The organism is Streptomyces sp. NBC_01176 (genome assembly GCF_045039825.1).
In the GTDB taxonomy this organism is placed as follows: Bacteria; Actinomycetota; Actinomycetes; order Streptomycetales; family Streptomycetaceae; genus Streptomyces.
The window spans coordinates 1487961-1545631 of record NZ_CP108600.1 but is presented as its reverse complement, the minus strand read 5'-3'; the positions used below and the strand labels follow the sequence as shown (position 1 = coordinate 1545631).

The following is a 57671-nucleotide window of genomic DNA, read 5'->3' as shown; positions in this document are numbered from 1 at the left end:
CCCGCCAGGAGGCCGGTTGGGACGGTGGTCTGGCTTGGTCGCTGCCGGACATGGGCCCCGCCCGCGAAGTGCCGCCGCTCGACCTCGACGAAGACGAGCGCGCGGAGTTGGAGAAGCGCGTCCGCGAGGTACTGACCGGCGGCTACGCCTCCCGCGCCGAACTGGCCGAGATCGCTGAGGAGTACCTGGTCACCAAGGAGCGCCGGCCCGTTTCGCGCGAGCAGGCGGAGGCGCTGGCCGACCGGTTGTGGCTGGAGCGGGTCGCGGAACAAGCCGCATGGCAGGGCGAGACCGACCCTGAGCGACTCACCCGCGCGTTCAGCGCCCTGGAGGAGGCCGGCGTCACCGCCCGCGAGAACTTCACCCGCTGCCGCAGCTGCGGCCAGTCCGAGATCGGCGGCGAGGGCGGGCCGGACGCTCGCGGCTTGGTCTACTTCCACACCCAGTGCACGGACTCCGCCGCGGCCGGCCACGGACTGACGCTCCTCTACGGCGGCTTCGACGGCTCGTCCGAGACCACTGCGGCCGTCGGCCACGAGGTCGTGGCTGCCCTCGAAGCAGTCGGCCTCCACGCCGAGTGGGACCGTGACCCCGGCCGGGCCATTACCGTCACTCCCCTGGACTGGCGCCGCCGCCTGGTCCGTTAGGGAACGGTGGAGACTCGGCCTCGGACACCTCATGGCGACGCAGCACCCATCATGATCCACCGATCCACCGATCCACCAGCCGAGGACACCTGCACGACCTTCCCTAGGTCGCGCCTCCCCGCTCGCCCGCTTCGTGGGCGGAATTCGAGAGCATGGACATCCTCAGGCTCAGTCGTTGCTCCTCGGTGTCCAGATGGCGTTGCACCCGGCGCAGCACGATGTCGTCAATACGCGCTTGGTCGCGGAGGTCGTTCAGCGCGGCACGTTTCACGTCGAGGAGTTCCGTCGTGAGCGCATACGTGGCGTTGATCTGCCGCTCGCGGCTCAGCGCCTGGTCGGTGGTCTCGTGGCACGCTGAAGCGGCCTGTTTTCGCAGATCGTTGGCGATGTGGGCCAGGGTCGCCTCGGGCACCGGGAACCGGTCGGCGAGGGCGGGCAGCTCCGCGAGGGCCGTGCGGGCCAGTTGTCGTACGGCGAACGCCTCCTCCTCCGCTTCGTCGGAATCCTCGGTGAACCGCGCCCTGCGGACGACTGCCGGGAGGGTCGGGCCGAGGACAGCGAGGGTGACGGTGATGACGACCACCGTGATGAAGATGACCGCGTCACGCTGTGCCAGCGGTTGTCCGTCGGCCGTGGTGGCGGGGATCGTCAGCGCGGCGGCGAGGGAGATCGCTCCGCGCATGCCGGCCCATGCCAGTGGCAGCCGTTGCCGTGCGCCGATGCGTCGTCGGCGTTGCCGCGAGCGGCGGTCCACGAGGCGGACCAGGTAGGGGACCGTGTAGAACCAGGCCATGCGGGCGCCGATCACCGTCGCGCCGACTGCGGCAGCGATCACGGTCGCCTGAAGCAGCGAGATGGAGGTCAACGCACGCACGGCGGCCGGGGTTTGCATACCGACCAGGACGAACAGCACGCCATTGAGCAGGAACGTGGTGACTTCCCAGAAGGCGGTGGCCTCCAAGCGGGCGTCGGAACGGATGAGTCTGGGTCCCGCACGGCCGGTGACCAGTGCGCAGGTGACCACGGCCAGTACACCCGAGACGTGCAGGGCTTCGGCAGGCAGGAAGGCGACGAACGGAGTGGCGACGCTCAAGCCGCTGTGCAGGCTGTGATCCTTGAGGTGCCGGCGCACGGGGATCAGGACCAGGGCGATCGCCGCGCCGATCGCCGCTCCGCCGGCGTAGGACTCCAGGAACCGCCATACGGTGACGCTCCAGGAGAACGGCTCGCCCGTGGTGAGGGCTTCCACGCTCACGGCGAGAAGTACCAAGGCGGTTCCGTCGTTGAGGAGGCTCTCCGTACGCAGCATCGTCACCATGCGCCGCGGCATGATGTCGGCCACCGCGGCGACCGCGGCCACGTCCGTGGGCGCCAGCACCGCTCCGAGGACGAAGGCGATCGGCCATGCGTAGCCGAGTGCGTGCGCCACCGCGGCCACGGCGACCGCCGTCACCAGGACAAGGCCCGTCGACTGAAGGACGATCGATCGGAAGTTCGTCCTGATCTCGCGCAGCGACGTGGTCAGCGCCTCCCAGTACAGGAGTGCCGGCAAGAAGAGCAGGAGCACCACGTCGGGCGACAGACTGACACGGTCGAAGTGCGGGGTGAGGCCGATCAGGACGCCTCCGCCCAGCAGCAGCAACGGCTCGCTCAGGTGGAGACGGCGGGCCAGCCATGTCATCAGCAGTACGGCCACGAGTACCCCGGCCATGAGTTCGAGGCCTGTCATGAGTCGTTCCTCATCCCGGTGGGTGCAGCAGATGTTGGTCGGACCGTGGTGCCGAGGTGGGGCACGTGGCCGAGAGCGTCACAGAAGGTGTCGCCACTTGGTCATGTGGTCCTTGAGGTCGACGACTTCACCGTCCAGCGCGAAGGTTCCGTCGCCGCGGTGGTGCAGCATCCGCGGGTGTGACCGGGACGGATCGACCCAGGCCTCGACCGCTTCGAGGACGAACAGGTCGTACGCACCCACCAGGGCGGTGTCGGCAACCTTGCATTCGATGTTCGCGAAACACTCGGCGATCAATGGCGCCCTGACCTGTTGTGCGGCCAGCGGGGTCAGGCCGAACTCCTGGAACTTGTCGACGTCCTGCCCCGAGCAGTTGCCGATGTCGACCGCGGTCTCGGCAAGTTCACCGCTGGGTATGGAGATGACGCATTCCCCGGTGTCGCGCAGCGCGGTGTAGGTGTGGTCCCACGGCCCGATGACACAGCCGATCAGCGGCGGGGCGTGGCGGATCATCATGTTGAACCCGTTGGTCATCACGTTCGGGATGCCGCGGTGCCGGGTGGTCACCAGGATGACCGGGCCAGGCTCGATCAACCGGTGGACCTGGTCCAGGGGATGTGCCTGCACATCACCGACAGTGATCATCTCTACCCTCCTGAGTGCATGAGCCCGCCGAGGGGACAGTGGCCCGTTCGGTGACGGTCGGGTTGATGTCCTCGGCTCTTCGGTAGTCCAGTCTTTCCAGTGATCGGCGAGGGTGTAAGGGCCGGGATCTTCCTGGGTGCACGACGGCTACCCTCGGGTCCCCCACCCCAAGTGTCACGGTGAGTGACGGTGTGAACCGGATGGTGGTACCGGGGGAGTTCCTCGTTCGTACTGCCTCGCCGGAGATCCGCGAGTCCCCGGTGACGGCAGTGCACGCCCTCTACCGGCGAAGGCGGGCTCCCGCGAGCGGATCGCGATCAGTTCACCCCTGCCTGATCCGAAACGGGAGGGCTAGCCTTGGGGCATGAGTGACAGCACCCCATTGGGAGAGTTCCTCAGGGCCCGGCGGGAAGGCCTCAAGCCGCAGGACGTGGGCCTCCCCGAACACGGCCGTCGCCGAGTTCCCGGGCTGCGCCGCGAGGAGGTCGCGATGCTCGCCGGCGTGAGTCCCGACTACTACATGCGTCTGGAACAGGGCCGCGAGTCCAGTCCTTCGTCCCAGGTCGTCGACGCCGTCGCGGACGCCCTCCACCTCGACGACGAAGCCGTCGACCACCTCCGCAGACTCACCCGGGCACCCGAGGAGCGCCGCACCGCCCCCGCGGGCCGCGACCGGGTCGCCCCGCAGTTGCTGCAACTGCTCGACAGCTGGCCCGAGACCCCTGCTTTCGTGGTGGGCCCGGCGCTGGACATCCTGGCGCACAACGCGCTCGCGGCCGCACTGCACAGCGGCTTCCAGCGGTTCGACAACCTGGCGCGGATGGTCTTCGTCGACCCGGCGGGCCGTGACTTCTACCAGGACTGGGACAAGGCCGCCCAGTCGTGTGTCGCCGAGATCCGTGCCGCCTACGGATACGATCCGCGGTCGCCGCGGATCACCGAGGTCGTGGAGACCCTGTGCGCGAGGAGTCCGGAGTTCAGCGAGCTGTGGGCACGGCACCACGTGAGGGGCAAGACCCGGCAGACGAAGAACCTCAGACACGCTCAAGTGGGCGACCTGCAGATCCAGTTCTCCGCCTTCACGGACAACGAAGCGCCCCACCAGCAGTTGGTCGTCTACCAGGCGGAACCCGGCAGTCCCACCGCGGCCGCCTTCACCGAACTCCGCTCAAGGACCGACAAGGACCGGGCCGAGCAGGAGAAGCACGACGCGGAGCGGATCTCCGAACCGACTCACCCCTCGTGACGCCCCTCGCGGGGTGACCGCGACCACCGGGCGCGACGCCGCCCGCACCGCGGCAGGTCCGCGATGCGGGCGGCTCGCGTATGTGTCCGCCTCCGGGTCCCGTCCTCACTCCGGGTCGACGAACGGGGCACGCCGAAGAGTCGGCAACGCGCTCAGGGAGCCGAGCAGCGCCAGCGCGTCGGCGGAGGGGCTGCCCGGCTCGGCCTGGTAGACGACGACCTGCTGGCCGGGGGCGCTGTTGACGGTGAAGGCTTCGTAGTGCAGCTCCAGGTCGCCGACCTCGGCGTGGTGGAAGAGCTTGGCCTCCCGGGCCTTGCCCCGTACGTCGTGGCGGGCCCACAGCGCACGGAACTCGGCGCTCTTCATGGACAGTTCACCGACCACTTCGATCAGTCGCGGGTCGTCGGGATCGGCCCCGGCCGCCCGTCGTAGGGCGGCCACGCACGATGCGGCGGCTCGGTCCCAGTCACGGTAGAAGTGGTGCGCGGCCGGGTCGAGCATGGTCATGCGCAGCAGGTTGTCGCACGAGGTGAAGCCGGTGAACAGGGCGGCCGCCAGCTGGTTGTGGGCCAGGATGTCCAGGGCGTTGCCCAGGACGAAGGCCGGTGTGTCGCGCCAGGTGTCCAGGAGCCTTCGCAACGGGGGGCCGACGCGTTCCACGCGGGGCGCTCGACGTGTGCGGCGTGTCGTGGGGGTGGCCACTCGGTACAGGTGCGCCACGGCCTCGTCGTCCAGGCGCAGGGCCTTGGCCACGGCCTCCAGCACCTGGCGCGAAGGATGCCGTTCGCGGCCCTGCTCCAGGCGCATGTAGTAGTCGGTGCTCACACCGGCCAGGGTGGCGACTTCCTCGCGTCGCAGACCGGGCACCCTGCGGCGGCCGGAGGCGGGAAGTCCGGCGTCCTCGGGGCGCAGCTGAGCACGTCGCGCGCGGAGGAAACCTCCCAGCGCGTTCTCGGCGGCGGGATGCTTGTCCGTGTTCATGCCGTCGAGGTTAGAACGCCCGAAAGCCCTGCGACGGGCCGCAAGGGGGGTGCGCTGCTCCCAGGATTTCCGGCCCCCCGCACCGCCGACCGCCACCGTTGGCTGATCCCGTCCGAACTCCTGGCCCGCTGTCCCCTCGCCCGCGAAGGCTGGACCCGACGTCGCCGCTCGGGCCGCGCGTGCGCACTGCTGCCCGCCGAGTCCTGAGTACCCGCATGGTCGTGCACCGTGGGCGCGTCCGTCGTCCGGCCCAGTCCATAACAGCCCCCTGCTGAACGGGACCCTCCGTGTCCTGGGTGTATTTCTCCCAGGAAACTCCCGGCCTTCCTGCCTCTCGCGATGCCTCGCAGTATCGAATGCATCGGAGGAAAGCTCCGGTGGACATCCGGACGAGAGAAGAGAGATCTCATCATGGCTACCTGGTTCGTGACCGGCGCGTCCCGAGGCATCGGCGCGGAGATCGCCCGTGCCGCACTGGCGGACGGCAACGACGTCGTGGTCGGCGTACGGAACCCGGAACGGGTACCGGCCGACCTCAAAAATTCCGACAAGGTGCTCGCGGTCGCGCTGGACGTGACCGACCACGACAGCATCCCGCGGGCCGTCGACGCGGCCGTCGACCGGTTCGGCGGCATCGACGTCCTGGTCAACAACGCCGGCCGCGGCCTGCTGGGCGCCCTGGAGGAGATCACCGACGCCGAAGCCCGCTCCCTGTTCGACCTCAACGTCTTCGGCCTCATCAACGTCACCCGCGCCGTCCTGCCCGTCATGCGCAAACAGGGCTCCGGCAAGCTCGTCCACATCGGCTCCCGCTCCGGCTTCGAGGGCGAACCCGGCGTCAGCCTCTACTCCGCCTCCAAGTTCGCGGTCGCCGGCATCAGCGAGGCCCTCTCCGCCGAACTGGCACCCTTCGACATCCAGTCGATGGTCGTCGAACCCGGCGTCTTCCGCACCGACTTCCTCGACGCCAGCTCCCTCTCCGTCGCCGCGAACCGCATCGCCGACTACGACGACACCCCCGCCCACACCACCCTCGACTGGATCGACCAGGCCAACCACACCCAGCTCGGCGACCCCGTCAAGGGCGCCGCCCTCATCGTCGAGGCCACCTCCACCGACAAGCTGCCCACCCACCTCTACCTCGGACGCGACACCCTCGAACGCCTCGAAGCCAAATACCGGCAAGTACAGAACGACCTCGCCCCCTGGCGCGAGAAGTCCGCGGCCACCGCACACGACGACACCGCCTGACCCCACCCACCACCGGGGACCGCGCCCTCTGTCCTGTGCGCGAGCCGCACCACCGCACGACTGGACCGCACCCCCTCACGGCCCAGCCGCCCGTCCCCGGCCCAGCACGGATTCCGCCCCCACGAATCCGAGTTCCCACGTCCACCACGTATGCGAAGGAACACCGTCATGCCTGCTCTGCTCTCCGGATCCCCGCTCACGGGCCGTGTCGCCGTCGTCTCCGGTGCCTCCAGCGGCATGGGCGCCGCCACCGCCGAACGCCTCGCCGAACTGGGTGCCACCGTCGTCGTCCTCGCCCGCCGCGAGGACAAGCTGGCGGAGGTCGTCAAGCGCGTCGAGGCCTCCGGCGGCACCGCACTGGCCCTCGCGGTCGACGTCACCGACCGTGCCGCCGTCCGCACGGCCGCCGATCAGGTCGCCGACCGCTTCGGGAAGGCCGACCTGGTGTTCAACAACGCCGGCGTCCAGCTCATCTCGGGCATCGAGGAGCTCAAGGTCGACGACTGGCAGCGGCAGATCGATCTCAACATCACCGGCCTCATGAACGTCATCGCCGCCTTCCTCCCCCACCTGACGGACTCCGCCGAGCAGGGCAAGGCCGCCGATCTCATCAACACCTCGTCCATCGCGGCAACCCGCGTCCTGGAGAAGTTCTCGGTCTACTCCGGCACCAAGGCCTACATCAGCCACCTCACCAGGCTGCTGCGGGTCGAACTCGGTCCCAAGATGGTCCGCGTCGCCACCATCGAACCCGGCATGGTCGACACCGAACTGCCCGACCACGTCACCGACCCCGACGCCTCCAAGCTGATGGCCGACCTCATCCACGACATCGACTGTCTGCAGTCCGCCGACATCGCCGAGACCGTCGCCTTCATGGCGGCCGTCCCCCGCCACGTCAACCTCACCGAAATCACCATCATGCCCACCGCCCAGGCCATCTGAGCCGGACACCAAGCGGCCTTCGCCCCGCGGCCCGTCGGCCGCGGGGCGAAGGCCGCATCGCCGAGGCATCACCCGCCGACCCAGCTGCCTGGTCGCCCGGCAGCATCATGTACGGGGCGGCCCTCAGCCGGACTCCGGCGGGCGGGTGCGCAGGCCGTCGGCGACGAGGTCGAGGATCCGCGCGGCCCGTTCCTGGCTGTCTGCCCCCGGGGGGATCCGCCACAACACGCTGAGTTGCAGGAGTACGTCCTCCGGGTCGGTCCCCGGTTTCAGCGTGCCCTCGGCGGCCCCCGCGTCGAGCAGGGCGGTGATCGCGCCGAGGAAGGGTCCGTAGTGCTCGTCGTCGAGGCCGCCGTTGGTCACCGCGTGGATGACCTCGGCCACGCCGTACTTGAGCTGGCCGTAACGGGCGACCTCCTCGAACCAGGTCCGCAGGGCCACCAGCGGCGGGAGCGAGCCGGCCAGGGTGTGGGCGAGGTCGATGAGCTTCTGGATCTCCTGGTGGTAGAGCTCGACGACGAGGGCTTCCCGGGTCGGGAAGTGCCGGTACAGGGTTCCGACGCCCACCCCGGCCTGCTTGGCGATGGACGTCATGGAGGCGCTGGTGGAGGCCGAGAACGCCTCGGTGGCGGCGGCCAGGATGCGCGCCCGGTTGCTGCGGGCGTCGGAACGCGTCGGCTTCGGTGGCAGCGAGTTCACGGGTGTCGGTGGTCCGTTCAGTGCGGATTGCGAAACGGAAGGGCTTCCGGTACGTTCGAAGCCGTAACGGAGGGGCTTCCGTTTCATTTTCCCACACCCACCTGACGAAGCGGAGGACAGCCATGGCCGAAGTGGTTCTGGTGACCGGCGGCAGCGGCTACATCGCCGGCTGGTGCATCGCCGAGCTGCTGCGAGGCGGCTACGAAGTGCGCACCACCGTACGGGACGGGGGGAAGAAGCAGGCCGTCGTCGACGCCGTCTCGACCGTCGTCGACCCCGCCGGCCGGCTGAGCTTCGTCGTCGCGGACCTCACGGCGGACGACGGCTGGGACGCCGCGGTCAAGGGCGTCGACCGGGTACTGCACGTCGCCTCCCCGCTCGGCGGTGCCGACCCCGGCAACCCGGACGGGCTCATCGCCCCGGCCCGCGACGGCGCGCTGCGGGTGCTGCGCGCCGCGACCGGGGCCGGGGTGAGACGCGTCGTGATGACCTCGGCGGCGAACGCCGCGAGCCCGTCGTCCTACGCGACCGAGGGCGTGACCGACGAGACGCTGTGGACCGACCCCGACGACCCCACGCTGATCCCCTACCGCCGCTCGAAGACACTCGCCGAGCGGGCGGCGTGGGACTTCATGGACAGCCACCCGGGCCCCACCGAACTGACCACGGTGCTCCCCGGCGCCGTGTTCGGTCCCGTCCTCACGACGGCCAACATCGGTTCCGTCGGCATCGTCGGACGCATGGTCTCCGGCGCCATGTCCGGCATCCCGCGGATCGGCCTGGAGATCGTGGACGTCCGTGATCTCGTGGACATCCACATCCGGGCGATGACGTCGCCGGACGCCGCCGGCCAACGCTTCCTCGCCACCGGCGAGTTCACCTGGATGACCGAGATGGCCCGCATCCTGCGGGACGGCCTCGGAACCGACGGCCGCCGGGTCTCCACCCGGCAGGTCCCGGACTTCGTGGTCCGGCTGGCGGCCCGGTTCCGGGACCCGTCGCTGCGCGAGATCACGCCGGCCCTCGGCCGCCGCAACCGGCACAGCACGGAGAAGGCCGGGCGGGTCCTCGGCTGGCAGCCCCGGCCCGCCCGCGAGACCGTACTGGACTGCGCCAGAAGCCTCATCGAGCACGGCGCCGTCCAGCACATCTGAGCGCCGGGCCGGTCCGACCGTCCGCCGGAGGCGCGGACACCCGGGGCGCCGCGCGGGCGTGATCCCTGCCGCCCGGTCACGGTTCGTCCCGCCGTGCGGTGAGGCTACGCGGGTCCGGGGGCCGGTCCCGTGTCGGCGAGACGGTCGTAGAGCCAGCGGCAGGCCCGGGCCTCATCTGTGAACCGTTCGAAGACCTCGCGCCGTCCCCGCTCGTGGACCCCCACCACCCACCCCCCGTCACGTTCCTCGAGGAAGTAGCGGTCCGCCGCACGGTGTTCGCCGGGGCAGTCCGGGATCTCGTAGTACGCGGAGGGGACCCCGGCCGCGCGTAGGGCCTGGCACAGCTCGAACCGGTCCATGGCGCCAGTCTTTCATCAGGGCTGAAGCCGGGCCCGGCATGTCCGGGCCCGGCTTCAGCGGGATCCCGCGTGATCGCGGGAGGGCGGGACTACTTGCTGACGCGCACCAGGGTGCCGTTGCGCACCAGGTCACCCACCGTGGTGCGCGGGATGTCGGGACAGAACTGACTCGACGTCACGTACTGGGTGCCGAGGCCCGGCTGCTCGAACCCGGGAGCGGTCTTTCCCGCACACACCGTCACGTCCTTGGCCACCTTGTACACGTGGTAGTCGTACGGGTAGCGCGGGTCCATGGTGTTGAGGCTCGACGGCGGGATCGACCGCTTCCCGTACTTGGTGCCCGCCGGGGCGAGGAACCGGCCCGCCTCGGCGCCGAACCGGTCCACCTTCAGGCCCGCGTGGAGCACGAGAGGAGCGGCGAGCACCATCTGGTTCCTGTGCGTGTAACCGTCGTCCGGCGGGTAGCGCCAGTCGCCCTGGCCCGAGTCGGCGGAGGGGTCCCACCAGCGGTTCAGGAACCGCACGGCGGTGAGGCCGCCGAGCCGGTCGTACCGGTGGAGGATGCGCCCCAGCGCTCCCTGCGTCGGCAGCCACCTGGGGCCGAGCCGCCAGTCACCGCAGAAGAAGTAGGGCCGCAACGCCGGCGCGAGGGGAGCGGGCACCAGCCCCCTGCACACCCGCGGCTGGACGGGTCCGCCGACCGTGGCCTTCGGCAGCGCGGACGAACCCGCCTCTCCCGGAACCTGGTTGACGGGCCAGGCGTGCGCGGCAGCACCTGGACGGCCGCTGTCCCGGTCCGCGGGCGCCGCGGACGACGAGACGGAAGCACCCAGCACCAGGGAGCCCGTCAGGCCTCCCACCGCCGCCAGGCTCGCACACCAATGTGACGATCTCACCAAACCTCCTGCGGGAACGTGTGTCCGGAACACGCCGCCGCGCGCCCTGGAAAGGCGTCGTGGGGCGACCGGAATGTCGGGACTCACACAAGCCACAGGGATCGGACCGAGCGAGTGGACGTGCCGAAACGCGTCCGAACGGGTCCGTGGCTTCATTCCGTTGCGTCATCGCCGACCCATCCGGCCCTGCCGACCGGCGCCGGAACGGGAGGTCCGGACCCGTGTCACGCCGGCCGGAGGGGACGGGACGGGACGGGCCGGCGGTGGCGGTAGGGGCGGACTCGTCCTACTGCCCCGGACCACCACTCCTCTCCGCGCCGGCCTCAGGGAGCGGGGACGGCGGTGGGCGGCCACACCCCCGGTGCCAGCAGGCCGAGCGCGTAGGCGCGGGCGACCAGCTCCGTACGGTTGGCGGCCCCCAGCGCTCGGACAGGCGTCGCAGGTGGTAGGTGACGCCGTCCACGCTCAGGCCCGTCTCCCGGGCGGCCCGCGCGGTGGTCGCGCCCCCGGCGAGCAGTTCCAGGACGCGCGCCTCGGCCGTGGAGGCCCACGGCTCGGGCGGCCGCTGTGCGCCGGGGCGCTCGCCGAACACCCGCACCGTCACCAGCAGCGCGGTGCTCGCCTCCGTGGAGTCACTGACCGGGTCGGCGGTCAGCTCGCCGGCCCGCCGGGTGCCGTCGGCCGCGTCCCAGCGCACCGCCACCGGATAGCGCGAGCGGTGACGCAGCCGCAGCGCCTGCGCGATCCGCTCGATCTGCAGGGGCTCCTGCGGGCGGAAGAGTTCCAGCACGTCGCGTCCCCGCAGACCGCTCGGCGTCGGCCCCCACTCCGTCGCCATCGCGGGATTGGCCAGGACGATCGCCCCGTACACGTCGCAGACCGCGACCGGCATCGGGATGCGGTCGAACAGCGTCATCGCCCGGTTTCGCCACACCACGGCGTCCATCCGTACCTCCTGCCATCCCGGACCGGCCGTGGCAAGCACCTCACGGCCCCGGTGACTACACAATCATGTAGTGATCAGGTGCGGTCCCCCCGGGTGCCGGGACCAAGCTGGACGGGCAGGACCTCCGTACCGCGAAAGGCAGTTGTCGCGCCATGCCCCCCACCGCGCCGCACCCGCAGCCCACAGACCCGCAGCCCGCGGACCCGCAGCCCGCGGACCCGCAGCCCACAGGCTCCCTTCTCGGTGTACCGGTCGTCGACATCTCCGACACCGGACCCGGCCGCACCCCGCTCCAGCAGGTCATGAGCCTGATGCGCCGTCATGGTCCCGTGCTCGTACGACGGTTGCACGGCCGGGACGCGCTGTTCGTGAGCGATCTGGACCTGGTCACCGACCTGGCCGACGAGACACGCTTCAGCAAAGCTGTCGGGCCCGCGCTGGAGAACGTCCGGGAGTTCGCCGCCGACGGTCTGTTCACGGCGTACAACGACGAGCCGAACTGGGCCAAGGCGCACGACATCCTGATGCCCGCCTTCGCGCTCGGCTCGATGCGCGCGTACCACCCCGTGATGCTGCGCGTGGCACGCCGGCTGATCGAGTCCTGGGACCGCGGAGCCCACGACGGGCAGCACGTGAACGTCCCCGACGACATGACCAGGATGACGCTCGACACCATCGGACTGGCCGGATTCGGCTACGACTTCGGCTCCTTCCTGCACAGCGAACCGCACCCCTTCGTGGAGTCCATGGTCCGCTGTCTGGAGTGGAGCATGAACCGGCTCAGCCGGACACCCGGCAGCGACCACGCGGCGGCGGACGCGGCCTTCCGGGCGGACGCGGACCACCTCGCGCGGGTCGTCGACGAGGTGATCGCCGCCCGGGTCGCCGCCGGACGGGACGCGGGTGAGCGCGACGAGGCCGACGATCTCCTCGGGCTCATGCTCACCGCCGAGCACCCCGCCGACGGCACGACGCTCGACACCGCCAACATCCGCAACCAGGTGATCACCTTCCTGATCGCCGGCCACGAGACCACCTCCGGCGCGATGTCGTTCGCGCTCCACTACCTGACCAAGCACCCGGCCGTGCTCCATCTCGTGCAGCGTGAGGTCGACGCGCTCTGGGGCGACACGGCGGACCCCGACCCGACGTTCGACGAGATCGGACGTCTCACCTACACCCGTCAGGTCCTCAACGAGGCGCTGCGGCTGTGGCCGACCGCCGCCGCGTTCAGCCGGCACGCCCGCGAGGACACGCTGCTCGGCGGACGCATCCCGCTGCGGGCCGGTCAGCCGGTCACCGTGTTCGCGCCGATGCTGCACCGGCAGCCGGTGTGGGGCGACAACCCCGAGCTGTTCGACCCCAGCCGGTTCACGGCGGAGGCGGAGGCCGCGCGCTCACCGCACGCCTTCAAACCGTTCGGCACTGGTGAACGTGCCTGCATCGGGCGGCAGTTCGCACTGCACGAGGCGACCATGCTGCTCGCGATGCTCGTCCACCGATACCGGCTGCACGACCACGCCGACTACGCGCTGACGGTCAAGGAGACGCTCACCCTCAAACCTGACGGCTTCACCCTCGCCCTCACCCTCCGCACCGCCGCCGACCGCGTCCACCCACGGCTGCCCGGCGTTCTGCCGACTCCCGAACGGACCCCTGCCGACGCACGCTCCCTGCCCGCCCGGGTCCTCCCAGGCACCCGCGTTCTCTTCCTGCACGGCAGCAACTACGGCACCTGCCGCGCGTTCGCCGCCTCGCTCGCCGACGAAGCCACCGCGATCGGCTGCGGGACCGAGGTGGCACCCCTGGACGCGTACGCGGACGGGCTGCCCACCGACAGGACCGTCGTCATCACCGCCGCGTCCTACAACGGCCGGCCGACCGACGACGCCACCGCCTTCGAGGCCTGGCTCCAGGCGGACCCGCGGGCCACCGGAGTGACGTACGCCGTCCTCGGTGTCGGCGACCGCAACTGGGCCGCCACCTATCAGCACGTTCCCACCCGGATCGACGAACGCCTCGCGGAACACGGCGGCACCCGGCTCCTGGAGCGCACGGCGGCCGACGCGTCGGGCGACCTCGGCGGCACGGTCCGCGCCTTCACGGCCCGGCTGCGCACCGCTCTCCTGGAGCGTCACGGCGACCCGCACGCCGCACCCGCCACGGAGACGGCGGAACCGACGGCGGCGTACGAGGTCCGGGCGCTGACCGGCGGCCCGCTGGACGCCCTCGCCGCACGCCACGGCCTGGTCCCCATGACCGTCACCGACGCCTACGACCTCACCGCGTCCGGCCATCCGCGCACCAAGCGTTTCGTCCGCCTGGCCCTGCCGGAGGGCACCGCCTACCGCACCGGCGACCACCTCACGGTGCTCCCCGTCAACGACCCGGCCCTCGTCGTACGGACCGCCACCGCCCTCGGCCTCGACCTCGACACGCTCCTCGACATCCGGGCGGGACGCACGCGGCGCGACGGTCCGGCGGTCGACCGGCCCGTCACGGTACGTCATCTACTGACTTATCAGGTCGAGTTGCAGGACCGTCCGACCGCCCGCCAACTCCTCGTCCTCGCCGCCGCCAACCCGTGCCCGCCGGAACGCGCGGCCCTCGAGGCCTCGGCCGCCGACTCCGGGACGCCGGCAGCCGACCCTCGGACCCTGACCGAGATGATCGAGGCGCACCCCGCCCTGCGCGGCGCGCTGGACTGGGCCGCCCTGCTCGACCTGCTCACCCCGTTGCGCCCCCGCTCCTACTCGGTCTCCTCCTCACCGGTCACGGATCCGGCCCATGCCGACCTGATGGTCTCCGTGCTGGAGGCACCGGCACGCTCGGGCGGGGGCACGTACACCGGAGTCGGCTCGGGCCACCTGAACAGCGTCAAGCCCGGCGAGACCGTGCTCGCCCGCGTCCAGCCGTGCCGGGAGGCCTTCCGGATCGACGGCTCGGCACCGGTCGTCATGATCGCGGCGGGTACCGGACTCGCCCCGTTCCGTGCGGCCGTCGCCGACCGCCTCGCCCGGCTGACCGCCGGCGACCGACTTCCGCCCGCGCTCTGCTACTTCGGCTGCGACGCCCCGGACGCCGACTTCCTGCACGCCGACGAGCTCCGGGCCGCCGAGGCCGCCGGAGCGGTCTCCCTGCGCCCGGCCTTCAGCGCGGCCCCGGTCGACGGCATCGGCTTCGTGCAGCACCGGATCGCCGCCGAGGCGGACGAGGTGTGGGACCTGCTGGAGTCCGGGGCCCGGGTGTACGTGTGCGGCGACGGCTCGCGCATGGCCCCCGGCGTGCGGAGCGCCTTCCGCGCCCTGCACACGGAGCGGGCCCCGGGTGAGGATTCGGAACGGTGGCTCGACGACCTGATCGCCCGCGGGCGTTACGTCGAGGACGTGTACACGGCCGGGTAGCCGTCCCGGCCGGTGGGCATGCCCGTACCCGCGAGCAGCCCGTCGTCCGACCGCTGGAGCGGCACGACGGATACCGCCGCGATCCCAGGATCACAGCCATCCGCAGGACCATGCTCCGCGCCCTCGCGGAGCCCGGCCCGCCGCCGTCCCCGCCCCGCTGACCCCGCCGTCCCGCACCCGCGCCCGGTTAGCCCGACGGCGCGGTGAGCGGCTGACGGAGGGGCCGGCCGCGACCACGCCGCGCGGCTCGATCCGGCGGTCAGCGCGCCCGCGCCTCCCACACGCGGGCGGGAACGACGAGCGGGCCGCCGGTGACCGGGTCGGGGACGACGACACAGGAGAGACCGAAGACGTCCTGGACCAGATCGGCGGTCACGACCTCGTCCGGCGGTCCCTGGGCGACGACGCGGCCCGCTTTCATGGCGACGAGGTGATCGGCGTACCGGGCGGCCTGATTGAGGTCGTGGAGGACGGCGACGACGGTGCGACCGCGCTCGTGGTTGAGCCGGCGGACGAGGTCCAGGACCTCCACCTGGTGCGCGATGTCCAGATACGTCGTGGGCTCGTCGAGGAGCAGCAGGTCCGTGTCCTGGGCCAGGGCCAGGGCGATCCACACCCGCTGCCGCTGGCCCCCGGACAGTTCGTCCACCGGCCGGTCGCGGAGGTCGGCCGTGTCGGTGCGCTCCAGCGCGTCGGTGACGGCGCGCTCGTCGGCCTCCGACCACTGCTGCCACCACTTCTGGTGCGGCTGGCGGCCGCGGGCGACGAGGTCGGCGACGGTGATGCCGTCCGGCGGGGTGGGGGACTGCGGCAGGACCCCGATGGTCCGCGCGATCTGCCGGGCGGGGACCCGGGCGAGTTCGGCGCCGTCCAGCAGTACGGCGCCCCCGCGCGGTTTCAGGAGACGGCCCAGCGCCCGCAGGACCGTGGACTTGCCGCAGGCGTTCGGACCGACGACGACCGTGACCTCGCCGTCGGGTATCTCCAGGTCCAGCCCCTCGACGACGGTGCGGTCCTCGTACGCCAGGGTCAGGTCGTGTGCCGACAGGCGGCTGACGGGCGGACGGCTCATGAGGAGATGCCTCCGGTACGGCTGCGGGTGCGGACGATGAGCCACATCAGGTACGGGGCGCCCACCGCGGCGGTGAGAACGCCGACGGGCAGCTCGATCGGGGAGAACATGCGGCGGGCCAGGAGGTCCGCGACCACGACCACCAGCGCGCCGGTCAACGCCGAGGACAGCAGCGGGATCTGCGCCGTGCGCGTGAGTCGGCGCGCGATCTGCGGGGCGAGCAGCGCGACGAAGTCGACCGGTCCCGCGGCGCCGGTCGCCACCGACGCGAGGACGACGCCGAACGCGGTGAGGCCGAGACGGACCCGGTCCAGGCGCACACCGAGCGCGGTGGCGGTGTCGTCGTCGAAGGACGCGCCGCGCTGGGCGCGCGCCGCCCACAGCGCCACCGGGACACCGACCAGCAGCACGAGCGCGAGGGGGCGCGCCTCCTCGTAGCCGCGGCCGTTGAGGGAGCCGGTCAGCCACACCTTGGCCTGCTGGGCCACCAGATAGTCGCCCTTGGTGAGGAACAGCTGCGTCAGCGAGCCGAGCGCGACCGACACGCCGATGCCGACCAGCACGAAGCGCGAGGAGTTCAGCCCGCGCCGCCATGCGAAGGCGTACACCAGCAGGGCCGCCGCGACGCCGCCGGCGACGGAGACGTACGGCATCGCGCTGTAGGAGACGGCGTTGAAGCTCATCGCGGCGACGGTCGCCGCGCCCGCGCCGTGCGTGACACCGATGACGTCGGGACTGGCCAGCGGATTGCGCGCGACGGTCTGCACCAACGCGCCCGCCACGCCGAACGCGGCGCCCGCCAGCAGCCCGACGACCAGGCGCGGCAGCCGCAGTGTGCCCACCACCAGTTCGTCGGGGCTCGGCCGCCCGAACAGCACACGGACGACCTGCACCGGTGGGACGAAGGACTCGCCGACGCACAGGTAGGCCACCACCGCGCAGGCGAGCAGCACCACGAGCGCCGCCGCGACGACGACCGCCCTGCGGTGTACGAGGAAACTGGCGCGTCCCGCGCGCAGGACGACGTGCCCGGCCGGGCGTAGAGCGGACACGCGGGCGACGGTCTCGGTGCGGCTCGTGCGGCTCGTGCGGCTCGTGCCGCTCACGGGGCTCATGCGGGTACCACCGCCCGGCGCCGCACGAGCGCGATCAGGAACGGCACGCCGATCAGGGCGGTCATGACGGCCACCGGTACCTCCGAGGGCGGGAAGACGACGCGGCCGAGCACGTCCGAGCCGAGGATCATCACCGGCCCGAGGAGCGCGGCCAGCGGCAGCACCCAGCGGTGCGCGGTGCCGACCAGGGCGCGGGCGATGTGCGGAACGGCGAGGCCGGTGAAGGCGATCGGGCCGACGGCGGCCACCGCCGCTCCCGTCAGCACGGTCGCCCCGAGCGCGCCGAGTACGCGCAGCAGACCCACGTTGTGGCCGAGTCCCTTCGCGGCGTCGTCGCCGAGCGCGAGAGCGTCAAGCCCCCGGGCCGTGACCGCGACCAGGACCAGACCGCCCAGCAGGAACGGCCAGATCTCACCGATGACCTCGGTGCCTCGTCCGCTGAGGGAACCGACCTGCCAGAAGCGGAACTCGTCCAGGGCACGGGCGTTGGTGGTGGCGATCCCGGACACGAGCGAGGCGAGGAAGGCGTTCATGGCGGCGCCCGCGAGCGCGAGCTTGACCGGTGAGGCGCCGCCCCGGCCGCCGCTGGCGACGGCGTACACGCCCACCGCGGCCAGTGCCGCGCCCGCGAACGCGAACCACACGTAGCCGTCGAGCGTGTGCACGCCGCAGAACGCGATCGCGCACACCACGCCCACCGAGGCGCCCTGGCTGACCCCGAGGATGCCCGGTTCCGCGATGGGATTGCGGGTGATGCCCTGCATCACCGTCCCGGCGAGCGCGAGCGCGGCGCCGGCCAGCACGCCGATGACCGTACGGGGCACCCGCAACGACCGCACCACCTGGGCGTTGTCGCTGGTGCCGCCGTGCAGCAGTGCCTGGATCACCTCGCCCGGCGCGATCTGGCGGCTGCCCACGGCGAGGCTCAGCAGGACGGCGATCAGCAGCGTCGCCGTACCCGCCAGCAGCAGGCCGGCCCGGCGGCGGGTGGGGTCGGGTGGCGACATGCGCCGTGCTCGCTCTCTGTTCTCGGACTCTGTTCTCAGGCCGCCAGGTACTTCTGGAGGTCGTCGAGCACCGCGTTCGCGGCGGTGACGCCGAGCCCCAGGTACCAGGTCTCGTCCGGCACGTCGCGGGCGTGACCGTCCTTGACCGCCTTGAGGTTCTTCCACAGCGGGTTGGCCTGGGCCTTGCTCTTGTCCGTGGCCTTGGCGTCGCCGTAGACCCCGGTGAAGATCCAGTCGGCGTCGGCCTGGTCGATGTTCTCGGGGCTGATCTCGGCGGCCAGGTCCGCGATGTCCTGGTTCTTCGGGCGCGGGACGCCGACGTCCTTGAGGATCGTGCCGATGAAGGAGTCGTTGGCGTAGAGCCGGATGACGCCGTCGGGCAGGTAACGGACCATCGACACGGTCGGCTTGTGGGCGCCGAGCTTCTCGCCGAGGGCCTTCGCGCGCTTCTCGTACGCGGCGAGGTTCGCCTTGGCCTGCGCCGTCCTGTCCAGCGCGGCGGCGTTGAGGAGGTAGTTCTGCTTCCACGTGAAGCCGGGGCGGATCGAGAAGACGGTCGGCGCGATCTTCGACAGCTCGTCGTAGGAGTTGGCCGCGCGCAGCTGGCTGCCCAGGATCAGGTCCGGCTTGAGCGCCGCGATCGCCTCCAGGTTGAGGCTGTTGATGGTGCCGATGTTCTTGGGGTCGCCCGCGTCCTTCTTCAGGTACGACGGCAGCTCCGGCGAGCCCTCGGTCGGGGCCAGGCCGACCGGCTGCACACCGAGGGAGACAACGTTATCGAGCTCGCCGACGTCCAGCACGACCACGCGCTTGGGCCGCGTCTTGATCTCCGTGCTTCCCATCGCGTGCTTGATCGTGCGCGGCCACTGGCCGGCCTTGGCGTCCGTGCCGAGGGCGGCCGTCTTCTCGGCGGCGTCCGCGAAGTCCTTGCCGCCCTTCGCCACCGACTTGGAGTCCTTCGCGCCCGACCCCGCCTGCGCGGAGGCGCCGCCCCCCTTCCCGTTCCCGGAGGAGTCACTGCCGCACGCCGCGAGCGACAGTGCGGCGGCGACGGCGAGAGCGACTGCGGCTGTGCCGCGGCGCCGAAGAGACATGAGACGGCTCCTAGCTGTGGTTCACCTTTGAAGTGTTAGGTGAGCCTTACCTTATGAGAAGCCTGTGCGCGGAACGCAACCGGGGCCTTGTGAGCCGGCTCGCGCACCCGGGAAGCCGCCGGTCCGCGGACTCGGGAAGCCGCCGGTCCGCGGACTCGGGAAGCCGTCGGTCCGCGGGCCGTCGCCCAGTGGCCGCACCCCGTCACGCCGTCCTCCTCGGAGCGCAGGGCGGCGGATTGGCCCGGCCCGCCACCCGGGAATTGGCCCCCATCGCCGGGGCGCCGGGTGCGTAGGGTCGGGATCATGACAGCAGCTCCCCCCACGATGAACGTCTGTGTCTTCCTCTCCGCCGCGGACCTCGACGAGCGCTACACCCGGCCGGCCCGCGACCTGGCGGAACTGCTCGGCAAGGGCGGTCACACGTTGGTGTGGGGCGGATCCGACACCGGGCTGATGAAGGTCGTCGCCGACGGGGTGCGGGAGACCGGAGGGCGGCTGGTGGGAGTCTCGGTCGCCTTTCTGCGCGAGTGGGCCAGACAGGACGCCGACGAGATGGTGTTCGCCGACGACCTCGCCGCACGCAAGGCCCTGCTGCTCGCCCGCGCGGACGCGGTGGTCGTGATGGCGGGCGGCCTGGGCACCCTCGACGAGGTGACCGAGATCCTGGAGCTGAGGAAGCACGGACTGCACGACAAGCCGGTGGTGCTGCTGAACACGGCCGGGTTCTACGACGGACTGATCCTCCAGCTCCGCCGGATGGAGGAGGAGGGCTTCCTGCCGGTGCCCCTGAGCGCATTGTTCTTCCTCGCCGACGCGGCCGCCGACGTCTTCGCGCACCTGGAGGAATCCGTCCTCGGACCGCGATGAGCCGACGGCGGTCCTGTCCGCGGCCGCAACCTCTCGCGGCGGTACTCGGAAGTGCGCGGAAGCACACGCTGGTACGCGGCGGTACACCCCGACGCGCGCCGGCGCATGGCGAAACGTCTAGGGCATCACCCCGCAGAGCACCTCCAGCGCACCCTTCCACGCGCTGTCCGAGGGAGCCGCGTAGTTCACCACGAGCGCGTCCTGCGGGGGGAGCCGATGGCCGGACTCCGGCGTCTCGTAGCGGAACTCCGCGAGTCCGCTGACCGCGAGGCCCCGCCGTGCCGCCTCCCGGGTGACCGAGCGCTCTGTTCCGTGGGGGAGTTCGACGACCGCCTGCAGCCCGGCGGCCATGCCCCTCACGTGGACGTGGGGGGCTCTGTGGGCCAGGGCCGTGACCAGTTGCTCGCGGCGGCGCCGGTAGTGCAGCCGCATCGAGCGCACATGACGGTCGTACGCGCCCGACGTCAGGAACTCCGCCAGTGTCAGTTGTTCGAGCGCACTCGACATGTAGTCGCCGTACCCCTTGGCCGCGACGACCTCCGGGACCAGTTCCTGTGGCAGGACCATCCAGCCCAGCCGCACCCCGGGCGCCAGTGACTTGCTCACCGAGCCGAAGTAGACCACCCGGTCGGGGCCGAGGCCCTGCAGGGCGCCCACCGGCTGACGGTCGTATCTGAACTCCCCGTCGTAGTCGTCCTCCAGGATCAGGCCGCCGGTGCGCCGCGCCCACTCGACGGCCGCCGTGCGACGGTCCGGGCGCAGCGCGACCCCTGTCGGGTACTGGTGGGCGGGTGTCATCAGTACCGCGCCGATGTCCTCCAACCGCTCCAAGTCGTCGGTGCGCGCGCCGTGTTCGTCGACGTGGACGGACGGAGTGCGCAGGCCGGCGTCGGTCAGCAGGTCCCGGTAGAGGTCGAGTCCGTACGACTCGACGGCCACCGCCCGCACCTGCCGCGCCCTGAGCGCCCGTGCCATCAGCGCGAGCCCGTGGTGGAAGCCGGAGCAGACGACGATCCGCTCCGGCTCGGCGTACACCCCGCGAGCCCGCGCCAGATAGTCCGCGAGGGCGGTGCGCAGACTGATCTGGCCGAGGGGGTCGCCGTAGCCGAAGGCGTCGTGCGGTGCCGCGGTCAGGGCGCGACGGGCGGCGGCGAGCCACTGCGCGCGGGGGAAGGTCGCGAGGTCCGGCGAACCCGGCCGCAGGCCGTACGTCGGACGTTTCGGGGCCGGCCGCGCGCGGGGGGTGCCGGGTTCGGCGCTGCTCGGCTCGGCCCGCTCCGCCACCCGGGTCCCGGAGCCCTGCCGGGCGGTGAGCCAGCCCTCCGCGACGAGTTCGGCGTAGGCGTCGGTGACGGTGTTGCGGGAGACACCGAGATCGGCGGCGAGCGAACGGGACGGTGGCAGCCGGGTGCCGGGTGCCAGCCGCCCCGTGCGCACGGCGTCCCGGAGCGCGTTCGTGAGCCCGGCGCGCAACCCGGAGCCGCGCAGTTCCAGATGGAGGTCGCTGCCGGGTCCGGAGGGCGAGTCGGTCCCCGAATTGGTCTGGGAATCTGTCACAGAAGTGGACCCTACTTCAGTGCCACTGGATGCGTAGCGTTGCAGTCATGAACACGAACGAAGTGCGCGAGAGCCTTGATAACCGGAATAACCCGGATAACCAGAACAACACCGACAGCCTCGACGGCGTTGACCGTCTTCCCGAGCACACGCCCCGCCTGGACTGGGCGGAACTCGCGCCGGAGGCGTTCAAGGCCATGGTCCGCCTGGACACGGCCGCGAAGCGGGGGCTCGCGCCCGTCCTGCTGAACCTGGTCAAGATCCGCGCCTCCCAGATCAACCACTGCGCCTTCTGTCTGGACATGCACAGCAAGGACGCGCTCGCGGCGGGCGAGTCGGCGGAGCGGATCCTCCAGCTCGACGCCTGGCGGGAGTCGAAGCACTTCTACACGGCCAAGGAGGTCGCGGCGATCGAACTGACCGAGGCGATCACCGTGCTCACGGACGGTTTCGTGCCGGACGAGGTGTACGCGCGGGCCGCGGCGGAGTTCGACGAGAGCGAGCTGGCCCGTCTCATCGTCGCGATCACGACGATCAACGCCTGGAACCGCTTCGGGGTGTCCACCCGGCTCGTCCCGGGTCACTACACCCCCGCCACCTGACCGGACACCCGCACGCGAAGGAGATCATGGTGAGTACCGTTCCTGCTCTCGCGCACCGGCTGTCGCGGGCCCGTGCCGTCGACGAGTTCGTGCTCGCCACCGTCCTGCTGTTCCTCGCGGTGACGGCCGTACGGTGGCTGCGCGATCCGGGCTCCGTCCTGTGCGTCGCCGACCTCGACGTCGCGATCACCGTCATCGGCGCCTTCAGCGGGACCGTCCTCACCGTGCTCATCCTGACCCCGCAGGGCAGGCGCAGCGGAGGACACATGAACCCGGCCGTGACGGTCTCCCTGTGGCTGATGGGCGCCTTCCCGGGACGCAGCGTGCTGCCCTACGTGCTGGCCCAACTCGCCGGTTCCGCCGCGGGGACGGGCCTGGCGCGTCTGGTGTGGGGTCGCCCGGTCACCCTCCCGTCGGTCGACTACGCCGCGATCGGGCCCGCGCCCACCTGGCAGCCTGCGTCCGTGTTCCTCGCCGAGGTGGGAGGCATGGCGGCCATCGTCCTCGTCGTCGGGTTCCTCCTGGCCCACACCCGCTTCTCACGCCTGCTGCCGTACGCCATCGGACTGTCCGTCGCGCTGGTGATCATGCTGCTCGGCACCCGCAGCGGGGGCTCGGTCAACCCGGCCCGCCAGCTCGGGCCCGCCGTGCTCGCCGGGCGGACCGAGGACCTGTGGATCTATCTGGTGGCCCCGATCCTGGGAGCCGCGCTCGGCGCCTGGCTCGACCGCCTCCTCGGCCGGCTCCGGCTCCGGCGCCGCCTTCCGTCAGGTGCGACGCGGGTGGCGGCGAGTACCGACTCGTCGGGCGAGGACGGTGTCGCCACCCTCGCCGTGCAGGGGCGTGCCGCCCTTCGCGTGCCGACCCCGCGGGCCGTCCCCACCCCATCCGTACAAGATGTAAGCGTGTCCGACCGAAAGGACTGATCCGCCCATGAACATCCTCGTTGCCGGTGCGACCGGCGCAGTGGGCCGCCTCCTGGTACCCCTGCTGGTGAAAGAAGGACATCAGGTCACGGGAATCTCCCGCACGACCGAAGGGACCGAGCGCGTACGACGGCAGGGCGCGTCGGCCGTCCAGGCGGACGCGTTCGACCGGGACGGCCTGCGACGGGTGATGGCCGAGACCGCTCCGGACGCGGTGATCCACCAGCTCACCGCCCTGTCGGACGCCGACGGGGAGACGACCAACCGGCTGCGCGTCGAGGGCACACGCAATCTCGTGGACGCGGCCAAGTCGGCCGGAGTGAAACGGATCGTCGCTCAGTCGATCTCCTGGGCGTACGTACCGGGGGAGAATCCGGCGGTCGAGACCGAACCGCTGGATCTCGGGGCGGCCGAGCCGCGCGGAGGCATGGTGGACGGCATCCGGGCACTGGAGGAGACCGCGGCAGAGATGGAGACCGGTGTGGCACTGCGCTACGGCATCCTGTACGGCCCGGGCACCTGGTACGCACCAGGGGGCGCCGTGGCCGCGGCCCTGGCCGGTGACCCGCACGCGCGTCTCCTCGCCAACCTCGAGGCGGATCTCTCGGTGACGTCGTTCGTCCACGTAGCCGACGCCGCGAGGGCCACCGTCGCCGCCCTCGACTGGCCGTCCGGACCCGTCAACGTCGTGGACGACGAGCCGGCCGAGGGCCGTCAGTGGCTGCCGGTCCTGGCCGCCGCCCTCGGCGTGCCGGCACCCGAGGTGCGCACCGGACGGCAGAGCGGTGCCAGGGGCGCGTCCAACGAACTGGCCCGCTCCCGGGGTTGGGAACCCGAGCACACGACGTGGCGGTACGGCTTCGCCGCACAGGATGTCTGACACACGTCCGACGCACATCTGGGGCACAGGGGCACAGGGGCACAGGGACACAGGGACACGGGGACACGGGGGCGGCACAGGGTCTCGCACCCGGCCGTCGGCCGGGACGATCCGGATGACGCCAGCGGTACCGGGCAACCGCGCTCCTCGAACAGCGCCGTCGGAGAACCGCCCCACCCGCCGAACTCGGGGCGGCCGAGGCGGCGTCCGGGTCCGACGGGTCCCCGGTACGGTTCATCCGGTGAACGCGATCGTGAACGCAGACGTGGACGGGTGGGAGTCGCGGCACCGGGCCGCGTACGGGTGCGGGGCATGGGAGCGGGCCTGCCGGCAGGGGGGCCTGTTGACCGGCTGGTACGAGGAGCAGGACCGCGGCCTCGGCGCCCCGGCGCCCCGCCGGTTCCACGCGCATTCAGGTCCGCGTGCCAAGTGGCCGTGGGGGAGCGGCCCGCACACCGTGGGTCTGCTGCTGTGGCGGGCCGCCCACGACGCCGGGATCCTGGTCGACGAGATTCTCCTGGCCGACACCTTGCGCTACTGCGACCCCGCGGCCGTTCCTCTGGCGGCGGGCCCCCTGCCCGACGCTGCCCGGATGGGGGGCATCGGGGTCGGCAGCGCCGAGTCGGTGGCCGGGGTCAGGCACGTACTGCGGGCCCACGTCGCGCCCGAACTCCCGCAACCCCGGTCCGCCGGGGCGCGGTTGACGGTCGGCTATCGGGTCCGGGAAGTCCTGGCGACGCCGGACTGGGAGCGCGGCGACTGGCCGGCGGCCCTCGTCCTGGCTCGTCAGGCGATGGGGCGGGCGGACGACCTCCGGGAGCGGGGGACATGGGAGCCCACCGCCCGGGAGCGGTCCACCGGGGCGCGCATCGGCCTGGACCGGGAACCGGCCGCCGCGCGCGCCGTCCCGGGAGGCCGGGCGCCGGGCTGGCCGGCGCGGGCGGCACGCCTGGTCCACCTCGCCGACGCGCTGTCCACCGACGCGGGCACGCTGCCGCGCGACAGCCAGGGAACCCCGGGTCCGCTGGCACAGGTGCTCGTCGCCACGGCCCGTGCGTGCGAAAGGCTGCGGACGAGCGCGGAGGAGGTCGGGCGACTGTGGGCGGCGCAGCCGCACGAGCCCGCGGACCCGGCCTCCTGGGAACTGGCCCACGTGCCCGACGCGTTGCGCGTCCAGACCGAGGAGACGGACGACCTGGTGCGGTCCGTCGCCGTCTTCCTGTGGATCCTGGCGTGCGGCTGACCGGCAGGAGCACGCGGCACCGGGCCGTCGAGGGCCGGCCCCGATCCGGTCACCGCCGTCGACGGCCCGCGCGCACTTCCTGAAAGGGCGTTCGGAGGACTGTCGCGGACGGCCTTCCCGCCGATGGCCTTGTTCGAACGGTGATGCTCGACGTCGCGGGGTGCGCTTCGTCCCCGCAGTGGATCCAAAACACGTTGGCCGGTCTGCCACGGAGCTGCGACGATGCCCCTGATTCTTCGGCGGAGGGCACTTGTTCGTTTTCGTGTGTGGGGGATGCGGCGCCGAGCTGACGACCCCGTTGTCCCGGGTCGCCCTGCCGGCACACGCTCATCAGAAGTACGGGAACGGGATACAACTTCCGGTACTCATGGAGCCGGGCACGTTCGCTGAGGACCCGGAGCCCTGGGGGCCGCCGTGGCGGAGATGGCAGGAGATCCATCCGGACGAGGCGGCAGCCCGCGGCATCTACGCGCCGGTCTACGCCCTCTCCGACGGCGCCCCCGGCTCGATCGTCATCGCACCTGGCGACGCCCGCGGCACCGTGCTGATCCCGGAGAGGGCCGGCGGCTACTGTTGCGGCCTCGACGGCGCGGACGGACCCAACATGGCCTGTGCGGTGTGCGACCTGCCCGTGGCGAGCCGGATCGACGACTGCTCACTCTGGCAGGCGGTATGGCTCGCGCCGAACGCCGTGCGCCGCCTGATCGTCGGCCGCGCCGACTCCGCATCACCGACCTGGGCAGAGCTGCTGGAGGAAGAGGAGCCCACGCCTCCGTTCGAGCCGATCGGCACATGGGGGTCGCGGTGCGGGCCGAACCACTTCTGGTCGTGGAGCCCGCGGTGGGAGGCCGCGATCGGCCGGGCACTCGCCCACCTTCTGGCAGCCTCGCAGGGCCAGCCGGTGGCCGTCCCGGACGGTCTGTGCAAGGAAGTTTTCCCACGTGCCCTGGACGCCTTGCTGCCGGCGGGTCCGCCGGCACGTCGTGCCGTTCTGGCCGGACCGGGACAACCCTCCGCGGACGCGGACATCGTCCTCGTGCCGACCCATCCGCAGACCGGACAGACCTGGATACCCGCCGGCCCGGCCGCTTCGGCCTACCCGGTGCCGCTTCCGTTCGGGGTGTGGCTGGAGCTGGCCTTCCCCAAGCCCTACCCGCCAGTTCCCGCGTCGGGCGGGATGCCCGACGGAGTCCTCCGCGACGACCCGCCCGCACCGCGCCCTCGCTACTTGTTCCGGGCCGATCCGGGCGCCTTTCAGCACACCCTGGTCCGGCTGCCGGCCGTCCGTGGTCCGTGGTTGCGCGGGATCCCCGAAAACCTCACCCAGTACATGCGTGCCGGGCTCTTCTAGCGGACTGGCCAAAGGCGCCGGTACCCCGTCTCCGACCCGCTCCGCAACTGAACGGCGCCGGACAGCGGTGCCTCCCGAAGCGGTGAACATCTGCTGCCTGTTCTCGGGTTCCGGCTCAGCTTCCGTGGTGCCGTCCCGAGGTGAGAGCGTCGGAAGGTCGCGCCCCCGGATCCTGGATTCCGCGCAGCGTCCTGTCGAAGATGCCGTAGGCGTGGGAGACGTCGGGGTGGGAAGCCGGCATGTCGCCTTCCGGCCGCGGGTGGCTGCCGGAGAGGGAGAACGCCTGTGGTGCTCGCCGGGAAGCGGCGGGTGTGATCGATGACCGCCGGCCGCAGCCAATGTCACCCGCGAGTCCACACCGGACCGGCGCGGCACCGGACGTTCGCCAGCAGTCAGACCCCGTAGGGCCGTACAGCGACGTGGCCCCGTGCCACGCGGACCTCGACCCACGACCCGTCGACGCCTTCCGGCAGCGGTGGGTCGGCAAGATCGAACAGGATCAGCGCGCCGCCGACATCGAGGACGGTCCCTCCGCCCTCCGTCAGGCTCAGCCGCCCACGAAAGGCAATGCGGTCGCCGTCTGCCCACCTCAGGCGCACCAGACGCACTTGCCCAGGCGTTCACCGACCAGGCGATGTCCTCGTCCACCGTCCATTTGACATGGTGCTCTCGCCCACCGCCTCAGGGGTCCCCTGCCAGAGCGCCACAACGGAGCCCACCGCCGAGTGCACTCGGACGGTCATGGGCCTCCACGGGGCGTGCCGCACCGGCTCTACTCCGACCAACGCCCCACCATCGTCCACGACTCGCCCACCGAACACCTCCGTCGGGACAAGTCACTCTTCAAGTGGCCTTCGGCCCCCCGTGGTCGGCCGCGCGCAGATGGCGCAGATAGACGCTGGGGTCGGGGTGCATCGCGTCCTGTGCGCCGGAGCGGTGCAGTTCCAGGTGGCCGTCCGGGTGCAGGCGGAGGGTGGTGGTCGCCGCGCGAGGTGGGGCGCCCGGGGTGTCGGGGGTGGTGCCGGGAAGCGCGGCCGGGTCGAGGACGGGGACGTCGCCGGGGAACATGGCGTGTGCCTGGACCGCGGTCGGCACCGGTGGCCGGCCGGTGCGGTTGGCGCTGCTGACGTACAGGACGGGGTACTCGTCCAGGACCGGCCGCAGGGGGCTCCAGCGGGCGCCGAACAGCAGGGTCCACCCGTTGTGGGTCGCCGGGGCCAGCCAGGCGGGCGGCGTGTGGTCGTGGCGCAGCGGGGCCAGCACCGTGACCCGCTCGTCGGTCAGCAGCCGTCGGGCGGATTCGGCCGCGTGCTCCGTCAGCTCGAGCGCCCGCAGGACGAGGTCGGTGGTGTCCGGGTGATGGGTCCACAGGGCGACGGGCTGGTCGGCGGGGCGGTCCTTGGCCCGGTTGACCGCGGGCGCCGTGGTCGCGGCGACGACGAACGTCAGGGGCGCGGGGTTGGGCAGCACCGCGGCCCGCCCCAGGGACAGGCTCGCGTGCACGGCGTCGACGATGCCGGCGTGCCGCGCGGTCATCGCGGAGTGCGTGCGGTGGGGACGGTCAGTCGGGCGAGGTAGTCGCCGAAGTCCGTTTCGTCGATCACGGCGTGTCCTTGTCGATAGGCCTGTGACTTCACCCAGGCCACCGCGGTGCGGGTCTGGTCCGGGTCGAGTCCGTGTCCGAGCCGCGCGGCGACGGCGGTGACCACGCGGGCGCTCGCGAGATGCGTGAGGACCACGCGGGGCTCGATACCGAGGAGCGCGTGAGGATCGTAGGGTTCGAACAGGCGGGGATGGACGAACGGGGTGCCGGTGGAGATGGTGCCGACGCCGTCTCCCACGATCGGTGTGGTCACACCCAGCGGTGCGCCGGTCTCGGCGGCCACCATGCGGGCGATGCCGGGCAGCAGGGTCAGGTCGGGCTCGGTCCACCACGGAGCGCGGCCGTCGCCGAGGAGTTCACGGGTGCGGTCGGGGCGGTAGGCGAGCAGGAACAGGAGCTGCTCGGTGGCGACCATACCGCTGCGTTCGGCGATGCCCAGCCAGGACGAGGACAGGACACGGACGCCCGCGCGCAGTGCCTGGAGGGTGTTGGCCAGAGCGAGGCCGAGGTCGTTGTGCAGGTGCGAGGCCAGGACCACGTCGTCGTCCGCACGGCGGCGCACGGTGGTGAACATGGACGCGGCGTCCTGCGGCAGTTGGTCGCCGACCGTGTCCGCCAGCACCACCACCCCGGCGCCGGCCTCCGTCATCCGCCCGGCGTGCTCGCCGGTCAGGGCGTGATCGGCCCGGGAGGCGTCGGCCAGGCACACATCGACAGCGACACCGTCGTCGGTGTCCCTGGCCCGCGCGACGAGTGCGGCACCGGCGGTCAACGCCCGCTCGGCGGAGCCGTGGGTCATCACCCCGGCCATGGCTTCGGACGCGGGCACGATCACCATGACCCTGGCGTGCGTGCTGCCCCGGACCGCGGCCAGGGCCTGGCGTACGTCACCGGCGGTGCCCCGGCACACCGCGGACACGCTCACCGTCTCCCCGGCCTCCACCGCCACCTGCCTGACCGCTTCGAACTCCTCCGCGCACACGGCGGGAAATCCCGCGGCGAACACCACGTGCCGCGGGCCGTCCGCACCGAAGATCCGGCCCTGGGCACGGGCCAGACGCACCCGGAAGTCACCCGTCATCAGGGTTTTGGCCTGCGCCCCGTCCCGTGGGGACTCCTCCCAGAGCACCACCCGGCCCGCCCGCGCGGACTCGCGCACCACATCGACCGTCACCGTCACGCCCTTCCCTCACGGGCCGTGGACGGCGGGCCCGGCACGCCCCTGAGAACGATCACCCGGAGCGGGTTCCTGCCGCAGGCACAGCGGGCTGTTTCACACGATCGAGCGCACCGCGGACCCTACGGTCGGGCGGCCACGACTTCAACGGGTCAGCGCGCTCGGTCCGGGCCGTGCGGAAGGTCCGAGCGCCTCGGCCCCGGTCCGGGCCGCGCGCCGAGACTTGGGACACGTTTTACGTGACGCGTGCAACTATGGGCCCCTCAGCCGGTGTCTGACACTGAGTCGGGCCCGTCGGGGTCGTGGGGCGAGAGAGCGGAGCAGGTCGTGGGACGGCGCAAGAGTGGCATAGGGATCGCACTCGTCACGGGTGTGATGCTGCTGGGTGCGAGTGCCTGCGGTGGGGGCGGGGGCGGGAGCGACAAGGCGGGCGGGGACGACGCGAAGGCGCCTGGCAAGCCGAGCGCGAGTGCCTCGCCGTCACCGACGAAGCCCGCGGGACCGCCGATGCTGCTGGAGACGATCACGCCGCAGACGGGTACCACGGTCGGTGTGGCCATGCCGATCTCGGTGGTGTTCACGAACCCGGTCGCGGCCAAGGCGCGGGCCACGGTCGAGAAGCACATGAAGGTGAGCGCCTCGCAGCCGGTGGCCGGTGCCTGGCACTGGTTCGGCGACAAGCGCGCCGACTGGCGCCCGAAGACGTACTGGCCCTCCGGAACGACGGTGAAGATCGACGCCGACATGAAGGGCGTCAACAACGGCAACGGACGGTACGGCGTGCGCACTTACACGCACACCTTCAAGGTCGGTGACGACGTGCGCGCGGCTGTCTCGGTGACCGGCCACACGATGAAGGTGACCCGGAACGGCACGGCGGTGCGCACCCTGTCGATCAACGCGGGCAGCGCCCAGTATCCGACGTGGAACGGCACGATGGCCGTCATCGACAAGCAGGAGAAGGTCCACATGACCTCCTGCAGTGTCGGTATCAGCTGCGACAAGGGCAGCCCCAACTACTACGACCTGACGTTGCCCTGGGACGTCCACCTCACCCAGTCCGGCACCTACGTGCACTACTCGACCGGCGACCCGAACCCGGGCAGCGGCAGCGCCCGCGGCTCGCACGGCTGCGTCCATCTGTCGATGTCGGACGCCAAGTGGTTCTACGGCCAGGTGAAGCAGGGCGACCCCGTCACCATCACCGGCTCGCCCCGCGCCAAGGCGCCGGCCGACAACGGCTACGCCGCGTTCAACCTGGGCTGGGACCAGTGGCTCGCGGGCAGCGCTTCCGGGGAGGGGACGACCGCGACGCTGTGACGCTGTGACGCCCAGCAACGGCGCGACATCGGGTTCGCCGATGTCGCGCCGCCGCTGTGCGCCCGGGTTCGTCCAGTAGGCCGGACGGCGGGAGTCGGTGATCGGGTCGGCCGTGGGCAACCGCGGCGTGCGGCACGGTGACGGGAAATTCGGGTGGCCAAGGCGTCCGCGGGGACGACCCCGCCGGGACGCGATACCTGGTCGGGACCACAACAACCGTAACGCGGGGCGCAGTTGGCGGACCTTCTCGCCGCAGGCTCAGTGGCTCAGTCACTGACCCACCTCTTGTACCGGGCGGTAGGTGTGCCCCATCCTCGGTAAGCCGGCCGCCCCGCCCAGCGTGCTGTGACGGCGGTCGGTCCTGCGTGACGTTCGCCCCGCTCCGCTTACGGGAGGTCCCGTGTTTCCCCTGCGCCTTCGCGTGTCCGCAGCCGGCTGCGCGCTGCTTCTGGGAGCGTCGGCGGTGCTGCTCGCGAGCAGCACCGCCGACGCGGCACCGTCGAAACCGGTCGTGCGCGAGAACCCGGTCATCCGCGAGAACCCGGTCGCCCACGAGAACCCGGTCCGGGAGGCGACCCGCTCCACAGGGGCCGTCGACACGCCCACCGGTCCCTTCACCGAGCCGGGGTTCGCCTCCGGCTGCACCTGGCACGAGTTCGGGGAGGGGGAACAGCCGCCGTGGTGGCTGACGTTCGCCGACCCGCTGTGCGTGGAGTACAGCAAGCGGGACATCACCGTCGACGACGGAGGGGCCCTGCGGTTCCTGGTGGCCGAACCCTCCCGGTTCGCCGTCGCCATGGTGACCTGCCACTACTACCAGAAGGACCACTGGAGCGTGCAGTCCACGCACGGCGCGACGCCGTGGGTGGCGTGGGACGGTCAGTACTGGTGGGACAAGGCGGCGGGACGGGCCGGAGCCCGCCTGACGAACTTCCGTGTCGACGGGCACACGGTCGGCATCGGAGACGCGGTCACGGCCCTCGAACCGCTCTTCCCCGACGTCGCCCGCGCACTGAGCGACTACGGTCGGGCCGCGGGTGAGACCGGGCTGACCGTGTCACTGCCCTACGACCTGCGCTGCGCGCTGGCCGGGTGATCCATCATGACCGGACCCGACCGGAGAGCCATCCTCAGGGCACTCGTCGCCACGTTCGCAGGACTGTCCGCCGGCGGTCTGGATTCACCCGTGGCCGACGCGGCCGGCCCCTCCGAGAGCTGGACGACGCAGACGCTCGAGGCGTTCGCCGACACCCTGATCCCGGGCGGCCGGCGCTTTCCCGGTGACGTGGTGGTCGCTGGTGCCGTCACCGGCCCCGGTGCGGTACAGGCCGGTGTCGTCGACCTCCTCGCCTCGCCCGAACTGCCCGTGGCACCGCTGTTGCCGGCGATCGCGGCGCTGCTGGACGCGCGCGCCGTAGCCCATGCCGCCCTCCGGCTGATCCTGCTGCCACCCACCCTCCCGCCTTTCGTGGGCCTGTCCTTCTCCGACCGCACCGCCCTGCTCGGTGGCCTGTTCGACCCGGATGACCTGGACCGGCCGATCTGGCAGGTGATGAGCCTGCTGGTGGGGCTGGCGTTCGACACCGCCGGACAGCAGGACACCGTCGAGGCCCTCGGCCAGGGCCATCCCGGACTGGCGTGGCTGCGCTTCCCCGCGCCCGACCCGGACGGCCTCTGGCGCTTCCCCGCATTCTCCTACGGCCGCCCGCTGGCGGACCTTCATCCGAACACGACCGCTTCGGGGAGCCCGGCATGACGGTGCAGACCACGGACGTCCTGGTGATCGGCAGCGGCTTCGGCGGCGCGATCCCGGCCTACTACCTCGCGGCGGGCGGAGCGCGCGTCACCGTGCTGGAGCGCGGCCCCCGCGCGGCCGCCGCCGACTTCACCCACTCGATGCGCCTCGGCACCTACAACAGGATCGTGGACGTGATCCAGGGCGACGGAGTCTCGGTGGTCGCCGGCAACTGCGTCGGCGGCGGGAGCGTCGTCTACTTCGCCGCCTCGCTGCGCGCACCGTCCTTCGTCTTCGAGCGCCACGGCGGCCTCGGCCGCCGGCTGTGGCCGGCCGCTCTGACCCGGGCCGTCCTCGACCCCTGGTACGACCGGGTCGAGGAGGCCCTGCCGGTCACCCGGACCGACTGGCCGGACGTGTCCTACGCGGGCGGGGTCCTGGCAGCCGCCTGCCGCCGGGCCGGACACACCTGCAATCCCGTACCGGTGGCGGTCGACACGAGCACCTGCACCAACTGCAACTGGATGCTCTCCGGCTGCCGTTTCGACGCCAAACGCTCCCTGCTGCTCAACTACCTGCCCGCGGCGGAGGCCCACGGCGCGGACATCCGTCCGCTGCACGAGGTCCAGACCGTCACCCCGTCGCCGCTGTCCGGCTATCGATACGCCGTCGGCTACACCGTCCTGGACCCCGACGACTACAGCTGCACCGCGCAGGCCGGCGTCATCCACGCCAGGGTCGTCGTACTCGCCGCCGGTGCCGTGGGCACGCCCGTGATCCTCCAGCGCTCCGCTCTCCTCCTCGGGGGCATCCCGGCCGCTGTGGGGCGGTACTTCTCCGGCAACGGCGACCGCGTCAGCGTCGCCGACATCGTCGAGGACAAGGCGCGCTCACTGCTGGGGCTGTCACGTCCCGACGGGTCCGCCTACCAGGGGCTGCCCGTGGGCCGGCCCATCACCGCCGCCACCTACGACCACCTGGACCCGACCGCCCCGGAGTACAGCCGTTTCACCCTCCAGCAGATCTACTTCCCTCCGCTGACCAACCTGCTGGCCCAGGCCGCCGGTTCGCCCGCCTGGTTCGGCGTCGAGAAGCGCAATATGCGGGCCCGGTGGCGTTCCTGGCTCACCCTGCTGGCCATGACCGAGGACGACAACGAGGGCACCTTCGGGGGCGTCCCGCTCACCGGCGGCTTCACCCGGCTGGCGCCAGGGCTCGGACAGGGCACGATGACCTACCGTCCCACCTCTCGTACCCGCCGGGCATGGGACCGGGCCGACACCGCACTGCGGGACATCCTGGAGAGGGACGGCCTGTCCCGGGTCCGCCCGTGGAGCGAGGACGTCGCCGGCACCGTCACGGCCCATCCGCTCGGCTCGGCGCGGCTCGGCGACGATCCCGCCACCAGCGCACTCACCGACGGCCATGAACTGCGCGGTCACAGCGGGCTGTTCGTCACCGACGGTGCCGCCGTCCCCACCTCTCTCACCGTCAACCCCTCGCTGACCATCGCGGCCCTCGCCGAACGCGCCGTCGCCACGATCCTCACCCGTGCCGCCGACGCCGGGGTCGCGCTCCGCCGCGACGTTCCGCTTCCCGGCCGTTGAAGGGCCCGTGGAACGAGGCGGAACGGAATGGAACGCCAGAAGGAGTGACGGGTTCGACCTTTCCTGGGAGACATGGCGTGGGTATCTCACGAAGAAGGCTACTGACGACGACCGGAGTGGGCGTGGTGGCTGCGGCCATCGACGCGGGCGGTCTCCGCGCCGCCGCCGAAGCCGCGACGCGGACGGGCGCCGGCCGGAAGGCCACTACGGCCGCAGACTCCGCGTCGGACGTGCCGGCGGCCACCACATGGGACCGGACGGTGCAGCGGGCGAGCTACGCCCCGGGCGCGGGCTATCAGCGGCTCGTCGCCGGGCCGGGGGAGCCGCACACCATACGTACCGACCTCTGGTCCCGCTTCGGCCCTCCGACGATGGCGCTGGCGGCGTTCGCGCAGATGACCGACCTGCACCTCGTGGACGACCAGTCGCCGGCCCGCCTCGAGTTCATGGACCGCTACGCCGACGCCGGCGCCCCGCACCACGCCTCGTATCCCACCGACTCCGCCTACCGGGGCCACGAGTTCCTGTCGACGCAGGTCGTCGACGCGATGTGCCAGGCCCTCGCCGGTATCGGCAAGGGCCCGCGGAGCAAGAAGCCGCTGCAGTTCACCATCGTCACCGGCGACGCGATCGACAACTGCCAGCACAACGAGAACCGCTGGTACATCGATCTGCTCGACGGCGGCCGGACCATCGTCCCGGACTCCGGCCGCATCGGCCTGGACCAGAGCTTCTCCGGCGGCGCCCTCACCGGCGGCGGCACCGGGGACAACCACTACTACTACCCGTCGGTGCCCCCGCAGCAGGTGCCGGACAACCGGTACACCGGCACGTCGGGGCTCGGATTCCCCCACGTCCCGGGCCTGTTGGACGCGAGCGGCGCGGTGGGCGCGGCCCGCCGGCCGTTCGTCTCCCACGGCCTGGGCATGCCCTGGTACGCGGCGTACGGCAACCACGACGGCCTCTGGCAGGGCAACGAGCCCATCGACAACAACCTCGTCGACGTCCAGGGCATGACGGTCGGCTCGTCCAAGACCACCGGCACCTCCGCCGACCTGCCGGACGACTACGGCGACCTCGGTACCTTCGGCAAGCTGATGGTCGCCTGGGATCTGGAGGGAACCAGGGTCGTCGCCGACCCCGACCGGCGGCTGCTCACCCGCAAGGCGTTCATCCAGGACCACTTCAACACCGCCGGGCTGCCGGTCGGTCACGGATTCCAGGGCGTCGGGATCGACAAGGCCTACTACGCGATCCCGTCCGGCTCCGGCGACCTGATCCGCTACCTCACCCTCGACTCCACCAACACCAACACCGACGGTTTCGGCTCCGGTGCCGCGGGCGGGTCGATCGACACCGACCAGCTGAACTGGCTGGAACAGCAGCTCAGGGCGAACAGCTCACGCTACGTCGACACCGACAACCGCATCGTCACGCGGAGCGGTGTGCAGGACAAGATGTACGTCCTCTTCTGCCACCACACGCTGGGCACCATGGACAACCTCGACGACGGCATCTTCGGCGGCGTCTTCGGGGACCGGCACACCGGCGACGAACTCAAGGCACTGCTGCTGCGCTACCCGAACGTGATCGCCATGGTCAACGGACACACCCACGCCAACAGGATCGTGCCCCATCCGGCGCCGGCGTCCAGCCCGATCTCCGGCGGCTTCTGGGAGATCTCCACGGCCTCGCACATCGACTGGCCGATCCAGAGCCGCATCATCGAAATCATGGCGAGCCCCGACGCGCAGAACGCGGGCGAGTTCGGCTCCTCCGCCGGGCCCGCCACCCTCTCGATCTTCACCACCATGGTCGACCCCGCCGCGCCCCTCTCGTTCGGGGGCGACACCAGCACGCCCGCACAACTGGCCTCCCTGGCGCGGGAGCTGGCCACCAACGACCCGCAGGAGGTGGACCACGGCATCACCAACCGCATGGGCGCCGACCAGGACCGCAACACACAACTGCTGCTGCCGGCCCCCTTCCCGCTGCACGCCCCGCACCCGCTCGGCTCCCCGATCGCCGCCGCCCGCAACAAGGACGGACGCCTGGAACTGTTCGGCACGGACGCGCAGGGCAATCTGTGGAACACCGGTCAGCAGACCGCCGGCGGCAGCCTGCGATCCTGGACGAAGCTCGACAGTGGGCCGGGGTGGCAGTCCGTCACCGCCGGCAGCCACCAGGACGGCCGGGTCGAGGTGTTCGCCATCGACCAGAACGGCTACGTGACCCGTCGCGCGCAGACCAGCGCGGGCGGCAGCACCTACACGGCGCCCCAGCAGTTCGACTCCGGCTTCACCTCGGCGACCGCGGTCCAGGACCAGTGGGGCGGCATGCAGGTCTACGCGACCCGCGGCGACAACACCATCCGCCACCGCTGGCAGGACTTCCTGAACGACGACACCCCCGCGAACGGCTGGTTCACTCCCTGGACCCAGCTCGGCGGCACCGCGATCCAACTCGCCGTCGAGACCGGCTCCGACGGACGGGCCGTGCTGGTCGCCATCAAGGAGGACGGCCTCCTCATCCAGCGCCGGATGAACGTCGCCAACGCGCAGACCGAGAGCGAGTGGGGCGGCGTGCTGCCGCTCGACGGCATCCTCGACTCCATCGACATGGCCCGCAACCTCGACGGACGCCTGGCCATCTTCGGCACCAACCCCGACGGGATGCTCTTCCGCCGCTTCGAGACCGCCCCCGCCGCCGGCACGTGGCAGTCCTGGGTCCAGCTGCCGACGCGGTCCGGTACCACCACGCTGCGGATGCGCCACGTCTGCGCCGAGCGGAACGGCTCCGGCAGGATCGAACTGTTCGCCGTCGACGACACGGGCACGCTGTACCACTGCACGCAGACCGACCCCGGCAGCACCACCTGGTCCGCCTGGGAGTCCTGCCAATTCGTACTGCGCGCCACGCACACCTCCGCCGGCCTGTGACAGGCCCGGCGACACCGGATCCGTCCCGCTCGTCCGCCTGAACACAGGTGCCGGCCCAGCCGCTCGGCGGCGGGGCCGGCACCCGCGAGTGTCTCCGCCTCGCCCGCGACCGTCCCGTCACCGGCCCCTGGGAACTCCACCGCGGTCGACGGGACGGCGGACGGGCGAACGACGACCGCACAGCAGGTCCGCCCCCACACCGGAGGAATCGACATGTCCGTCTCCCGTCGCAGGATCCTGACCGCTGCCGGAGTGGCCGTGGTGGCCGCGGCCCTCGATGCCGGTGGTCTGCGCGCCGTCGCCGTCGCCGCGTCGCCGCCTCTCGGTACCGGCGCCGCATTCGGGCTCACCACGTTGGACCGGACCGTACGGGTCGGTCCCGACCTGGGCACGGGATACCACGGCGTGGTCGCCGGCCCCGGCGAACCGCACATCGTCCGCGACGACTTCGCCCCCGCGACCGCGCCGCAGGTCACCCGGTCGCTGATCACCTTCGCCCAGATGTCCGACCTGCACATCGTCGACGACCAGTCACCGCTGCGCGTCGAGTGCCTGGACCGGCTCGCGGACCACGGACCACCGCACTACCACTCGTACCCGACCGAATCGGCCTACCGCGCACACGAATTCCTGTCGACACAGACGACCGACGCGATGTGCCGAGCCGTCCGGCAGGTCCTCCGCGGACCGCGGACGAGCACACCGCCGGCCTTCACCGTCGTCACGGGCGACGCGGTCGACAACTGCCAGTACAACGAGTCCCGGTGGTACATCGACCTGCTCGACGGCAACCCGGTGCGACCGGACTCCGGCGACCTCACCCAGGACGAGAGCGTGGCGGGCGGCCAGTTCGGGACGGAGACCCACTACTGGCATCCGGAAGCACGGCAGACCCCGCCCGACAACAACGCCCTCCACGGCTTTCCGGTCGTGACCGGTCTGCTGAAGGCCGCCCGCAGACCGTTCACGGCGACCGGGCTGGGCATGCCCTGGTACGCCGCCTACGGCAACCACGACGCGCTCGTCCAGGGCAACGTCCCGATCGACACCCTCCCCTTCGACCCGCTCAAGGCCGTCGCCACCGGCTCCACCAAACTGACGGAGATCGAGGGAGTCCCGGACGTCTTCGACAACACCGCGACGTACTACCTGGACCTGCTGAAGGACGTGCTCACAGGCGAGTTCACCCTCCGGACCGCCCACGTGACGGCAGACCCGTCCCGGCGGCTGCTCACGCGGGGCGACTTCATCGCCGAGCACTTCGACACCACGGGCACCCCTCGCGGACACGGCTTCACCTCCGGCAGCGACAAGGGCTACTACGCGATTCCCCCGGGGCCGGACGACGTGTTCCAGTTCCTGGTGCTGGACACGACCAACACCGGCGGCGGTGCCGACGGCGCCCTCGACCAGGACCAGTGGGACTGGCTGAACGCCCAGCTGAAGGCGAACAGTTCACGGTACGAACTCGACGACTCGGACGGCACCCGGGCCCGGACGGTCGTCACCCAGCCCGGCGTGACCGACAAACTCGTCGTCATCTGCTGCCATCACACCCTCGACTCCATGGACAACACGGACAGCGCGTCCCCCTACGGCGGCACGGACCTCCGCGACCTGCTGCTGCGCTTCCCGAACGTGATCCTCATGGTCGACGGCCACACCCACACCAACAACATCTCGGCCCACAAGACCTCCTGGCCGTCCGCCCTCGGCAACGGCTTCTGGGAGGTGAACACGGCCTCGCACATCGACTGGCCCATCCAGAGCCGGATCTTCGAGATCGCCGAAGGCGGCGGCATCCTGTCCGTCTTCACCACCATGGTCGACTCCGACGCACCGCTGTCGTTCGACGGGGACACCGGCACCCCCGCCGCACTGGCCTCGCTGGGACGCGAGCTGGCGGCCAACGACCTTCAGGCGGTGGCGGCCGGTATCGACAAGCGCCGTGGAACAGCCGAGGCCCGCAACACACAGCTGCTTCTCCCCACGCCGTTCCCGCTGCCCGCCGGACGCGGCACACCGCTTCCGGACACCGACTGGCCGGTGGTTCAACAAGGGGCGAGCGGTGAGCGGGTGAGGACCGCGCAGTACCTGCTCAACGCCCGGGGAGCCGCACTGAGCGTGGACGGCTCCTTCGGCTCGTCCACCGGCAGCGCGGTGAGGGCCTTCCAGACGAGCCGTGGTCTGTCCGCCGACGGGATCGTGGGACCCGCGACGTGGCGGGCTCTCGCCGTCGTCCTGCAGCAGGGCAGCAGCGGGCCCGCGGTGACGGCGTTGCAGCGTCAACTCGTCATCCACGGCGCCGTGTTGGGCGTGGACGGTGCCTACGGTTCGGCCACCGGCGGCGCGGTACGGTCCTTCCAGTCCGCCCACCGCCTGCCCGCCGACGGGATCGTCGCGTCCACGACCTGGCAGACACTGACCGGGATGTGAGCGCGCCGTCCACGGGACCGCCGACCGGCGGACGCCGACCACCTGGTGCCGCGACCCGTGAACGCGGTCGTGCGGCGGACGGGTGATCGGGGCGATGCGGTGCCGGGGGCGCCCGACGGGTTCTCACCCGGGACAGAGCCGGACGGCGCCCCGCACGACGGGGCCGAGCCGGCCCGTCCGTACGCACGCGGCAAGGTGTCGGACCCAGGCCGTGCCGGCGCCGGCGCGGGGTGCCGGACGGGTGGCCGGCGCTTCGATCCGGGCGGCGCGGTCCGGCACCCGTCAGGCCGGCCAGTACGAGCACCGCACCCCGGTGTGCACCGCGTGCCGCAGGTGTTCACCGATCACCGGGTCGGCTGCCGCGATCCGGTCGAGCGCCCGGCGGACGGCCTTGCTCACCGCGACCCGGGAGCGTTCCTCGCCCTCGGGGAAGCGGCGGGCGCGTCCGCCCAGTCCCGTGGCGCCCGCCAACTGGCCCACCAGCCAGTCGTGTTCAGCCTGCGTCGCGGCGGCGCGCTCATGGTCGCCGGCCGCCTCGAACTCGTCCAGTTCGAGCCGCAGCCGGGTCAGACGACTGCGGTACTCCTGCGTCGCCACCCGGTCCAGTGCCCGCTGCCCGGACGGAGCCGTGCGCTCGACGGCCCCGTCGAGCGCGGTCAGCCCCGCCACGAGATCGACGGCCCGGATCTCCTGGCGCGGGTTGGCGATCAGCACCACCAGATGGAGCATGCCCACACTGTGGTCCACCAGGACGCTGCGCCCGCCGACCCCGATCCGCCACTTGCGGCCCAGCCGGGTACAGAACGCCGTGGCCTGCCCCTGACCGTCCTCGCCCCGCTCGTCCGCGCCGTCAGGGCCCCCGGTATCCGGCTGCGGCGACGCCGAGGCCTCCGCGGCGGCCACCGCCATCTCCCGCCGGACGGCGTCGGCCTCGGCCTGTCGCCCGGCCCGTACGAGGGCCACCGCGAGCCGCTCCCAGGAGGCCGTGGCCGCGGGCCAGTGCCCGAGGGCGAGGTTCTGCCGTACCGCGTCCCGCAGATGGGTCACGGCCCGGTCGACGTCTCCCATGGTCAGTGCGGCGACCCCCAGCGCGTGGTGGGCCGATCCGAAGCAGGCGACGGCGAGACTGCCCACGATCGGGAGATGACCGTACGGACGCAGCAGTTCGTAGACCCGGGCCGCCGTGGCGGTGTCGTCGAGGAGATAGGCGGCCTCCGCGACACCGTGCATCGTCACCATCCAACTGCTGGACCGAGGCAGGTCGCCGAGGTCGCGGCCGCACAGCGTGGCGAGCGCGCTGACGGCCTTCCGCCGGTCCCCGGCCGTCACCGCGGCCACCGCCAGCGCGGCCAGGGCGTGATCGTCCACGGCGCTCAGGGTGGGGGAGTTGACCACTTCGCTGAGCAGCGGCACGAGTTCGACCACCCGGCCCTGGTACCAGCGGATGGTCACCAGCTGTGCGGCCTGCCACACGGTCGCGTTGACGTCACCGGCGGCGATCCCGCGCTCGGTGCAGGCCCGGGCCAGGGCCTCGGCCTCGTCGAGGCGGCCGGCGCGGACGGCGAGCATGACCTCCATCGCGCTCACGACGAATCCCACCGCGAGATGGTCCCGCTCGGCCAACAGGCCGCGCAGTTCCGACAGGCAGCGTTCCGCGTGCGGGTCGCCGTCCAGGAACATGTCGACCGTCCGCCACAGCAGGCCCATCAGCAGATCGCTGCGGCGGGAGGTACGGAAGCTCTCCGCGACCAGCTCGGCGGCCAGTTGACGGCGCAGTGCTCCGTTCTCAGGACCGATCAGGCAGTGATGGGCGAGGCTCAAGGCCTCCGCGCGCGCCATCGGGTTCTGTCGTGCCCGCGCCTGCTTGAGCAGTGCCATGACCGCCGTGTTGTCGCTGTTGCGGTAGTCGCCCTCGCCGGCCAGCCGGATCCGCAGCCGAAGCGCCAGCGAGGACTGAGGGTCCAGCAGCTCCAGGGCCCGGCGTATCCGGGATTCCAGGAGAACCGAGCCCGCGACCGTGCGATGTTCGTGCACCCACAGGCCGCCGAAGCCGAGGGCGGCCACCGCCATCGCCCGTTCCTCACCCACCGACTCGGCGATTCGGAAGGCACGTTCGAAGCGGTCCCGGCCGGTGCGCAGATCGCCGTCGTCGACGACGGCGCGGGTGCCCTCGTCGAGCAGGCTCCGAAGTTCACCGGGCCACCGGGCGTCCGGTCCGGCCGGACCTGACGTGTTCCGAACGGGCGCATCCGCGTTGTCCACGGCTCTATTTCTCTCCTGGGTGCACTCGACAACGCCAGGTGAAACCGGCCGGACCGCCGCGTCGGTCGTGATCGATGGCCTCGCCACAGGCGGGGGACGGCGAGTGAGCCTATCGCAGGGGCCGTAGCGGGGGAACAGCCGCGGGGTGCGCGGGAGGGCACGGACGGAACGCTCATCTCGCAGTGGCACATTCGGGGTTGATGGGGTCTCGACGCGACCGGGGTGCCCGGGCCGCCACCGGCGCATCGTGATCATGGCTACCGTGCCGGTGATGAGGCTGGTCAGGCTGGTCAGGCGTTCGCGAGCGCGGTGCCCAGCGGCGTGCGCTCGTAGAGCACCTGATGGCCGTAGCGGCGCGAGGTGAGCAGGCCCGCGTCACGGAGCACCGACAGATGGGACGACACGGACGAGAGGGCGAGCCCGTGCCGGTGCGCGAGCGCGCTGGTCGTCGCCGGCTCGCCGAGACCCCCGAGGAGGGCGGCCCGGTTGGCGCCCAGCAACCGCACGAGGGCGTCGGAACCGGACTGCGGGGCCTGCCACAGGCCGCCGATGCCGCGGGCCGGATAGACGATGGTGCTCTGCCAGGGCGGGTCGAAGCCCGCCGCCACGTCCGGCCACACGAAGACACTGGGCGCGAGGACCAGGCCGTCGCCGCCGAGGTCCCGGTCGTGCTCCGTCCGCCTGTGCAGCGTCAGGGTGCCGTTCGCCCAGCTCAGCGAGGGATGGAGATCGGCGAAGAGCCCGGTCAGCCCGTCGTCCGCGAGCCGGCGCGCCCGGAAGGCGATGTCGGCCTCCAGCACGGCGCGAAGCCGGGGCCAGTACGGGGCGACCAGAGCGTGCCAGGCCCGCTCACAGAGATCCGCCAACTCCCTGACCGCACGCACCGGATCGGCGAGCATGGCGCGCCCCTGCCCGGCGTCCGCCGCGCCCGGGGTGTCGGCGAGGGAGCGCGCCAGGTCGTCGCGGGCGGTGTCGGGGTCGGTGGCACGTAGCCGGGCCAGGTCCTCCTCGATGGAGGTCAGCGGGCCGTCCGGTGGCGGGCAGAGGAAGTCCGGGGTGTGACCGTGGTGCGGCATCAGCAGCCACAGCGGCGTGAGGTCGAGCTCACGCGCCGCCGCCTCCGTCTGCCGCAGCCAGGGCAGGTGGTAGCCCTGCAGCCGTACCTGCTTGAGGACGCGCACCGCGCCCTGGGCCTCCCACAGCGGGGAAATCCCGAACCGGCAGCGCAGCAGGTCGTCCGGCCCGAAGCGCATGTGGACGGGCACGGGTGGACCTCCTCCGGGGCGTGACTTTCGGCCACAGCCGAAAGACTACGGGCGGCGGCACCGGACCGCCAGGCTGCGGTCCATGACGCTGAAAGCCGACGCCGCCCCTGACGGCGCCGCCGCCCCTGACGGAGACCCCGCCCCCGCTGCCGCCGCGCCCGGGGGGTACCGGGCCGTCTTCGCCGTGCGGGAGTTCCGGGCCGTCTTCGCGGCGCACGTACTGTCGTTGCAGGGCACGGTCGTGGCCCAGATCGCGCTGGCGGTGCTGGTGTTCCGGCTCACCGCCTCACCGCTCCTCTCGGCGCTCACCTTCGCGCTGGGCTTCGTGCCGTACGCGATCAGCGGGACGCTGCTGGCCGGGATCGCGGACCGCTTCCCGCCGCGCCGGGTGCTGGTGGTCTGCGACCTGCTGTGCGCGGCGTGCGCCGCCGGGATGGTGCTGCCCGGGACGCCGATCGCCGTCCTGCTCGTCCTGCGCGGCCTCATGGCGACGGTCGGCCCGGTCTTCACGGGGACGCGGGCGGCGAGCCTGGCCGACATCCTCCCCGGCGACGCCTTCGTGCTCGGGCGCTCCCTGATCCGGATCGTGGCGCAGGGGGCGCAGGTCGTCGGATTCGGCGTCGGTGGGCTGCTGTTGATCGTGGTGCCGCCGCGCGGTGCGCTGCTGCTCACCGTGGCCGCCTTCCTCGGGTCGGCGCTGCTGCTGCGCCTGGGCACCCGGCGGCGGCCCGCACGCGGTGCGGGGGACCGCGCGGGCGGTGGCGGCACGGGTTCCCTGCTGGCGGACCGCCGGGTGCGTTCGCTCCTGCTGCTCGGGTGGGTGCCGACGTTCTTCGCCGTCGTCCCCGAGGCGCTCGCGGCGCCGTACGCGGATGCGGTCGGCGCGGGGACGACCGGGCTCGGCCTCTTCATGGCGGCGATGCCGGTCGGCATGATCCTCGGGGAGTCCCTGGCGGGCGGATATCTGAGCCCGGTGGTCCGCGGCCGGATCGCCGGACCGCTGGTGGCCTGCACCCTGCTGCCCTACGCCGTCTTCCTGTTGCGGCCCTCGCTGCCCTGGTCCCTCGCCGCGATGTTCGTGGCCGGTCTCACCGGCGCCTACACCCTGGGTGTGGACCAGTGGTTCGTCGACGCCGTGCCGGAGGGGATGCGCGGGCGGGCGATGACCGTCCAGTCGGCCGGTCTGATGACGATCCAGGGCGCGGGGATGGTGGCGGCGGGCGCCGCCGCGGAGTTCGTGCCCGTCCATCTGGTGAACGGCTGGTCCTTCGTGATCGGCACCCTGTGCGTCCTCGTGGTGCTGCGGACCGTGCGGGGTGCGGGCCGGGATCACGTCAGCCGATGATCCTCACCCGTACCGGGGCAGCGGCCACACGCCTCAGGGCTGGAGAGGGTCGGGGCACGATCCGTCCGGCTGCGTCATCGTCCATCCGTTCCCGCGCACACGGACGCTCGGGCGCGTGGCGGCGAGCCGCGCACTGGTGGGAGCACCGCCGGCGGTGCCGTCCCCAGCCGCGTCCGCGGGGTGCGAGCCGTCCGGCAGCCGGGCCGCCGCCGTGCACGCCAGCTGGAGCATGGCCAGATGGCTGAGGGGAGGGACGTTCCGCGGGACCAGGACGGAGAGGGCGCCGTCGTCGTCGATCGTCACCTCCGGTGCCTCCTTCAGGCGGGGCAGCTTCGTGGTGGCCGTCACGGCCTCGCTCGCGGTCGGTCCGCCGAACAGCAGACGTACGACGGCTCCGAGGTCCCCGGGGCCGTCGACCTTGCGGCCATAGGGCGCCAGATCACCATCGCGCAGGAAGAAAAGGGTGATGGCGGCCGACGCCTGGGGCGCCGTGCTGGGAGAGGACATGCCGCTTGCCGGTTCGCCGGCCTGGATGACGTCGGACGGGGGGACTCCGCACGCCGCGAGCGTGAGCGCGGCCGAGAGCCCGACCAGCAGCGCCCCCGCGCGGGAGCCCTTCACCGGGCACCCACGGCGGCCTCGTCGGCGTCCGGGGACTCATGGCGGAGGGGGAGTTCGACCGTGAACACCGCTCCGCTCTCCGGCCGGTTCGCCGCGCTGATGCGCCCCCCGTGCAGGTACACGTTCTCCGCCGTGATGGCCAGTCCCAGCCCGCTGCTCTCGCTTCTGGTGCGCGCGGTGCTCGCCTTGTAGAAGCGTTCGAAGATGTGCGGCATGGCTTCCTCGGCGATTCCCGGTCCGCTGTCGGCCACCTCGATGACGGCCCACGCCACGTCCGCCCGCTCCTCGCGCACCCCCATGGTCAGCCGCACCGGCGGCGCCCCGTGCCGCAGCGCGTTGCCGACCAGGTTGGCCATCACCACGTCGAGTCGGCGCGGATCCACGCGCGTCCTGAGCACGCCGGGCAGCGGCAGCCGGGTCTCCACCTGACCCTGCCACCCCCGGGCGGCGAGGGTGCGCTGGACGGACTCGGCCAGGTCGACCTCGTCCAGGTTGAGCCGGACGGCGCCCGCGTCGAAGCGGGAGATCTCCATCAGGTCCTCCACCAGCCCGGTCAGCCGGCTGGTTCCCTCGCTGACCAGCCGCAGCGCGTCGCCGGTCTCCCGGTCGAGATGGGGCGCGTTCTCGTCCAGCACGTCGGTGACCGCCGACATCGCCGCCAGCGGCGTCCGCAGCTCGTGGGAGACGTCCGCGGCGAAGCGGCGCGCGCGGGCCTCCAGGCGGCGCAACTCCGCGACCGACCGCTCCAGTGCGGCCGCCGTGTCGTTGAAGGACCGTGAGAGGTCGGCCAGTTCGTCGGAACCGTTGACGGCCAGCCGGATGTCGAGGTGCCCCTCGGCCATCCGACGCGTCGCCCGGCGCAACGCGCGCACGGGACGCAGTACACCGCTCGCGGCCAGCAGCGCCAGGACGACGGCGAGACACAGGGCCACCACGGTGGCCCGCTCGATGCCGCTGACCATCGCCTGGACGTAGGCCTGTTCGGTGTTCTGCGGCACCACCAGGTACATCGCGAGCCCCGAGAGCTTGGCTTCCTTGCCCTCGCCGGAGTTGTACGTGACCGGCATTCCGACGACGAGATAGGGATGGCCGCCTGCGTTCACCCGCTGGAACACCGCGGCGCGGCGGGTTCCCACGGACCGGCGCAGTTCCGGGCTCAGCTTGTCGAACTCGGCACTCGGCGAGTAGGCGCGGAGGCTCTCGTACGTGGCCATCACCCGCCACCCCTGTGAGGGGTTCGCGCGGAGCACCTGGTTCACCGCCGTCTCCAGGTTCGACCGGTCCGGCGGCAGGGGAGTGTAGACGGCCACCGCGTCGACACTGGTCCGGAACTGCCGGATGACGGAGTCCTGACTCTGCTGCAACACCCCCGTGCGCGCTTCCCGGAAGGCGAGGGCTCCGGTGCTCAGGGCGCTCACCACGGCCACCAGGGCGAAGGCCACCACCAGCCGGGAGCGCAGGCCCCGCAGCGGCAGCGGGGTCTTCGCCAGGACCGCCCGGAGGAACCGCACCGGCCAGGGACCCTGCCGGCCGGCGACGGTCTCGCCACCCGGTACGGTCTCGCCACCCGGTACGGACTCGCCACCCGGTACGGACTCGCCTCCGAGTACGGACTCGCCTCCGGGTACCGCCTCGCCCTTCCGTACCGCCTCGCGTTTCCGTACGGTCTTCCGTGCCCGGACGGCTCCCGGGCCGTTCATGAGGAACCGAAGCGGTATCCGAAGCCACGTACGGTCTGGATGTACCGGGGATCGCCGCCCAGCTCACCGAGTTTGCCGCGCAGTCGCTTCACGCAGGCGTCCACCAGCCGTATGTCACCGTGGTAGCTGTGCTCCCAGACCGCTTCCAGCAGCTGCTGGCGGCTGAACACCTGGCCGGGCGAGGCCGACAGGGTGAGCAGCAGCCGAAGTTCCGAGGGGGCGAGCGGGACGCGTTCACCGCGGTGTGTCACGAGGAGTCCGGCCCGGTCGATGACCAGCTCGCCGTGCGCCTCCGCCCGGGGGCGGACGGCGTCGGACACCGACGCGTCCTGCCTGCGCAGTACGGCCCGTATTCGCGCGTCGAGCACCCGGGCCTGTACGGGCTTGACCACATAGTCGTCCGCGCCGGCCTCCAGCCCCACGACCACGTCGATGTCGTCCCCCTTGGCGGTCACCATGATGATCGGCACCTGGTCGCGGTCCCTCATCCGGCGGCACACGTCGAGGCCGGAGATGCCGGGCAGCATGAGGTCGAGAACGACGACGTCGGGACGGAAGGGGCGGAGCTGTTCCAGACCCTCTTCGCCCGTTCCGGCGGCGAAGACGTCGTGCCCCTGATGTCGGAGCGCCAACTGGACGGCCTTACGGACATCTGGGTCGTCTTCGACAAGTAGGACTCGTGGCACTTCGACAGTATGCACGGAACGTGTTCGGTGACTGTTCGAGAGGAGGGGGCTGCCGGGAGCTGTTACAGAAGGGTCACAAGGGATGGGAGGTGCGCGGGCGGCCTTCGGTTCGCGAGCCGTCGGGCGGACGGCCCGTCGAGGGAAACCACTCGTTATCTCTTCGTTATGATCCGAGCCAATGGTCATCATCTGGTGTGACCAGTCTCGGCTGCCATGCATTCGGCACGAGAGCGGGAATCCGCACCGCCCACCGACATCGACGCGGCCCCCCGGCGCGGCGGCCGGCAGAACCGGTCCTCCCACCGCCGGGGCCGTCCGCGCCGTCGCGGCCTGAGCTGTCTGGTCGGCGTCCTGCTGGCCGCCGGCCTGCTCGGCTCCGCGACGTTGCTGCTCGACAGCGGACGAAGCGACGCGTCGAGTGACGCGTCGAGCGGTTCGCCGCGTCCACGGAGCACCGTGCGCGTCACGCCCACGCCCACCCCGACCCCGTCCGTGAGCCCGACACCGAGCCCGACGCCGACACCCACGAAGATCGACATCCCCTCGACAGGCAGCGGCACGTTCGTCGCCGCGCACGCCACCGGCGCGAAGGTCGGCCACGGCACGCGTCCGCTCCGTTATGTGGTGGAGGTCGAGACCGGTATCGACATCTCGCCGACCCGAGCGGCGAACGAGATCGCCGGCATCCTCGCCGCTCCCCGCGGCTGGACCCGCAACGAGGGTTTCGCGTTCCAACTGGTGAGTGCGGGCGAGCCCTACGACCTCAAGGTGAGGATCGCGACACCGGGGACGGCGGACGCCCTGTGCTGGGCGGGCATCCACCAGGACACCGGCGGCGAGTACAACTGCGAGATTCCCGGCGGGGTGGTGGTGAACCTCAGGCGCTGGGTCACGGGGTCGCCCACGTTCGACGGACCGATCCATGACTACCGGGCACTGATCGTCAACCACGAGATGGGGCACTTCCTCGGCTACTCGCACATGACCTGCGCGGGTCCCGGGCAACCGGCCCCCGTCATGATGCAGCAGATCAAGGGCCTGCACGGATGCGTCGCCAACGCCTGGCCGTACGACAGGAGTGGCCGCTTCGTCTCCGGGCCGCACGTGCTGTGAACGTCACCCGAGCCCTTCACCTCGTGGCGTGACGACCGTGGACGGTGCGTCCTGCTTCCGGCCGGTCGTGGCGGACCAGGTGGTGAGCAGCTTCAGGGCGTCCGCGGCGGGGGTTCCGGGCGGCGAGCTGTAGACGACGACACTCAGGCCGCTCTCGTCCGGGAGGCTCAGGGTCTCCTGGTCGAGTTCCAGGTCGCCGACGAGCGGATGGTTGAGGCGCTTCGTGCTGTCGCGGAAGACATGCACGTCGTGGGATCCCCACAGCACGCGGAAGGGGTCGCTGCGGGTGGACAGTTCACCGATCAGGTTCGTCAGTTCCCGGTCGTAGGGTTTCCGTCCCGCCTCCACGCGCAGTGCGCCCACGGCGAAGCGGGCCATACGCTCCCAGTCGGTGTAGAACCGCCTTGCCGCGGGGTTGAGGAACGCGAACCGGGCGACGTTCCCTCCACAGGCCGGGTCGGTGTACATCTCCGAATACAGGGCCCGGCCGAGCGGGTTGGCGGCCAGTGTGTCGAGGCGGTTGTTCATCACGTACGCCGGCAGCTCCGGCATTCCCTCGACGATCCGCGTCACGCTCGGCCGTACCGTCGGCCGGACCGCACGCTGCCGTGCCCGAGCCCCGGACGCCGTTCCGGCGGCGCGGGCGAGGTCGTACAGGTACATGCGCTCGGTGTCGTCGAGCCGCAGGGCGTGGGCGAGGGCGTCCAGTACGCCGTCGGAGACACCTCTGAGGTTGCCGCGCTCCAGGCGCGTGTAGTACTCGACGCTCACCCCGGCGAGCGCGGCGATCTCGCCCCGGCGCAGTCCGGGCACCCGCCGCTGACCGTACGTCGGCAGACCCGCCTGCCCGGGGGTGATCCTGTCGCGCCGGGAGCGGAGGAATGCGCTGACTGCGTCCCGGTTGTCCATGAGGACAGGGTAGGCAGGCCGCCCGACGCGTGGGGGTCCCTGCCAGTACCCCTCACAGCAAGGACTCCCCCCGCACGGCCGTCTCCCGTTGCATGGTCGGTGCCCCGGTCCGATCGGGGCACGACCGGTGCGAGGACGTACGGGCCCCGGCCGGACGATCCCTCCGGTACCGGGTTCCGGACGAGGGCTCGAGTACCCGAACAGGACTGAAGGGGAAGACAGATGAGCAACCAGAGCGGGACGGTCCCGGAGAGCCGCGCGGATGTCGTGCGGGGACTGTACGACGCGCTGAGCAAGGGCGACGTGCCGGGTGTCCTGGCCAGGCTCGATCCCGAGGTGATCGTCGACGAGCCGGGCCAGCTGCCCTACGGCGGCGTGCACCGGGGCCGGGAGGCGTTCGCGCAGTCGGTCCTGGGAGTGATGGCGGCCTACGCCGACATCGCCATCACCGCCGCCGAGGTGTTCGAGGGTCCGACCGGTGTGGTCGGAACCCTCACCGGAACGCTCACGGCCCACACCACCGGTGAGGAGTTCCCGTTGACCATGGTCGAGATCCACCGGGTCGAGAACGGCACGGTGCGCCGGATCGACGTCCACACCAAGAACCCGCACGAGCTCGCCGCGTTCTACGCACGCGCCGAGGCGGGCACTCGCTGACGGCGACGAAGCCGCGAGTCCGGCCGAGGTGTTCCACGGCGGCGTGAATGCCCCGGCTCCCGCCCAGGCGGTCGTTCCGAGGGCCCCCGGCCGGCAACAGCGATGCGGCGGACGGACGTTCCGCCGGGGAACAACCGCCGTACGGGAATGGCGAGGCTCGTCGCCGGAGGCGGCACCGTCCGCTCACGGAGGGATCGCGTCCACCACGTCCCGGAGGTGGTGCAACACGTTCTCGAGCTCGTCGCGGGGCGGCGTGGCGAGTGCCAGGCGGAGCGCCCGCGGGCGGTGGGGGCCCGTGGCGAAGGCGTCCGCGGTGGACACCAGGATGCCGGCCCGGGCGAGTTGCGCCGCGACGTGATCCGGGCGCTGGTGCGGCTCCAGGCCGAGCCAGACCATGTAGGAGACCGGATGCGCCGTGAGGGACATCCCGGCGAGCGCGGAACGGGCGATGTCCTGCCGGGCGGCGGCGTCGCTCCGTCGGTCCTCCTCCCAGCGCGCGACCGTGCCATCGGCCAGCCAGCCCGTGGCGAGCGCGGTGACCAGTCCCGGAGCGCCCCAGGCCGCCAGGCGAAGGGACCTGGTGACGGTCTCCACGTGGCCGCCCGGAAGCACGGCGAAACCGAACCGCAGGCCCGGAGCCACGTTCTTGGACAGTCCGGCGACGTAGCAGGTGCGTTCGGGGGCGAGGGCCTGAAGAGGAGGGGGCGGCGACGGGTCGAGGAAGGCGTAGGTGCCGTCCTCGACGATCAGACAGTCGTGCGCACGGGCGAGGGCGACGAGGTGGTCACGCCGTTCCCGGTCGAGGACCCAGCCGAGCGGGTTGTGCAGGGTGGGAATCGTGTAGATCGCGCGGACGGGTCGCGTACGGCACAGGAGGTCGAGCGCGGCGAGGTCCGGCCCGGTCGCCGTGACCGGGATCGGGGCGAGGCCGAGCCCGTGGGCCGCGGCGAGCAGCTTGACGCCGGGGTAGGTGAGCGCGTCGACCGCGAGGACGTCACCGGGCCTGGTGAGAGAACGCAGCACACAGTCGATGGCCTGCTGGGCGCCACTGGTGAGCAGGACGGTGGCCGGCGCCGTGTCGATTCCCCGTCCCAGCAGGTAGGTGGCCACGACCGCCCGCTCGTGCAGGCGGCCGCCCGGCGGGTCCTGCCGGAGCAGCGCCTCGGCCTCGCCCGAGACGGAGAGCGCGCGCAGGGCCTGCCGCAGCCGGTCGGACTGGCCCTCGCCCAGCGGCTGGTTGAACGACAGGTCCGCGACTCTCGGCACCGGCAGGACGCGGGAGGGTTCCAGGCCGTCGTAGCCGGATCGCGCCCGCACGAACGTCCCGCGCCCGGGTTCGCCCACCACCAGGCCCATGGCGGCGAGTTCGGCGTAGACCCGGGTGGCCGTGGCCAGCGCGATCCGCCGTTCGCGCGCGAGGGCGCGGTGCGGGGGGAGGCGGGTGCCCGCGGGGAGGCTGCCGGACCTGATCGACGCGGCGAACTCGTCGACGATGGCCTCGTAGGAGGGAGGACGCATGCGGCACCTGCACTGACCCGTATCTAGGACAATGAGTGGATCGTCACAGGTTACGGCTCCTAGCCTCGACCCGTCCGGGCACAGACGGAACGGAGCGGGTGGGATGACTCTTCGGATCGAACGGGACGAGTGCGTCGTCACGATCACCATCGACAGGGAACGCAAGCTCAACGCCCTCGACTACCCCACGATCGACGCGCTGCTCGCGAGCCTCGACCGCGTCGACGCCGACGACTCCGTCCGGGCCGTCATCCTGACCGGCGCCGGGCACAGGGCGTTCAGCGCGGGCGCGGACATCCCGTCTCTGGCCGGGAGCATCGCAGGCGGCCCCGAACGCGCGCTGCGCGAGATCGTGCGACGGGGACACGCACTGACCCGGCGGATCGAGGAGTTTCCCAAGCCTGTGATCGTCGCCGTCAACGGGCTCGCGTACGGGGGCGGTTGTGAGATCACGGAGGCGGCCCCGCTGGCGATCGCCGCAGAGCACGCCACGTTCGCCAAACCCGAGATCTCCCTCGGGTTCCCGCCGCCGTTCGGCGGCTCGCAACGGCTGCCGCGGCACATCGGGCGCAAGCGTGCCCTTGAGATGATCCTGACCGGCGATCCCGTTTCCGCCACACGGGCAGAGCGGACCGGGCTCGTCAACGCCGTTGTCCCGGCCGACGAACTCCTGCACAGCGCGAGGGACTTGGCCCGGCGCATCACCCGGCACGCACCGACGGCCGTGGCGGCATGCCTGCGCGCGGTCACCCGCGGCGTCAACCTGCCCATCGACGAAGGGCTCGCTCTCGAGGCGGCGTGCTTCGCGGGCACCGTGTCCAGCGAGGGCGTACGGACCGGGGTGAGGCGGTTCCTCGACCGCACCGGCGAGGTCCGCTGAAATGGCTCTGCCCCGGGGTCCGCTCTTCGCCGAAGCCCGACGTCCGCGAGGATCGGCACGAGCACGCGCCCGGTCGCCGGCGCCCGGCGCCGGCGACCGCGTCCGGCGGCCACGAGAGGGGGAACGCTCCCTCAGGAGGCCGCCGGGGACCCTGCTACGCGGCGTTGCGCCCCCGCTCCCCGTACTGGCGGATGATGTCCGCGTACCGGTGTCCGCTGCCCTTCACCGTGCGCTTCTGCGTCTTGTAGTCGACGTGCACGAGTCCGAACCGCTTGTCGTAGCCGTAGGCCCACTCGAAGTTGTCGAGGAGCGACCAGGCGAAGTAGCCCGCGAGGGGGACACCCTTGCGGGCCGCCGACGCGCAGGCGGCGAGGTGGCGCTCCAGGTAGTCCGTGCGCTCCGGGTCGTGGACCGTTCCGTCGGGGCGGACGACGTCGGGGTAGGCCGAGCCGTTCTCCGTGACGTACAGCTTGCGGGCGCCGTAGTCGTCCGTCAGACGGTGCAGGAGGCGCTCGATGCCGGAGGCCTCGACCTCCCAGTCCATGGCGGTGCGGGGCACTCCGGGACGGCGGAGCGCGCTGACCCGGGGGATCGGTCCGGTGGGGTCGTCGACGACGCTGGAGGGGAAGTAGTAGTTGAGGCCCAGCCAGTCCAGCGGCTCGGCCATCGTCTCCAGGTCGCCCGGCTGTTCGGGGAGTTCGACCCCGTACAGCTCGCGCATGTCCGCCGGGAAGCCACGGCCGTGCACCGGGTCGAGCCACCAGCGGTTGGTGTGCCCGTCGAGGCGGTGGGCCGCCGCGACGTCCTCGGGCCGGTCGGTGGCGGCCTCCACGCTGGCCAGGTTGTTCACGATGCCGACCTGGGCGTCCGGGACCGCCGCACGGATGGCCTGGGTGGCCAGCCCGTGCCCGAGCAGGAGGTGGTACGAGGCGGGGACCGCGGCCGTGATGTCGGCCAGACCGGGGGCCATCCGCCCTTCCAGGTGACCGATCCAGGCCGAGCACAGCGGCTCGTTGAGGGTGGTCCAGTGCTTGACGCGGTCACCGAGGCGCTCCGCGACGACCGCCGCGTACGAGGCGAAGTGCAGCGCCGTCTCGCGGGCCGGCCAGCCACCGCGGTCCTGGAGCACCTGGGGCAGGTCCCAGTGGTAGAGGGTGACCGACGGGGTGATGCCCGCCTCGAGCAGGCCGTCGATCAGGGAGTCGTAGAAGTCGAGGCCCTTGGCGTTGACCGGGCCGTCACCGCCCGGCACGACGCGCGGCCAGGCGACGGACAACCGATAGGCGTTGGTGCCGAGTTGGCGCATCAGGGCGATGTCCTCGCGCCAGCGGTGGTAGTGGTCGCAGGCGAGGTCCCCGTCGTCGCCGTTGTCGATCTTGCCGGGGGTGTGCGAGAAGGTGTCCCAGATGGAGGGGGAGCGGCCGTCCTCGGTGACGGCGCCCTCGATCTGGTAGGCCGACGTGGCCGTGCCCCACAGGAAGTCCTCGGGAAGTGCGGCAAGGTCGATGGTCACGGAAGTCCCTTCGGGGGTGGTGGAGTTGGTCACTTGACGGCTCCGGCCGTCAGCCCGGCGACGAGATAGCGCTGGAGCAGCAGGAACCCGGCGACCACCGGGACGCTGACCACGAGCGACGCGGCCATGATCTGGTTCCAGTACACGTTGTTGAGCGTGGAGTAGCCCTGGAGCCCGACGGCGAGTGTGCGCGTGGTGTCGTTGGTCATCACCGACGCGAACAGCACCTCGCCCCAGGCGGTCATGAAGGCGTAGACGGCGACCGCCACGATGCCGGGGATCGCGGCCGGCACGACGACCCTGAACAGCGCGCCCAGCGGGCCGCAGCCGTCCACCAGCGCCGCCTCGTCCAGATCGCGCGGCACCGAGTCGAAGTACCCGATCAGCATCCAGATCGAGAACGGCAGCGAGAAGGTGAGATACGTCAGGATCAGCCCGCCGCGCGAGCCGAACAGGGCGATGCCCGTCGCGTTGCCGATGTTGACGTAGATGAGGAACAGCGGGAGCAGGAAGAGGATGCCGGGGAACATCTGGGTGGACAGCACCGTGACCGTGAAGGTCCGCTTCCCCCGGAACTCGTAGCGGCTGACGGCGTACGCCGCGAAGACCGCGATCACCACCGAGCAGACCGTCGCCGCGCCGGCCACGATCAGCGAGTTGACGAAGTACCTCGCCAGCGGGACCGTCGACCAGATGTCGATGTACGGGCGGATGGTCAGACCGCTCGGTATCCAGCGGAACTTGCCCGAGACGTCCGCGAGCGGCTTCAGCGAGCTGGAGACCATCACGTAGACCGGCACCAGGACGAAACCCGTGAGGAGCGTCAGGAAGATCCGCCGGGACCAGAGGAAGGAGCGCGGCGGAGCCATCGGCGAGCGGTGTGCCTGCGTGGTGCTAGACATCGGCGGTCTTCCTTCCCCGGGAGGTCAGCAGGAGGTAGACGCCCGTCACCACGAGCAGGAAGAGCAGCAGCAGGACCGACATGGCGGATCCGGTGCCGAAGTTCCAGGTGACGAAGGACGCCTGGTAGATGTGGACCGAGATGAGGTCCGCGGCCTCCGGGGCGGTCCTGCCGAACAGGACGAACGGTGTGTTGAAGTCGTTGAACGTCCACAGGAACAGCACCAGGATCAGGACCTGGTTGACCGCCCGCAGCGACGGCAGGGTGATGCGGCGCAGCTGCTGCCACAGGCCCGCGCCGTCGAGGGCGGCCGCCTCGTACAGCTCGCCCGGGATGTTCTGCAGACCGGCCATGATGATCAGGAAGGCGAACGGCCAGCCCTTCCACACGGAGACGACGAGCAGCGCGTAGAAGCTGTTGTCGCCGATGAGCCAGAAGGACGGCTTGTCGGTGAGGTGCAGCTGGTCGTGCAGCACGTGGTTCACCAGGCCGTTGTCGTGCTGGAACATGAACACCCAGGTGATCACCGCCGCGTACACCGGAAGGGCGTACGGGACGAGGAACAGCGCGCGCAGCAGGCCGCGCCCGCGGAAGGTGTCCTGCATGTAGATCGCGGCCGCGGTGCCGATCAGCCAGCACAGGCCGACCGAGAGCAGGGTGAAGCCGACCGTGACCAGGAACGAGTGGAGCAGCGCCTTGCCGACGGGCGCGCTGAAGTCCACCGAGACCTTGTAGTTGTCGAGGCCGGACCAGGGCGCGGTGCCCCAGTCGCGGATGTAGAACTGGGTGAGCTCCTTGAAGCTCATCACGATGCCGATCACCATCGGCACCAGGTGGACCAGGAGTTCGAGGAGCAGGGCGGGCAGGAGCAGCAGGTACGGCAGTCCGATGCGGCGGATCCGCCCGGTGCGGCGCGGGCCGCGCGCCGCACCGGGGGAGTCCTTGCGCACCGTCCGCTCGCCGGAGTCGGCGGAGGCGGCGGTCGTGGTGGTCATGAGGGTGTCCGCACTCACTTCTTCGGCATCTGCTGCTGGGCCTTCTCGAGCTCGGCCTTCACCGAGGCCGTGGTGACCGGGTGTCCCGCGGCCGCGGCCGCGAACAGCTCCTTCACGGCGGTGCCGACCGCCGTCTCGAACTGGGACTCGTCGGCGACCTGCGGAAGCGCGGCGGCGCTCTTGGCCAGGGTGTCCTTGAGGACCGCGTTCGAGGGGGTGTTGAAGGCGGCGTCGCCCTGGGCGGTCTTGACCGGCGGGATCGAGCTGTACGCCGTGTTGAGGATCTTCTGCTCCGAGTCGCTGGTCATGAACTTCACGAACTTGGCGGCGCCGTCGAGGTTCTTGGAGTTCTTGAAGACGGCGAGGTTGATGCCGGCGACCATCGAGTTGGTGTTCGTGCCCGTGCCGGGGGTGCCGGACTGCACGGGGACCGGCGCGATGCCGTACGCGTCGTCGCTCATGCCCTGCGACTTGAGGTTGGCGGACGCGGACTGCCACAGCAGCATGGCGTTCTTGCCCTTGGCGAAGTCGCTGACGGACTGGTTCTGCGCGTACTCGGCGTTGCCCGGCGCGATGATCTTGTCCTTCGCCATCAGCCCGACGTACTGCTGCACCGCCGCGACCACGCCGTCGTTGGTGAAGTCGGCCTTGCCGTCGGCGGTGAAGAAGTCGGCCCCGTGCTGCTTCGCGAAGACGAAGACGTGGTGGATGTTCTCCGACACGTTCGAGCCTTCGGCGCCCAGGCCCCACTTGCCGCCCTTGGACAGCTTCTTGCCGTCGGCGACCAGTTCGTCCCAGGTGGCCGGCGGCTTCGCGATGCCGGCGTCGGCGAACGACTTCTTGTTGTAGTAGAGGGCGTACGCCATCGAGTACAGCGGCACCGCGGCCGGGTCCTTGCCCTCGGCCCCCGTCGAGCCGAGCGCCGAGTCGACGAAGCGGTCCTTGCCGCCGATCTTGGCGAAGTTCTTCGCGTCCCACGGCAGCAGCGCACCGGTGGCCTGCAGGGAGGCGCTCCAGGTGTTGCCGATGTTGAGGACGTCGGGGCCCTGCCCCGAGGTGGTCGCGGTGAGGATGCGGTTCAGCAGGTCGGACCAGGGCACGACCTCGACCTTGACCTTGATCCCGCTCTGCTTCTCGAACTTGTCGAGCTCGGGCTGGAGCACCTTCTTGTCGATCTCGATGCTGGCGCCCTGGTTCGAGGCCCAGTACGTGAGCGTTTTCGGCGAGTCGTTGGACCCACCACCGTTCGACGAGCCGCCGCCACAGGCGGTCGCGGCGGTCAGCAGGGAGATGGTGACCGCACCGGCGGCCGCGGCTCGGATTCTGCGCATGGCTGCGTATGTCCCTTTCCCGGAGGGAGCCAAGAGGGCCGAGTCCGTTCACTTCCCGAACGACCCTCATGGCTTAATTTAGGACGTGAGTTAAGACCCGGAAGAAAGTCGCGTCAAGGGATCGCGCAGCTGTATCTTGCAGGTCGGGGCAGGCCGGAAGGGATTCACATGGCGGGGCGCAACGGTCGGACAGTGCGTGACCTGCGGCGGGGCAATCGCACCGCCGTACTGCAACGTTTGTATTTCGACGGCCCGATGAGCCGCTACGAGCTGGGCCCGGCCACCGGGCTGAGTTCCGGTTCCGTCAGCAACGTGGTCGCGGAGCTCGTCGCCGACGGACTGGTGGAGGAGGCCGGAAGCGTCGAATCCGACGGCGGACGGCCCCGCACCCTGCTGCGGGTCGCGCCCGGCAGCGGCCACATGATCGGCGTCGATGTCGGCGAGACCCGTGTCCGCGTCGAGCTGTTCGATCTCACCCTCACCGAACTGGCCCGCACCGAACGGCGGTTGGAGCGCCAGGGGTACGAGGTCGACCGGCCCTC

Annotated in this window: 47 protein-coding genes and 1 pseudogene (2 of these 48 cut by a window edge); 23 read left to right on the top strand and 25 right to left on the bottom strand. The window is 71.5% G+C overall.

Features of this window, described 5'->3' with window-relative positions; translation table 11 throughout:
• Positions 1–647, top strand: the 3' portion of a protein-coding gene (locus tag OG199_RS06490) for a DUF6891 domain-containing protein (protein WP_405828500.1). Its footprint begins 193 nt before the window's first position; only the last 647 of its 840 coding nucleotides appear in the window; the start codon falls outside the window, past its left edge; its stop codon occupies positions 645–647.
• 103 nt (positions 648–750) lie between these two features.
• On the opposite strand, the gene OG199_RS06485 is transcribed toward OG199_RS06490, so the two are convergent.
• On the bottom strand, positions 751–2376 hold the full coding sequence (locus OG199_RS06485; RefSeq protein ID WP_405828498.1) for a Na+/H+ antiporter: 1626 nt from the start codon (positions 2374–2376) through the stop codon (positions 751–753).
• Between the two features lie 78 nt (positions 2377–2454).
• Complete coding sequence (locus OG199_RS06480) at positions 2455–3021, bottom strand: flavin reductase family protein (RefSeq protein WP_405828497.1); 567 nt, start codon at positions 3019–3021, stop codon at positions 2455–2457.
• Positions 3022–3385: 364 nt separating this feature from the next.
• Between OG199_RS06480 and OG199_RS06475 the strand changes: the two genes are divergently transcribed.
• Entirely contained in the window at positions 3386–4267 is an 882-nt protein-coding gene (locus OG199_RS06475) for a helix-turn-helix transcriptional regulator (RefSeq protein WP_401807785.1), read from the top strand.
• A gap of 105 nt (positions 4268–4372) precedes the next feature.
• Here OG199_RS06475 and OG199_RS06470 read toward each other — a convergent pair whose 3' ends face one another.
• Positions 4373–5248 carry a helix-turn-helix transcriptional regulator gene (locus OG199_RS06470; protein ID WP_356804434.1) on the bottom strand — a complete coding sequence of 292 codons (876 nt, stop codon included), beginning with the start codon at positions 5246–5248 and terminating at the stop codon, positions 4373–4375.
• A gap of 411 nt (positions 5249–5659) precedes the next feature.
• Between OG199_RS06470 and OG199_RS06465 the strand changes: the two genes are divergently transcribed.
• Positions 5660–6499 carry an SDR family NAD(P)-dependent oxidoreductase gene (locus OG199_RS06465; RefSeq protein WP_405828496.1) on the top strand — a complete coding sequence of 280 codons (840 nt, stop codon included), beginning with the start codon at positions 5660–5662 and terminating at the stop codon, positions 6497–6499.
• A 168-nt stretch (positions 6500–6667) separates the two neighbouring features.
• Entirely contained in the window at positions 6668–7444 is a 777-nt protein-coding gene (locus tag OG199_RS06460) for an SDR family oxidoreductase (protein ID WP_356804437.1), read from the top strand.
• 123 nt (positions 7445–7567) lie between these two features.
• Here OG199_RS06460 and OG199_RS06455 read toward each other — a convergent pair whose 3' ends face one another.
• On the bottom strand, positions 7568–8143 hold the full coding sequence (locus OG199_RS06455) for a TetR/AcrR family transcriptional regulator (protein ID WP_405828494.1): 576 nt from the start codon (positions 8141–8143) through the stop codon (positions 7568–7570).
• Positions 8144–8265: 122 nt separating this feature from the next.
• Here OG199_RS06455 and OG199_RS06450 point away from each other — a divergent pair, with 122 nt between their 5' ends.
• Complete coding sequence (locus tag OG199_RS06450; protein WP_405828492.1) at positions 8266–9297, top strand: NAD-dependent epimerase/dehydratase family protein; 1032 nt, start codon at positions 8266–8268, stop codon at positions 9295–9297.
• Between the two features lie 104 nt (positions 9298–9401).
• Here the strand turns inward: OG199_RS06450 and OG199_RS06445 are convergent, their stop codons facing one another.
• The 3 genes and pseudogenes from OG199_RS06445 to OG199_RS06435 all read right to left on the bottom strand — a co-directional run bounded on the left by OG199_RS06445 (position 9402) and on the right by OG199_RS06435 (position 11498).
• A complete protein-coding gene (locus OG199_RS06445; RefSeq protein ID WP_356804443.1) occupies positions 9402–9656 on the bottom strand; it encodes a hypothetical protein in 255 nt (84 codons plus the stop codon).
• Positions 9657–9745: 89 nt separating this feature from the next.
• Positions 9746–10516 (bottom strand): TNT domain-containing protein, encoded by a 771-nt coding sequence (locus tag OG199_RS06440; protein ID WP_405828490.1) that lies wholly within the window; start codon positions 10514–10516, stop codon positions 9746–9748.
• Between the two features lie 359 nt (positions 10517–10875).
• Positions 10876–11498 (bottom strand): annotated as a pseudogene (locus OG199_RS06435) (PAS domain S-box protein).
• Positions 11499–11650: 152 nt separating this feature from the next.
• Between OG199_RS06435 and OG199_RS06430 the strand changes: the two are divergent.
• Entirely contained in the window at positions 11651–14902 is a 3252-nt protein-coding gene (locus tag OG199_RS06430) for a cytochrome P450 (protein WP_405828488.1), read from the top strand.
• A gap of 259 nt (positions 14903–15161) precedes the next feature.
• Here OG199_RS06430 and OG199_RS06425 read toward each other — a convergent pair whose 3' ends face one another.
• Genes OG199_RS06425 through OG199_RS06410 form a run of 4 tightly spaced genes read right to left on the bottom strand, consistent with a single transcriptional unit; the run spans position 15162 to position 19190 of the window.
• Positions 15162–15974 carry an ABC transporter ATP-binding protein gene (locus OG199_RS06425; RefSeq protein WP_401807768.1) on the bottom strand — a complete coding sequence of 271 codons (813 nt, stop codon included), beginning with the start codon at positions 15972–15974 and terminating at the stop codon, positions 15162–15164.
• Complete coding sequence (locus tag OG199_RS06420; protein WP_405828486.1) at positions 15971–17089, bottom strand: FecCD family ABC transporter permease; 1119 nt, start codon at positions 17087–17089, stop codon at positions 15971–15973. Before OG199_RS06420 ends, OG199_RS06425 begins: the two co-directional genes overlap by 4 nt.
• A complete protein-coding gene (locus OG199_RS06415; protein WP_356809631.1) occupies positions 17086–18096 on the bottom strand; it encodes an iron ABC transporter permease in 1011 nt (336 codons plus the stop codon). Before OG199_RS06415 ends, OG199_RS06420 begins: the two co-directional genes overlap by 4 nt.
• 35 nt (positions 18097–18131) lie before the next feature.
• Positions 18132–19190 carry an ABC transporter substrate-binding protein gene (locus tag OG199_RS06410; RefSeq protein ID WP_405828484.1) on the bottom strand — a complete coding sequence of 353 codons (1059 nt, stop codon included), beginning with the start codon at positions 19188–19190 and terminating at the stop codon, positions 18132–18134.
• Between the two features lie 324 nt (positions 19191–19514).
• On the opposite strand from OG199_RS06410, the gene OG199_RS06405 reads away from it, so the two are divergent.
• Positions 19515–20057 carry a TIGR00730 family Rossman fold protein gene (locus OG199_RS06405; protein WP_405834451.1) on the top strand — a complete coding sequence of 181 codons (543 nt, stop codon included), beginning with the start codon at positions 19515–19517 and terminating at the stop codon, positions 20055–20057.
• A gap of 117 nt (positions 20058–20174) precedes the next feature.
• Here OG199_RS06405 and OG199_RS06400 read toward each other — a convergent pair whose 3' ends face one another.
• Positions 20175–21614 carry a PLP-dependent aminotransferase family protein gene (locus tag OG199_RS06400; RefSeq protein ID WP_356807887.1) on the bottom strand — a complete coding sequence of 480 codons (1440 nt, stop codon included), beginning with the start codon at positions 21612–21614 and terminating at the stop codon, positions 20175–20177.
• Between the two features lie 47 nt (positions 21615–21661).
• On the opposite strand from OG199_RS06400, the gene OG199_RS06395 reads away from it, so the two are divergent.
• From OG199_RS06395 to OG199_RS06375, 5 genes are all read left to right on the top strand, one after another.
• Positions 21662–22216, top strand: coding sequence for a carboxymuconolactone decarboxylase family protein (locus tag OG199_RS06395; RefSeq protein ID WP_356807885.1), 555 nt, complete (start codon positions 21662–21664; stop codon positions 22214–22216).
• 26 nt (positions 22217–22242) lie between these two features.
• Positions 22243–23142 (top strand): MIP/aquaporin family protein, encoded by a 900-nt coding sequence (locus OG199_RS06390; protein WP_405828482.1) that lies wholly within the window; start codon positions 22243–22245, stop codon positions 23140–23142.
• Between the two features lie 7 nt (positions 23143–23149).
• Positions 23150–24022 (top strand): NAD(P)-dependent oxidoreductase, encoded by an 873-nt coding sequence (locus OG199_RS06385; protein WP_356807882.1) that lies wholly within the window; start codon positions 23150–23152, stop codon positions 24020–24022.
• Between the two features lie 241 nt (positions 24023–24263).
• Positions 24264–25265, top strand: a complete 1002-nt coding sequence (locus OG199_RS06380; protein ID WP_405828481.1) for a hypothetical protein — start codon at positions 24264–24266, stop codon at positions 25263–25265.
• Between the two features lie 250 nt (positions 25266–25515).
• Positions 25516–26616 (top strand): hypothetical protein, encoded by a 1101-nt coding sequence (locus OG199_RS06375; protein ID WP_405828479.1) that lies wholly within the window; start codon positions 25516–25518, stop codon positions 26614–26616.
• Positions 26617–27459: 843 nt separating this feature from the next.
• Here the strand turns inward: OG199_RS06375 and OG199_RS06370 are convergent.
• Both OG199_RS06370 and OG199_RS06365 read right to left on the bottom strand, forming a co-directional pair.
• A complete protein-coding gene (locus tag OG199_RS06370; RefSeq protein ID WP_405828478.1) occupies positions 27460–28152 on the bottom strand; it encodes a hypothetical protein in 693 nt (230 codons plus the stop codon).
• Positions 28149–29399, bottom strand: coding sequence for a 2-isopropylmalate synthase (locus OG199_RS06365; RefSeq protein WP_405828476.1), 1251 nt, complete (start codon positions 29397–29399; stop codon positions 28149–28151). Before OG199_RS06365 ends, OG199_RS06370 begins: the two co-directional genes overlap by 4 nt.
• Positions 29400–29723: 324 nt before the next feature.
• Here OG199_RS06365 and OG199_RS06360 point away from each other — a divergent pair, with 324 nt between their 5' ends.
• From OG199_RS06360 to OG199_RS06335, 6 genes are all read left to right on the top strand, one after another.
• Positions 29724–30716 (top strand): Ig-like domain-containing protein, encoded by a 993-nt coding sequence (locus OG199_RS06360; RefSeq protein WP_405828475.1) that lies wholly within the window; start codon positions 29724–29726, stop codon positions 30714–30716.
• 400 nt (positions 30717–31116) lie between these two features.
• Positions 31117–31812 carry a hypothetical protein gene (locus tag OG199_RS06355; RefSeq protein WP_405828473.1) on the top strand — a complete coding sequence of 232 codons (696 nt, stop codon included), beginning with the start codon at positions 31117–31119 and terminating at the stop codon, positions 31810–31812.
• A gap of 6 nt (positions 31813–31818) precedes the next feature.
• Positions 31819–32472: a DUF5987 family protein gene (locus OG199_RS06350; RefSeq protein ID WP_405828471.1), complete on the top strand. Its 654-nt coding sequence runs from the start codon at positions 31819–31821 to the stop codon at positions 32470–32472.
• On the top strand, positions 32469–34058 hold the full coding sequence (locus OG199_RS06345) for a GMC family oxidoreductase N-terminal domain-containing protein (protein ID WP_405828469.1): 1590 nt from the start codon (positions 32469–32471) through the stop codon (positions 34056–34058). Before OG199_RS06350 ends, OG199_RS06345 begins: the two co-directional genes overlap by 4 nt.
• Before the next feature lie 77 nt (positions 34059–34135).
• Positions 34136–36997: a TIGR03767 family metallophosphoesterase gene (locus OG199_RS06340; protein ID WP_405828467.1), complete on the top strand. Its 2862-nt coding sequence runs from the start codon at positions 34136–34138 to the stop codon at positions 36995–36997.
• A gap of 213 nt (positions 36998–37210) precedes the next feature.
• Positions 37211–39433: a TIGR03767 family metallophosphoesterase gene (locus tag OG199_RS06335; protein WP_405828465.1), complete on the top strand. Its 2223-nt coding sequence runs from the start codon at positions 37211–37213 to the stop codon at positions 39431–39433.
• A 282-nt stretch (positions 39434–39715) separates the two neighbouring features.
• Here the strand turns inward: OG199_RS06335 and OG199_RS06330 are convergent, their stop codons facing one another.
• Entirely contained in the window at positions 39716–41695 is a 1980-nt protein-coding gene (locus OG199_RS06330; protein WP_405828464.1) for a hypothetical protein, read from the bottom strand.
• A 290-nt stretch (positions 41696–41985) separates the two neighbouring features.
• Positions 41986–42960 (bottom strand): DUF5937 family protein, encoded by a 975-nt coding sequence (locus OG199_RS06325; RefSeq protein WP_401807735.1) that lies wholly within the window; start codon positions 42958–42960, stop codon positions 41986–41988.
• A gap of 82 nt (positions 42961–43042) precedes the next feature.
• On the opposite strand from OG199_RS06325, the gene OG199_RS06320 reads away from it, so the two are divergent.
• Complete coding sequence (locus tag OG199_RS06320; RefSeq protein ID WP_405828463.1) at positions 43043–44305, top strand: MFS transporter; 1263 nt, start codon at positions 43043–43045, stop codon at positions 44303–44305.
• Between the two features lie 33 nt (positions 44306–44338).
• On the opposite strand, the gene OG199_RS06315 is transcribed toward OG199_RS06320, so the two are convergent.
• From OG199_RS06315 to OG199_RS06305, 3 genes are read right to left on the bottom strand one after another with little or no spacing between them, the layout of a single operon-like run.
• Positions 44339–44926, bottom strand: coding sequence for a hypothetical protein (locus OG199_RS06315; RefSeq protein ID WP_405828461.1), 588 nt, complete (start codon positions 44924–44926; stop codon positions 44339–44341).
• Positions 44923–46626 carry an ATP-binding protein gene (locus OG199_RS06310; protein ID WP_405828459.1) on the bottom strand — a complete coding sequence of 568 codons (1704 nt, stop codon included), beginning with the start codon at positions 46624–46626 and terminating at the stop codon, positions 44923–44925. The genes OG199_RS06315 and OG199_RS06310 overlap by 4 nt, the downstream gene beginning before the upstream one ends.
• Positions 46623–47312, bottom strand: a complete 690-nt coding sequence (locus tag OG199_RS06305) for a response regulator transcription factor (RefSeq protein ID WP_356800230.1) — start codon at positions 47310–47312, stop codon at positions 46623–46625. Before OG199_RS06305 ends, OG199_RS06310 begins: the two co-directional genes overlap by 4 nt.
• A 213-nt stretch (positions 47313–47525) precedes the next feature.
• Here OG199_RS06305 and OG199_RS06300 point away from each other — a divergent pair, with 213 nt between their 5' ends.
• Positions 47526–48425, top strand: a complete 900-nt coding sequence (locus OG199_RS06300; protein WP_401807725.1) for a DUF3152 domain-containing protein — start codon at positions 47526–47528, stop codon at positions 48423–48425.
• 3 nt (positions 48426–48428) lie between these two features.
• Here the strand turns inward: OG199_RS06300 and OG199_RS06295 are convergent, their stop codons facing one another.
• A complete protein-coding gene (locus OG199_RS06295; protein WP_405828456.1) occupies positions 48429–49334 on the bottom strand; it encodes a helix-turn-helix domain-containing protein in 906 nt (301 codons plus the stop codon).
• 222 nt (positions 49335–49556) lie between these two features.
• On the opposite strand from OG199_RS06295, the gene OG199_RS06290 reads away from it, so the two are divergent.
• Complete coding sequence (locus tag OG199_RS06290) at positions 49557–49991, top strand: nuclear transport factor 2 family protein (protein WP_405828454.1); 435 nt, start codon at positions 49557–49559, stop codon at positions 49989–49991.
• A 183-nt stretch (positions 49992–50174) separates the two neighbouring features.
• On the opposite strand, the gene OG199_RS06285 is transcribed toward OG199_RS06290, so the two are convergent.
• Entirely contained in the window at positions 50175–51509 is a 1335-nt protein-coding gene (locus tag OG199_RS06285; protein ID WP_405828452.1) for a PLP-dependent aminotransferase family protein, read from the bottom strand.
• A gap of 103 nt (positions 51510–51612) precedes the next feature.
• Here OG199_RS06285 and OG199_RS06280 point away from each other — a divergent pair, with 103 nt between their 5' ends.
• Positions 51613–52389 (top strand): enoyl-CoA hydratase-related protein, encoded by a 777-nt coding sequence (locus OG199_RS06280; RefSeq protein ID WP_405828450.1) that lies wholly within the window; start codon positions 51613–51615, stop codon positions 52387–52389.
• Positions 52390–52543: 154 nt separating this feature from the next.
• On the opposite strand, the gene OG199_RS06275 is transcribed toward OG199_RS06280, so the two are convergent.
• From OG199_RS06275 to OG199_RS06260, 4 genes are read right to left on the bottom strand one after another with little or no spacing between them, the layout of a single operon-like run.
• Positions 52544–53902: a GH1 family beta-glucosidase gene (locus tag OG199_RS06275; protein ID WP_405828448.1), complete on the bottom strand. Its 1359-nt coding sequence runs from the start codon at positions 53900–53902 to the stop codon at positions 52544–52546.
• Between the two features lie 29 nt (positions 53903–53931).
• Positions 53932–54771 carry a carbohydrate ABC transporter permease gene (locus OG199_RS06270; RefSeq protein WP_356800242.1) on the bottom strand — a complete coding sequence of 280 codons (840 nt, stop codon included), beginning with the start codon at positions 54769–54771 and terminating at the stop codon, positions 53932–53934.
• A 25-nt stretch (positions 54772–54796) separates the two neighbouring features.
• A complete protein-coding gene (locus OG199_RS06265) occupies positions 54797–55798 on the bottom strand; it encodes a sugar ABC transporter permease (RefSeq protein ID WP_356800223.1) in 1002 nt (333 codons plus the stop codon).
• A gap of 14 nt (positions 55799–55812) precedes the next feature.
• Positions 55813–57129 carry an ABC transporter substrate-binding protein gene (locus OG199_RS06260; RefSeq protein ID WP_405828447.1) on the bottom strand — a complete coding sequence of 439 codons (1317 nt, stop codon included), beginning with the start codon at positions 57127–57129 and terminating at the stop codon, positions 55813–55815.
• 168 nt (positions 57130–57297) lie between these two features.
• Here OG199_RS06260 and OG199_RS06255 point away from each other — a divergent pair, with 168 nt between their 5' ends.
• Positions 57298–57671, top strand: partial view of an ROK family transcriptional regulator gene (locus tag OG199_RS06255; RefSeq protein WP_356800221.1) — the 5' end (the start) only. 949 nt of this gene lie beyond the right edge of the window; 374 of the gene's 1323 nt are visible here — the first part of the coding sequence; its start codon is at positions 57298–57300; its stop codon lies off the right edge, out of view.

Coding starts and splice junctions, on each gene's coding strand:
- OG199_RS06350 (WP_405828471.1), top strand. CDS start 31,819: ATGACCGGACCCGACCGGAGAGCCATCCTCAGGGCACTCGTCGCCACG.
- OG199_RS06465 (WP_405828496.1), top strand. CDS start 5,660: ATGGCTACCTGGTTCGTGACCGGCGCGTCCCGAGGCATCGGCGCGGAG.
- OG199_RS06480 (WP_405828497.1), bottom strand. CDS start 3,021: ATGATCACTGTCGGTGATGTGCAGGCACATCCCCTGGACCAGGTCCAC.
- OG199_RS06280 (WP_405828450.1), top strand. CDS start 51,613: ATGACTCTTCGGATCGAACGGGACGAGTGCGTCGTCACGATCACCATC.
- OG199_RS06265 (WP_356800223.1), bottom strand. CDS start 55,798: ATGACCACCACGACCGCCGCCTCCGCCGACTCCGGCGAGCGGACGGTG.
- OG199_RS06260 (WP_405828447.1), bottom strand. CDS start 57,129: ATGCGCAGAATCCGAGCCGCGGCCGCCGGTGCGGTCACCATCTCCCTG.
- OG199_RS06390 (WP_405828482.1), top strand. CDS start 22,243: ATGGTGAGTACCGTTCCTGCTCTCGCGCACCGGCTGTCGCGGGCCCGT.
- OG199_RS06475 (WP_401807785.1), top strand. CDS start 3,386: ATGAGTGACAGCACCCCATTGGGAGAGTTCCTCAGGGCCCGGCGGGAA.
- OG199_RS06420 (WP_405828486.1), bottom strand. CDS start 17,089: ATGAGCCCCGTGAGCGGCACGAGCCGCACGAGCCGCACGAGCCGCACC.
- OG199_RS06410 (WP_405828484.1), bottom strand. CDS start 19,190: ATGTCTCTTCGGCGCCGCGGCACAGCCGCAGTCGCTCTCGCCGTCGCC.
- OG199_RS06295 (WP_405828456.1), bottom strand. CDS start 49,334: ATGGACAACCGGGACGCAGTCAGCGCATTCCTCCGCTCCCGGCGCGAC.
- OG199_RS06445 (WP_356804443.1), bottom strand. CDS start 9,656: ATGGACCGGTTCGAGCTGTGCCAGGCCCTACGCGCGGCCGGGGTCCCC.
- OG199_RS06450 (WP_405828492.1), top strand. CDS start 8,266: ATGGCCGAAGTGGTTCTGGTGACCGGCGGCAGCGGCTACATCGCCGGC.
- OG199_RS06460 (WP_356804437.1), top strand. CDS start 6,668: ATGCCTGCTCTGCTCTCCGGATCCCCGCTCACGGGCCGTGTCGCCGTC.
- OG199_RS06370 (WP_405828478.1), bottom strand. CDS start 28,152: ATGACCGCGCGGCACGCCGGCATCGTCGACGCCGTGCACGCGAGCCTG.
- OG199_RS06290 (WP_405828454.1), top strand. CDS start 49,557: ATGAGCAACCAGAGCGGGACGGTCCCGGAGAGCCGCGCGGATGTCGTG.
- OG199_RS06300 (WP_401807725.1), top strand. CDS start 47,526: ATGCATTCGGCACGAGAGCGGGAATCCGCACCGCCCACCGACATCGAC.
- OG199_RS06385 (WP_356807882.1), top strand. CDS start 23,150: ATGAACATCCTCGTTGCCGGTGCGACCGGCGCAGTGGGCCGCCTCCTG.
- OG199_RS06485 (WP_405828498.1), bottom strand. CDS start 2,376: ATGACAGGCCTCGAACTCATGGCCGGGGTACTCGTGGCCGTACTGCTG.
- OG199_RS06345 (WP_405828469.1), top strand. CDS start 32,469: ATGACGGTGCAGACCACGGACGTCCTGGTGATCGGCAGCGGCTTCGGC.
- OG199_RS06430 (WP_405828488.1), top strand. CDS start 11,651: ATGCCCCCCACCGCGCCGCACCCGCAGCCCACAGACCCGCAGCCCGCG.
- OG199_RS06310 (WP_405828459.1), bottom strand. CDS start 46,626: ATGAACGGCCCGGGAGCCGTCCGGGCACGGAAGACCGTACGGAAACGC.
- OG199_RS06270 (WP_356800242.1), bottom strand. CDS start 54,771: ATGGCTCCGCCGCGCTCCTTCCTCTGGTCCCGGCGGATCTTCCTGACG.
- OG199_RS06395 (WP_356807885.1), top strand. CDS start 21,662: ATGAACACGAACGAAGTGCGCGAGAGCCTTGATAACCGGAATAACCCG.
- OG199_RS06320 (WP_405828463.1), top strand. CDS start 43,043: ATGACGCTGAAAGCCGACGCCGCCCCTGACGGCGCCGCCGCCCCTGAC.
- OG199_RS06425 (WP_401807768.1), bottom strand. CDS start 15,974: ATGAGCCGTCCGCCCGTCAGCCGCCTGTCGGCACACGACCTGACCCTG.
- OG199_RS06415 (WP_356809631.1), bottom strand. CDS start 18,096: ATGTCGCCACCCGACCCCACCCGCCGCCGGGCCGGCCTGCTGCTGGCG.
- OG199_RS06335 (WP_405828465.1), top strand. CDS start 37,211: ATGTCCGTCTCCCGTCGCAGGATCCTGACCGCTGCCGGAGTGGCCGTG.
- OG199_RS06285 (WP_405828452.1), bottom strand. CDS start 51,509: ATGCGTCCTCCCTCCTACGAGGCCATCGTCGACGAGTTCGCCGCGTCG.
- OG199_RS06405 (WP_405834451.1), top strand. CDS start 19,515: ATGAACGTCTGTGTCTTCCTCTCCGCCGCGGACCTCGACGAGCGCTAC.
- OG199_RS06470 (WP_356804434.1), bottom strand. CDS start 5,248: ATGAACACGGACAAGCATCCCGCCGCCGAGAACGCGCTGGGAGGTTTC.